Source organism: Bradyrhizobium sp. 153 (assembly GCF_023073835.1).
Taxonomy (GTDB): domain Bacteria; phylum Pseudomonadota; class Alphaproteobacteria; order Rhizobiales; family Xanthobacteraceae; genus Bradyrhizobium.
This window is the reverse complement of sequence record NZ_JADPKH010000103.1, coordinates 1-54,725: the sequence shown is the minus strand read 5'-3', so window position 1 is coordinate 54,725 and position 54,725 is coordinate 1. Positions and strand designations below refer to the sequence as shown.

The window sequence follows — 54,725 nt, the reverse complement described above, 5'->3', positions numbered from 1 at the left end:
CTCGATATTGCGCCCTACACGCCCGGCAAGAGCCCGGTGCCGGAGCCGGGCCGCAAGGTGTTCAAGCTCTCGGCCAACGAGACGCCGTTCGGGCCCTCGCCGAAGGCGATCGAGGCGTTCAAGCGAGTGGCGGATCATCTGGAGGATTATCCGGAAGGCACCTCGCGCGTGCTGCGCGAAGCGATCGGCCGCAGCTTCGGTCTCGACCCCAACCGCATCATCTGCGGCGCCGGCTCCGATGAGATCCTCAATCTGCTCGCGCACACTTATCTCAGCCAGGGCGACGAGGCGATCTCGACCACCCACGGCTTCCTGGTCTACCCGATCGCGACGATGGCGAACGGGGCCAAGAACGTGGTGGCGCCCGAAACCAACTTCACCGCCGACGTCGACGCCATCCTCAACGCCGTGACACCGCGGACAAAGCTGGTCTGGCTCGCCAATCCCAACAACCCGACCGGCACCTATCTGCCGTTCGACGAGGTCAAGCGCCTGCGCGCCGGACTGCCGTCGCAGGTGCTGCTGGTGCTGGACGCCGCCTATTGCGACTACGTCTCGCGCAACGATTACGAGATGGGAATCGAGCTCGTCGCCACCACCGAGAACACGGTGGTGACGCACACCTTCTCCAAGATCCACGGACTTGCGGCGCTGCGCATCGGCTGGATGTTCGGCCCCGAGCACATCATCGACGCAGTCAACCGCATCCGCGGTCCCTTCAACGTGTCGACGCCGGCGATGTATGCCGCGGTCGCCGCGATCGAGGACACCGCGCACCAGGCGATGTCGAAGCAGTTCACCGAGACCTGGCGCAACCGGCTGACCGAGGAGATCGGCAAGCTCGGGCTGAAGGTGACGCCGAGCGTCGCCAATTTCGTGCTGATCCACTTCCCGACCGACAAGGGCCAGACCGCGGATGATGCCGACGCCTTCCTCACCAAGCGGGGCCTGGTGTTGCGCGCGCTGAAGAATTACGGCCTGCCGCATGCGCTGCGCATGACCATCGGCACCGAGGAGGCCAACCGCCTCGTGGTTGAGGCCTTGCGCGACTTCATGGGCGGCAAATGAGCGCGCAGGCGCACTTCCAGCGCGTCGCGCTGATCGGCTTCGGCCTGATCGGCGGCTCGATCGCGCGCGCTGCGAAGCTCCAGGGCTTGGCGGGTGAGATCGTCACCACCGCGCGCTCGGAAAAGACGCGCGCGCGGGTCGCCGAGCTCGGCATCGTCGACCACGTCGTGGCGACCAACGCGGAAGCGGTGAAGGATGCCGATCTCGTCATCCTCTGCATTCCCGTCGGCGCCTGTGGCGAGGTCGCGCGGGAGATCGCCGCGCATCTCAAGCCGGGTGCGATCATCTCCGATGTCGGCTCGGTCAAGGGCGCGGTGGTCAGGGACATGGCCCCGCATCTGCCGCAGGGCGTTCATTTCGTGCCGGCGCATCCGGTCGCGGGCACCGAGCATTCGGGTCCGGATTCGGGCTTCGCCGAGCTCTTCATCAACCGCTGGTGCATCCTCACGCCACCGGAAGGCGTCGATGCTGCTGCCACCGATCGCCTGCGCGCGTTCTGGGCGGCAATGGGCGCCAAGGTCGAAATCATGACGCCGGATCATCATGATCTCGTGCTCGCGATCACCAGCCATTTGCCGCATCTGATCGCCTACACCATCGTCGGTACCGCCGACGAGCTGGCGCAGGTGACGGAATCCGAGGTGATCAAATTCTCCGCCGGCGGCTTTCGCGATTTCACCCGCATCGCGGCCTCCGACCCGACGATGTGGCGCGACGTCTTCCTCGCCAACAAGGAGGCCGTGCTGGAGATGCTTGGCACCTTCACTGAGGACCTCGCCAAGCTCACCCGCGCGATCCGCCGCGGCGACGGCGAAGCTCTGTTCGACCACTTCACCCGCACCCGCGCCATCCGCCGCGGAATCGTCGAGATCGGCCAGGATTCGGCCGCGCCCGATTTCGGCCGGCCGCACGCTGCGCTGAAGAAGCCGTAGCTTCGCTCCCGTCATTCCGGGGCGCGCGAAGCGCGAACCCGGAATGACGAGATTTGCGGCTCGAGATTCCGGTTCATTCGCTTCGCAAATGCTCCGGAATGACGGCGAGTCAATACAGCGGCGGGATCTGGCCGACCTTGACCGGACCGAGCAGCACGGCGCCGTCGACGAATTTTAGCGGAAAGCTTCTCGCCTTCTTGCCCTCGAGCGTGCTCTCGGTGCCGATCGAATTGATGCCGGCGGCGACGCCGGCATTGGCGTTCTGCTTGATGACCTTGCCGAGGCCCGGAACGGCGCGGTCGAGGGCGCCGAAGAGATTGTTGAGATCCTGCGACTTCACGCCCGGCGCGACGCGGTCGAGCGTTGCCTGCGGTACACCCTCCTCCAGTATCTTCTCGATGCCGAGCGCCGGGATCACGCGCTCGAGGCCCGTCACCGTCATCTGCAATTCGCCGTCGAGCCGGCCACTGGCCGAGAGGCCGAGCGTGCCGGCCGCAACCGCGATCATCTCGCCCTGCTGGATCCGCGACTGCACGATCTCGATATGGCCGCCGGCGGCCTGGATCTCGCGGAAGCGCTGCGGCCAGGGTTTTGGCGTGACGTCCGTAAGGCCCGTGACCTTCGCGCGCGTGTCCGCCTCGAACGGCTCGGCGAGCAAGGGATGAACGCCCTGGATGCTGCCCTGCGCGACATGGAGCACCGTCTCGATGACCGGATGATCGGACGACGATCCGTCCGCGAGGCGGCCGTGCAGCTCGACCTGCTTGGCGCGCGCGAGCGGCACCTGCACGCTGCCGTCGAGACGGTTGAGGCCGGGATCGTCGAACACGATGGAGGCGCGATCCGGCACGGCCGGCAGACCGACCACGCTGGCGCGGCCCTTGCTCCAGTTCACCACGAAGGTGTTTTGCGTGACGCCGTCAGTCAGCGTCGCCGGCGCGGAGAACTCCGCGATGACGAGCTTGGGGTCGTAGACCTGGGCGACGACCAGGATGTTGTCGAGCTTCGCCGTAAACGGCGTCTTGCTCGCATTCTGCGACACCAGGGCGACGCTGGCGCCGGAGCACTGGACCTCGAAGCGGAACGGGAATCCCGCGATCGAGCGCTTGGCGCAATCATAGACGCGTCCGGATTTGGCCTCCTGCGCGCGCCAGGCGTCTGCGGCGATTTCGGCCTGCGACGCCGCGTAGAACCAGAAACAGCTCCAGGCGACCGCGAGGATCAGGACGAGAGCGGGCGCGATGAAAAGGCCCCAACGGGAGCGACGGCCTGTGGCAACGGTCATATTGGACATGCGGCGACCCTTTGACCCCAGATTCAGGCAAATGTAAGCGAGGTCCGCCCCCGACGAAAGGCGGAGAATCCGCTTCGCTTGGGGGCACGGTTCTGCTAAAGCGCGGCGCGATTTGGAAAAATCGTCATCGCGCTTTAGCTCCTTGTTTGAGCATGATCTTTTCGGAAGGCCGCTTCACACTTTTCCGGATCATGCTTTAGCCGTGCCCGAAATGTCGGAAATCACCCTCCCCTCCGTCACCACCGCCAAGGGCGACCTCTGGGTGTTCGGCTACGGCTCGCTGATGTGGCGGCCGGGGTTCGAATTCGAGGAGCGCGTCCCGGCGCGGCTGGTCGGCGAGCATCGCGCGCTGTGCGTCTATTCCTTCGTGCACCGCGGCACGCCGGAAAAGCCGGGCCTGGTGCTCGGGCTCGACCGCGGCGGCGCCTGCCGCGGCATCGCCTTCCGCGTCGCCGAGAAGAACCGCAGCGAGGTCGTCGCCAATTTGCGGGCACGCGAGCAGGTCACCTCGGTCTACCGCGAGGTCATGCGCTCAGTATGGCTGGAGAACGATGCGCGGCAGCGCGTCTCCGCACTCACTTATGTCGTCGACCGCGGTCATGTCCAATATGCCGGCCGGCTCTCGCTCACCGAGCAGCACCGCCATGTCATCCAGGGCCATGGCCAGTCCGGCGCCAATCGCGACTACGTCACCGCGACGGTGAAAGCGATCGAGGCCGAAGGCTTTCGCGACACGCAGCTGCACCAGCTTGCGACGATGCTGCACGGCGATGCGCATTCCCTGCACGCGCCGGCGCCGACCGAAGATCGAGAGAACCGCTAACTGTCCGACCGCGCGTAGCTCGGCGCGGAGCCGATCAAGTGCTCCTGCTCTTTCCGGCCGGCTTCGACGAGACGGCCGGTCGCGTCTTCGATCGCCGTCTGCACGCGCGCGCGAAACTCGTCCTTCGGCAGGCCCGACGGCAGTGGATCGAGGAATTCCACCACCAGCGTGCCAGGATAGCGCATGAAGGTGCGGCGCGGCCAGAACAGGCCGGAATTGAGCGCGACCGGCAGGCACTGCACGCCGCAGGAGGAGTAGATCTGCGCAAACCCTGTCTTGTAGGCGGGGGCAGCGCCCGGCGCACGGCGCGTGCCTTCCGGAAAGATCACGAGCTGGCGGCCGCCGCGCACGGCCTCGCGCGCCCGCCGCGTCATGTCCAGCAGCGCCTTCACGCCGGCATTGCGATCGATCGCGATCATGCCGGTCTTGACCAGGAATTGACCAAAGACCGGGATCTGCATGAGCTGGCGCTTGAGGATGAAGATCGGGTGATCGAAAAAGCCGGGTAGCACGAACGTCTCCCAGAACGACTGGTGCTTTGCCACGACCAGCAACGGTCCCTGCGGGATCTTCTCGACCCCGCGGAATTCCACCTTGATGTTGCAGATCACGCGCATCAGGATCAGCGTCGCCTTCGCCCACCATTCCGCGACCGTCAGCATGGCGCGCGGCGGCAATGCGAAGGTCGGCAGCGCCACGATCGCCAGGCACACCAGCACGGCGTAGAACAGCACGTTGAACACGAGCGAGCGCAGGAAAATCAGGAACATCGACGATCCGATCAATTGCCGGTCAATTGGCCTGTGCTGTGGCGGGCCGCTTCGGCTGCACGCCCACAGGCTGCTCCGACACTTCGGGCGAAAGGTCAATCCCGAAATTCTCCAGCCGCACCCTGAGCTCGGCCGCGACGTACTTGGCGTATTCCGACAGCAGCAGCCGCAACGTCGGCGCCGAAGTCCACCACGGCTCCTCGCGCCATTTGTCCCCGACCACCGCGAACGGGATCAATGTGGTCTGCGGCATCGCATGGGAGAATTCCACCAGCGCGCGGGGCATGTGATAGTTCGAGGTGACCACGATCAGCGATTTGAACTGGCGCCCCTCGGCCCAGCGCCGCGCCTCCGCCGCATTGCCGCGCGTCGAGAGCGCGGTGCGGTCGAGGTCGACGCAGCAGGTCATGAAGGAGTGGTTCTCCGGCAGGGTGCGGGAGATGTCGCTCGCCGTCGAAGTCGGATGCACGCCCGATATCAGGAGCCTCCTGCCGTAGCCGGCAGCGAGCAGCTCCATCGCGTCCGACACCCGGGAGGAGCCGCCGGTCAGCACCACGATGCCGTCCGCCTTGCGATCCGGCACCATCTCGGCGCCGCGCAATTGCGACAGGAACGCAACGAAGCCTGCTGCCGCGCCGATGAAGGCAAGCGCGATCGTCGACACGATTGCCGCGCGCAGCCAGCCGCGCGGCAGTTTTGGCGATCGATCGTCGGTCGGCGAGGTCATGCGATGTCGGTGATCCCTTCCCAGAGGTGATTTTAAGACGTTTTGAGGCGAAGTGGAGTCTGGTTATTGGGCTCTGCGAGCGGAAGGCACACCTCCTCTCGCCGCGTCGCCAGTGCGCTCCCGCTCCCCGCCAGCGGCGAGAGGCGAAGAAGCCGCTATCACCCAACACTCAATCGATATCATTCAGCGTCGCGAACAGCGTCTGGCGGGAGGCGACCGCGGTGATGGCGCCGATCAGCACCGCCTGGACCGCGAGCACGATGTAGCCGGATGGCCGCAGCGAGAAGGTGCCGAGCAGCGCGGCGAACTGATCGCCGACAGGGGTGCCGGAGAACCAGCCGGCGATCGACTCGGAGAAGCCGAACACCAGCATGGCGGCGCCGCCCCCGATCACGCCGCCCTCCAGGCCCAGCCTGAGGAAGTGGCGCAGGAAGCGGTTGGCGATGTAACGGTCGCCGGCGCCGACGAAATGCAGGACCTCGACGATCGGGCGGTTCGCCGCCATGGCGCCGCGGGTCGCGAACGAAACCGAGATGATGGTGGCGATGATGACGAGGGCGAGAATGCCGATGCCGGCGAGCACGGTGGCGTTGGTCATCGAGCGCATGCGCTCGATCCAGGCGCGATGATCGTCGACACTCGCGCTCGGCGCCACCTGGGTGACCCGCGCGCGCAGGACGCCGAGATCGAGCGGCGTGCCCGGCTGCACGCGCGCGATGATCATGCGCGGCACCGGCAGATCGTCCATCGACAGGCCGGTGCCGAGCCAGGGCTCGAGCAGCTTGCCGCTTTCGTCCTTGCTGAACGGCTTGACCTCGACGATGCCGGCTTGCGCGCGCATCGCCTCCGTCACCGCCGCGGTATCGCGTTCGAGATCGCGGCCAGCCTGCGGACGGACCTGGATGGTGATTTCGCTCGCGACCTCCGACTGCCATTCGGCGGCGGAAGCGCTGACCAGCAGCACCGTGCCGGTCGTCATCGAGGCGAGGAAGGTCATGATGGCGACGACGGCGACCAGCGCGCGGCCGTGGATCGAGGCACGCGGCACGATCGGCGACATGTTGCGCGCCTGGGCCGGAAGCTGCGGACGCTCCTGCCCGAGGTCAACCAGCACGCCGCGCTCGTCGGTCCTACTCATAGACGTGCAGCCGTCCCTGATGCAGCACCAGGCGCCGCGCCTCGTACTGGTCCATCAGGCCGATGTCATGGGTCGCGATAATGACGGCCGTGCCTGATTTGTTGAGCTCGATGAACAGCCGCAGCAGGCGGCGGCCGAGCGTCGGGTCGACGCTGCCGGTCGGCTCGTCCGCGAGCAGCAGCTGCGGGCGCGAGATCACGGCGCGGGCGATCGCCGCGCGCTGCTTTTCGCCGCCGGACAGGATCGGCGGCAGCGCATCCATGCGATCGCCGAGGCCGACCCAGCGCAGAAGATCGATGACCTCCTTGCGATAGCTCGACTCGCTACGCCCCATGACGCGGAATGGCAGCGCGACGTTTTCATAGGTCGTCATGTGGTCGAGCAGGCGGAAATCCTGGAGCACGATGCCGATGCGCTTGCGCAGGTCGGCGATCTCGTCCTTGCCGAGCCGCGAGATGTCCTGGCCGAACAGATTGACGAGGCCCCGCGTCGGCCGATGCGACAGGAACAACAGGCGCAACAGCGAGGTCTTGCCGGCGCCGGACGGTCCGGTGAGGAACTGGAAGGAATGCGCCGGGATCTGGAAGTTGAGGTCGCGCAGAACCTCCGGCCCCAGACCGTAACGCAATCCGACATTTTCGAACCGAACCAAGCTCAGCTCCGTTCGAGAAGGGGCGCGGGCCACACGGCTGCACCCCGCCAAACGCGACTAACGGGTTTTGCGACCGTTATGGTTTCCGGTTCGTTAACGCTCGCCCGGTAGCATAAGAGCAACCCGGTTCTCCGCGACCGTGACATCGTCAAGACCAGTCCATGCATCAAGGCTCGTCCATGCATATCGTCTGCCCTCATTGTACGACATCCTACGCCATCAAGCCTGCGAGCCTGGGTGCGAACGGCCGGACAGTGCGCTGCTCCCGTTGCAAGGAGACCTGGGTCGCCCATGCCGAGGATGCGATCGAGGAGGCGTCCATCCCGGCCATGGCTGCGGCAAGCCAGGCCGAGGACCAGGCCGACCTCGCCGCGCAGTGGAACTCATACGCCAAGGACGATAGCACCCCCGACACTCCGGTTGTCGAAAGCCCCTCGATCGCCAGCGACTGGCCGACCGAGGACACCAAGGAGATCGAGGACGAGTGGTCGGCGGCGGCCCGGGCCGTCGAGGAGGACGTCGCCGGCGCGCAGCACCAGTCCTGGTTCCGCGGCCTGTTCCGTCGCCGCGGCGCGCGGGTCAGTCGCCCGGCCGCCACCGCGGCGCCGCGAAAATCCCATTTCGGCCTGCCGACCGGCTGCGCCGCCATGGGCGCGCTGGTGCTGGCACTGGTGATCTGGCGCGGCGACATGGTGCGGCTGCTGCCGCAGACGGCGGCGTTCTACAAGATGGTGGGGCTCGAGGTTAATCTGAGAGGGTTGGCCTTCAAGGACGTCAAACTATCCAGCGAGACCGTGGACGGTAAGCAGGTGCTGGTGATCGAGGGCGTGATCGTCGGCGAGGGCAAGAAGCCGCTCGACATCCCGCGCCTGCGCTTCGCCGTGCGCGACGCGCAAGGAGCGGAGATCTACGCCTGGAACACGGTGCTGGAGCAGACCGTGCTGCGGCCCGGCGAGCGCGCCTTCTTCCGCTCGCGCCTGGCCTCGCCGCCGCCGGAAGGCCGCAATATCGACGTTCGCTTCTTCAACCGGCGCGACATTGCCGGCGGCAGCGTATAATCAGCCTCACAAGATCCGCGCGGGAGTTGGTCCCGAGGTTTGTCTGATGCCGAAAATCCTGATCGCCGACGACGAGGATTCGATGCGCACGCTGGTGGCGCGCGCCATCGCCATCGACGGCCACGAGACCGTCACCGCGCAAGACGGCGCCGAGGCGCTGGAGATCCTGACCCGCGAGGACGGGGCGTTCGACCTGCTGCTTACCGACATCCAGATGCCCGTCATGGACGGCATCGCGCTCGCCCTCTCCGCCGCGCGCGATTTCCCCGACCTGACCATTCTCTTGATGACCGGATTTGCCGACCAGCGCGAGCGCGCCTCGAACCTCAATGCGCTGGTGCATGACGTCGTGACAAAACCGTTCTCGGTCGCCGACATCCGCACCGCCGTGGCGGATGCGCTGGCGGCGAGGAAGGGGTAGCGGGCGGCATTAGCCAAGCATACCGCTGTCATGCTCCGCGAAGGCGGGGCATCCAGTACGCTGTCGCCTATCGTTCGGATCACAATTGTGTCGGAATACTGGATGGCCCGCCCCAGTGCGCAAGCGCACAAGGCGGGCGATGACATCGAGTGTGAGGTCAAAAATCCTTGAGCAGGCGCTCGATATAGTCGAGCTCGATCTGCGGGCGCGAGGTATCGCCTAAGCGGCGGCGGAGCTCTTCGAGGATGCGGCGGACACGCTGGGCGTCGATCTCGCCGGGGATCTTGACGGTGTAGTCGTCGCTGAGATCGCGGCCGTGAAGCGGACGGCCCAGCGGATCGGTCTGATTGGCGCCGCTCTGCTGACGGCCGGCCCGATTGCCGGGACCATCGCCCTGCCCGTCGCCGTCGCCCTGCTGCATGGCCTCGGCCATCTTCTGCGCGCCCTTGCGCAAGGCATCGAGGGCCTTGCCCTGCGAATCCACGGCGCCGTCGGCGTTGCCCTCGCCGAGTTTCGACCCGGCATCGCCCATGGCCCCGTCGGCGTCGTCCAGACTGCTGTCTTCGTCGCCCTGGTCGCCGTCCTGATCGCCATTCTGGCCGGGCTGGCCCTGGTCGCCCTGCTGACCCTTCTGCCCTTTCTGACTCTGACCTTTTTGTCCCTTCTGCGCGAGGCCGCGCTTGGCGAGTTCGTCCTGCAACTTCTTCAGACGGTCGCGCAGCGCCTGCTGGTCCTGCTGGAGGTCCGACATCGACTGGTCGCCCTGCTGCTTGCCGCGCGAGCGGTCGCGCCGGGAGTCCTGGCCCTGCTTGAACGTCTTGTCGCGCAATTGCTGCTGCTTGCGGATCATGTCGCTGAGCTCGTTGAGCGCCTGCTCCATGTCGCTGTCGCCGGATTGCCCGGGCTGCGCCATCTGGAGATTTTCCATGATCTGCGCGAGCTGCTCGAGCATGCGCTGGGCCGCCTCGCGGTTGCCTTCGCGCGCCGCCTTCTCGATCTGCCTCAGGAGGTCGTCCAGATCGCGCTGCGTGATGACATTGCGATCGCGGCTGGAGGATTGGCTGCGTTCCGTCGCCCGCTTGTACTCCTCCAGCTTCTGGATGGCGTCAGACTGATTGCTCAGGCTCTTGCCGGATTCCTTCTGCCTGAGGCTGTCGCCGGACTCCTGCATCGCCTTTTCGGCGCTGTCGAGCAGCGCGTCAGGATCCTGATCCAGCTGGGCAGCGACCGGCGAGACGCCGCAGAGCAGCAGGGCGACACATGCGATCGACATCGCCTTTAAGACTGGCACGCGTGCTAGCTTCCGCATTTCCGGTCCCGCGTAAACTGGTTGGTCTTGTCGTCCCCCGTCTTGTTGGCACGGCTGCTTGCCGACTTCCGATAGGCCTGAAGCTGCTCGCGCAATGTGTCCTGCTGCTGCGCCAGCTCTTCGAGCTGCTCGGGCGTCGCATGCTGGGTCTTCTGTCGCAGCTCGATCGCCTTGTCGAGGATGAGCTGGACCTCCGCGGGGAACGGCTGCCGCGCTCCGAGCGGATTTTGCTCGGCGCGCCGGGCGAGGTCGCGTACCTTGCCGGCCATGGCCTCGCGGAGCTTTTGCGTCAGCACCCTGATCTCGTCCTCGCTGGCGCCGCGTTCCAGCGCCGCCTTGAGCGCGTCCTGCGCCGAACGCAGCGCCGCGTTGACGCTGCCGGCGACGCCGTCGTCCTCGATGGTGACCGCGAACGCCCACATGCTCGCCACCACCTCGCGCAGCGCCTCGTCGGTGCGGGCCGCCTCGAGCTGGGACGCCAGGCTGCGCAGGCCGAGATAGCAGCCGGCATCCGGCGTGAACAATTCGGGCGCGATCATCAGCGCGTCGAGCGCGGTGTAGACGTCGGAATTCCTGTTGGCGTCGAGCGCGAGGATGCGGCGCTGCTCGATCAGCGCGCGCGCGAGCGAGTTCGTGAACAGCCGTTCGGGCAGGCGCATGTTGAAGGGCTCGCTTCGCGCCTCGTTGCCGGCCTCGTCCTTGGCGGTGAGCGTCAGCGTGACCTCGGCGCCGGCATAGGGATCCTCGCTGAGGTCCTTCACCGTCTGGCCGACGCCGTTACGGGTGCGCGCGTTCGGCAGCACGAGCGGGAATTGCGGCGGCTGGAACAGCGGCCGCGCCGCGCCTTTGCCGTCGGCGTCCTTGCTGTTGTCCTTGTTATCCTTGGCGGTATCTTTGGCGCCATACTTGCCGGCATCCTTGGCGTCGGCGGGGCGCAGCGCAATGTGCGCGTCGGCACCGGTGACGCCGTAATCGTCCTCGATCTTGTAGGAGAGCTGGAGCGCGCCGCGTGCCTGCCGCTCGGGGTCCTTGGCGAGCGCGATTGTCGGGGGACGGTCCGGTGTCGCCGTGAAGGTCCATTGCGGCTGGCCGGAGGGCGCGCGGACATGCGCGGTGCCGTCGGCGGCGATGGCAAAGTGCTTTTCGTTGGTGCCCTTGGGCGCGGCTTCCACCGGGGCGACCTCCTTGAGGCCGCCGGAGACCGCGACATCGAGGCTGCCGCCGGAGGAGCGCACGATCAGGGTCGAGCCGGCGGGGACGGCAAGCGGTCCGCTGGCCGGCAATGCCGCGGCTTCCTTGTTGGCGGCCGACAGGATGACCGGCGGCTTGCCGGTGTAAAGCGGGGGCGTCACCCAAGCGTCGACGCGAACATTGGTCGGGGCCAGCACGCCATTCCAGTCAAAGGCGGCCCGGAGCCGCATCGCGCGCTCGTCGCCGGCGGCGAAGAAGGTCGCAACCAGCATCACCATGACGAGTGCACGCAGCGCCCAAGGATCGTGAAACGCGAGCCGCGGATGCGGCAGACCGGCGCGGATGCGCTTGAGCGAGGCCAGCGTGCGCTCGCGTTGCGCCTGCCACAGCGCCTTGGCAACCGGGTCTTGTGAGCTCAGCGTGTCCGTGAGCGTGGTGGCCGGGCGGTGACGGATGCCGGAGCCACGGTCGAGCCGGCTCAGCGCCTCATCACGGCCTGGCCAGCGAAAGCGAATCAACGGGAACAGGGCAGCAATCGCGATGCCGGCGAAGATGACGAGACCGATCGCGCGGGCGACAAACGGCAAGGACAGCCAAAGGCCGGCCCAGGACACCACCAGGAAAAGGCCGGCGACAGTCAAAAGCCGCGCCAAATTCGGCCAAGCACGCTCCCACGCGATGGCATAGGTCGCCCGATCGAGGGCCTGCGCCAGCTTCAGCCGCGACAGAGCGTCGCCCTCGCGGATCGGGTCTGACGGGTCGGGGGTGACGCCGTTCAATCAGCTCTCCAGGTTGCCCGGTAGAGCGAAGCCTACCACAACGGCAGCACTGAGGCATCCATTCCGGCACGGGAGACACCCCTTTTCCCGCATAACACGAGGACGTGACTGGCCCGGCGCAACCCCGTAATTTCCGCGACGCCATTCCGAGGAAAACGAAGGAAACGCCATGGACAAGAAGATGCACGACAAGGGCCTGGAAGTCCGCAAAGCAGTGCTGGGCGAGGCCTATGTCAACAACGCCCTGACGAACGTCGACGATTTCAACCGTCCGTTCCAGGAGATGCTCAACGAATATTGCTGGGGCGCGGTGTGGGGCCGCGAGGAACTGCCGCGCAAGACCCGCAGCATGCTCAACATCGCGATGATCGCGATCCTCAACCGCCAGCACGAGCTCCGCGCGCATCTGAAGGGCGCACTGACCAACGGCGTCACCCGGGAGGAGATCCGCGAGATCCTGATGCAGGTCGCGATCTATGGCGGCATGCCGGCCGCCGTCGACAGCTTCCGCATCGCGCGCGAGGTGTTTGCGGAGATCGATGGGAAGGCGTGAGGGCGAGCCACCGCCGCCGTCATCCCGGACAAGCGTCAGCGCAAATCTCGATCGGCGCGCGCTTGAGCCGCGCTTGTCCGGGACGACTCCGAGGGTGGAGTGCGCATCTTTCACGACAACGAATAACAAACCCAAGGAAACAGCATGGACATCGGATTCATCGGGCTCGGAAACATGGGTTTCCCGATGGCGCGACGGCTGATTGAGGCCGGACACCAGCTCGTCGTGTTCGACACGCGCAAGGAGGTCGTCGACAGGCTGATGGCACGCGGCGCGACGGCTGCGACATCACCCAAGGATGTCGCCGACCAGGTCGAGACGGTGATGGCGAGCCTGCCATCGCTGCAGGCCTCGCTCGAGGTCGCGACGGGCGCAAACGGCGTGATCGAGGGCAGGCGCGCGAAACGCTTCGTCGATCTGTCGACGGTCGGCTCGCAAATGGCTTCGAAGATTCACGGCCTGCTCGCCAAACGCAACATCGTGCAGGTCGACTGCCCCGTGTCCGGCGGGGTCGGCGGCGCCGAGAAAGGCACGCTGGCGGTGATGGTCTCCGGCCCGAAAGCCGAGTTCGAGCTGCTCAAGCCGGCGCTCGACGTGATCGGAAAGGTGTTCTTCATCGGCGAGAAGCCGGGCGCAGCGCAGACCATGAAGCTCGCCAACAATTTCCTGTCGGCCACGGCCATCGTGGCAACGTCGGAAGCCGTCGTGATGGGTGTCAAGGCCGGGCTCGATCCCGCCGTGATGATCGACGTCATCAATGCGGGCTCGGGCATGAACACGGCGAGCCGCGACAAGTTTCCGCGTTCGGTTCTGCCGCGCACCTTCGACTTCGGTTTCGCCACGGGATTGATGGTGAAGGACGTGCGGCTGGCGCTGGAGGAGATGAAGCAGCTCGGGCTGTCGATGGAAGTCGCTGATGCCGTAGGACGGTTGTGGGAGACGGTGATCAGCGCGGAAGGCGCCGAGTCCGACTTCACCGCGGCAATCAAGCCGATCGAGAGGAAGGCGGGGGTTGTGGTTGGAGCGAAGGGCGAGTTGACGGGGAAGTAGCGAAGTGCAGATGCAGCACCCGCCACTCGAGGGAGAGGTCTGGCGAAGATTCGTCGTTAGCAGCTTCGCGCGACACGCCCTCGGGGATTATGGATCCTGGCTGTCGCACGACGACACTGAATTTGTGGCGGCCCGCCGTCGTGCTGTCACAGCCAAGGCGCCGGCGTATCCATCGCGATCAGCTGTTCGACCTCGATGCGCGGGCGCACCACGGCGTATTGCTCGCCCTTCACCAGCACCTCCGGCACCAGCGGCCGCGTGTTGTAGGTGCCCGCCTGCACCGCGCCATAGGCGCCGGCGGTCATGATGGCGAGCAGATCGCCCGCCTTTGGCGTCGGCAGCGTGCGGTCGAGGGCGAGATAGTCGCCGGTCTCGCAGACCGGGCCGACGACGTCGGCCGTGATGGTGGCCGCGTCCTTGGCGGGCTGCGTCACCGGCAGGATGTCGTGATGCGCCTCGTACAGCGTCGGGCGGATCAAATCGTTCATGGCAGCGTCGATGATGACGAAATTCTTGCCGTCGCCATGCTTCACGTAGATGACCTTCGTGACCAGGATGCCGGCATTGCCGACGATCATGCGCCCCGGCTCGAACATCAGCGTGCAGCCGAGATTGTGGCTGACGCGCTTGACCATGGCGGCGTACGCGTCGGGTGCCGGCGGCGCCTCGCGATCCATGTAATAGGGAATGCCGAGGCCGCCGCCGAAATCGACATGCGAGATGTTGTGGCCGTCGGCGCGCAGCGTCTGCACGAACTCGGAGAGGATCCGGAACGCGGTCTCCATCTTGGAGAGGTCGGTGATCTGGCTGCCGATATGCACGTCGGTGCCAGTCACCTCGATGCCCGGGAGTCTTGCGGCGCGGGCATAGACCTCGCGGGCATGAGCGATCGGAATGCCGAACTTGTTCTCGGACCTACCGGTGGAGATTTTTGCATGCGTGCCGGCATCGACGTCGGGGTTGACGCGCACGGAGATGCGCGCGGTCTTGCCCATCTCGGTCGCAAGTCGCGACAAGAGCTCGAGCTCGGGCTCGGATTCGACGTTGAGACAGAGGATGTCGGCGGCAAGCGCAGCGCGCAATTCGGTTTCCGTCTTGCCAACGCCCGAGAACAGGATCTTAGCTGGGGGGATGCCCGCGGCCAGCGCACGCTTCAACTCGCCGCCCGAGACGACGTCGGCGCCGGCGCCTAACTTGGCCAGCGTGCGCAGCACCGACTGGTTGGAGTTCGCCTTCATGGCGTAGCAGACCAGCACCTTCTCGCCGGCGAAGGCCTCCGTGAAGACGCGGTAGTGCCGCTCCAGCGTCGCGGTCGAATAGCAATAGAAGGGCGTGCCGACGGTTGCGGCCAGCTCGGACAGGTTCACCGCCTCGGCGTGCAGCACGCCGTTGCGATAGTCGAAATGGTTCATGGCGCAGGCTCGGTTGTCCCGGCTTATTTCCGGCCGGGAGGTTCGTCCAGGAGCGGGTCGAGAATAAACGATTTCTTCCTGCCCTTGGCCGCCGCGGGCGCGGCGTCCACACCGTAGGTGGGATTGAACACGCTCGGCGTCCCCTGGGCTTCGGTCTCGGTGTCGGTCGGCGCCGCACCGTTGGCCGTGGGCGCATTGGAGGCGGTCGGCGGCAGATCCAGCGGACCCTTGCGTCCGCAGCCGGCGAGCGCCAGCGCCGTCAGACTAAGGACAATGATGGCCCACCCCGAGCCGGCCGGGCGAAACTTTGACGTCACGACGAAATCCCCACTACGCGGCGCGCACCATACAGAGATTGGTGCGCTCTGGCGAGAGCCCGCATGACCATGAAAAACAAGCCAAATTTTGCCATTAGCCCGCTTTTCGCTGCTTTTCCAGCCGCTTCGCCCAAGCCTTGGCCTGCGACGCCACGTTCTTCGGCGCGGTGCCGCCAAAGCTGGTCCGGCTCTTCACCGACGATTCGACCGAGAGCACGCCGAGCACGTCTTTGGTGATCTTGGGCTCGATCGCCTGCATCTCCTTCAGCGGCAGCTCGTGCAGCGCGACGCCGCCTTCGGCGGCCTTGGCCACGATCCGGCCGGTGACGTGGTGGGCCTCGCGGAACGGCATCTTCAGCGTCCGCACCAACCAGTCGGCGAGATCGGTCGCGGTGGCGTAACCCTCGCCCGCGGCCGCCTTCATCCTCGCTTCGTCGGGCGCGAGGTCGCGGACCATGCCGGTCATCGCGCGGATCGCCAGCGACAACGCGGCAAAACCTTCCATCGCGCCCTGCTTGTCCTCCTGCATGTCCTTTTGATAGGCGAGCGGCAGGCCCTTCATCACGATCAGAAGACCGTTGAGCGCGCCGATCACGCGGCCGGTCTTGGCGCGCACGAGCTCGGCGGCATCCGGGTTGCGCTTCTGCGGCATGATCGAGGAGCCGGTCGTGAATTTATCGCTGAGGCGGATGAGGCCAACCAGCGGCGAGGTCCAGATCACGATCTCTTCGGCAAAGCGCGACATGTGCACGGCGCAGATCGAGGCTGCCGACAGCGTCTCCAGCACGAAGTCGCGATCGGACACCGCATCGAGCGAGTTCGCCATCGGCCGGTCGAAGAGGAGCGCCTTCGCGGTGGCGTGGCGGTCGATCGGGAACGAGGTGCCGGCCAGGGCGGCCGCGCCCAGAGGCGATTCATTGAGCCGCTTGCGCGCGTCCTGAAAGCGGCCGCGGTCGCGCGCGGCCATCTCGACATAGGCAAGCAGGTGGTGGCCGAAAGTGACGGGCTGCGCAGTCTGCAGATGCGTGAAGCCGGGCATCACGGTCGCGGCGTGCTCCAGCGCGCGCTCCACCAGCGCCTGCTGGAACGCGGCCAGCGCAGCATCGGTCTCGTCGATGACGTCGCGGACGAACAGGCGAAAATCGGTCGCGACCTGGTCGTTGCGCGAGCGCGCCGTGTGCAGCCTTCCGGCGGCGGGGCCGATCAGCTCGGACAGCCGGCTCTCGACATTCATGTGAATGTCCTCGAGCGCGCGCTTGAACGCGAAGCCGCCCTTGCCGATCTCTGACAAAATCGTGTCTAGACCCTTGCCGATATTTTTCGCATCAGAGGCGGTGATGATGCCCTGGCTGGCGAGCATCGCGGCGTGGGCCTTGGACGCGGCAATGTCCTGGGCGAACAGGTGACGATCGACGTCGATAGAAACGTTGATCTCCTCCATGATCTCATCGGGACGTTCCGAGAACCGGCCGCCCCACATCTTGTTGCTCATGATCCCCTGCTCACGCCTTGCCTGTCGCTAGTCACGTTTGCTGGCCGCGGCCAGCCGTATTAAGAGGCCCCTGATAGCCACATCTGCGACCGGATGACAAACGATATGCTCGACAAGACGCCCTCCGCCACGCGCCGAATCCCCCTCGTCATCGCCATTGTGGCGATCGGGGGTCTGGCGGGCTTCGCCGCGCTGTACGGGCTGGGCCTGAGCCGGGCGCCGTCAGGCGATCCGGTCTGCCGGTCCGCGGTGGCGACCGCGCAGAAGATCGCCCCGCTCGCCCATGGCGAGGTGGCGGCGCTGACCATGGCGAGCGTCCCCTTCAAGCTGCCAGACCTCGTCTTCGAGGACGCCGACGGCAAGCCGAAGAAGCTGTCTGATTTCCGCGGCAAGACGCTGCTGGTGAACCTGTGGGCCACCTGGTGCGTGCCCTGCCGCAAGGAGATGCCGGCGCTGGATGAGCTCCAGGGCAAGCTGTCGGGCCCGAATTTCGAGGTGGTGGCGATCAACATCGACACCCGCGATCCCGAGAAGCCCAAGACCTTCCTGAGAGAGGCCAATCTGACCCGGCTCGGCTATTTCAGCGATCAGAAAGCCAAGGTTTTTCAGGATCTTAAAGCTGTAGGCCGGGCCTTGGGGATGCCGACATCGGTGCTGGTCGACCCGCAAGGCTGCGAGATCGCGACGATTGCGGGGCCGGCGGAGTGGGCGAGCGAGGACGCGCTCAAGCTGATCCGGGCGGCGACGGGCAAAGCTGCCGCGTCGCTTTAGAGAATTTAGGCCGTGACGTTGAGATTGCCGCCGACGCCGGGGCCTACATTGGCGAGCGAAGGCTGGCCGGCGCCCATCAGCGTCAGGACGGTGGATTTCTCCATGTCCATGTTCTGCTTGGTCAGCGTCGCCGCGATATTCGATTGCAGCGCGCCTTGCTGAGCGGCCAGCATGGTGCTGACCATTGCCATCATGTCCATTACGCGAACCCTCGTACGGCCCTAACCTAGGCGTGAGGGGTTAATGAGAGGTGAGCGAGTTTCCGTGTCCTGGCTCGGCAGCGCTCCGCGCTGCGCCCGGGGCACGAGAGTACCTTACCGCGTCGGCACCGGCTTGGCGCCGCGATAGTCGTAGAAGCCGCGCTGGGTCTTGCGGCCGAGCCAGCCGGCTTCGACGTATTTCACCAGCAGCGGGCACGGGCGGTACTTGGAGTCGGCCAGCCCCTCATGCAGCACCTGCATGATGGAGAGGCAGGTGTCGAGGCCGATGAAATCGGCGAGCTCTAGCGGGCCCATGGGATGATGGGCCCCTAACTTCATCGCGGCATCGATCGCCTCGACATTGCCGACGCCTTCGTACAGCGTGTAGATCGCCTCGTTGATCATCGGCAGCAGGATGCGGTTGACAATAAAGGCCGGGAAATCCTCGGAGACTGCGACCTGCTTGCCGAGCCTGGCGACGAATTCCTTGGATGCCTCGAAGGTCGCATCATCGGTGGCGATGCCGCGGATCAGCTCGACCAGCTCCATCAGCGGCACCGGATTCATGAAGTGAATGCCGATGAAGCGCTCCGGCCGGTCGGTGGCGGCGGCGAGCCGCGTGATCGAGATCGACGACGTGTCGGAGGCGACGATCGCCTCCGGCTTCAACACCGCGCACAGTTCGTGGAAGATCTTGCGCTTGACCTCTTCCTTCTCGACCGCGGTCTCGATCACGAGGTCGCAGTCGGCGAGGTCGTCCAGCTTCTCGGCAAGCTTGATGCGCGCGAGCGCCTTGGCCTTGTCGTCTTCGGTGACGGCCTTTTTGGAGACCTGTCGCGCCAGATTGCCGTTGATGGTGGCCATGCCCGACTTGAGGCGGTCGGCCGAGACGTCATTGAGCACCACGTCGAAGCCGGCCAGCGCCGCAACATGCGCAATGCCGTTGCCCATCTGACCCGCGCCGATCACGCCGACCTTCTTGATCACTGCCGCCATCATGTCATCCACCGGAACGGCGCGCGACGAGCGCGCCCTGCCTATCCCCTCGAGCCGGGAGATCCGATTTAATCAGAACCCTGGCTCGAAACCTAGATTGGATCGCCTCGAAGGCGTGCCCCACGCCAAAGAAAACGCCTCAGAAAAGCAACACCGGCCGGAGTTTATAGCTCCGGCCGGTGTTTTTAGCCCGTTTTACTTGCCGAGCTTGCCGAGTTCGGCCGTCAGCTCCGGAACCGCTTGGTAGAGGTCCGCCACCAGGCCGTAATCGGCGACCTGGAAGATCGGCGCGTCCTCGTCCTTGTTGATCGCGACGATCACCTTGGAGTCCTTCATGCCGGCCAGATGCTGGATCGCGCCGGAAATGCCCACCGCGACATAGAGCTCGGGAGCCACGACCTTGCCGGTTTGGCCGACCTGCCAGTCGTTCGGCGCATAGCCCGCGTCGACCGCCGCGCGCGAGGCACCGACGCCGGCGCCCAGCTTGTCGGCGAGCGGCTCGATGTACTTTGCGAAATTCTCGCGGCTCTGCATGGCGCGGCCACCAGACACGATGATCTTGGCCGAGGTCAGTTCCGGACGGTCGCTCTTGGCGACTTCCTCGCCGACGAACGTCGACAGGCCCGGATCGGCGGCCGCCGCGACGTTCTCGACGGGCGCACTGCCGCCCTCGCCTGCTGCGGCAAAGGTAGAGGTGCGCACCGTGATGACCTTCTTGGCGTCCTTCGACTTCACCGTCTGGATGGCGTTGCCGGCATAGATCGGGCGCTCGAAGGTATCGGGGGCGACCACCTTGATGATCTCCGAGACCTGCATGACGTCGAGCAGGGCTGCTACACGCGGCATCACGTTCTTGAAGCGCGAGGTCGCGGGCGCGACGATCGCGTCATAGCTGGACGCCAGCGACACGACCAGCGCGGCCAGCGGCTCGGCGAGATCGTGCGCGTAGAGCTCGCCATCGGCGAGCAGCACCTTCTTGACGCCGGCAAGCTTGGCGGCGGCATCCGCCGCGGCCTTGGCGTTCAGGCCGGCCACCAGCACCTCGACCTCCGCGCCGAGCGCGGCAGCCGCAGTGAGCGCCTTGTTGGTCGCATCCTTCAACGACGCATTGTCGTGTTCGGCAATCAGAAGCGTCGTCATCAGAGCACCCCGGCTTCGTTCTTGAGTTTCGACACCAGCTCGGCGACGTCCTTGACCTTGACGCCTGCCTTGCGGCCCGCCGGCTCCGTCGTCTTGAGAATCTCGAGGCGCGCAGCGACGTCGACGCCGTAATCGGCGACGGTCTTTTCCGCGATCGGCTTCTTCTTGGCCTTCATGATGTTGGGCAGCGAGGCATAGCGCGGCTCGTTGAGACGCAGATCGGTGGTGACGATCGCCGGTCCCTTCAGCTTCACGGTCTGGAGGCCGCCATCGACTTCGCGCGTGACCTTGAACTCAGAACCTTCGACCTCGAGCTTGGAGGCGAAGGTCGCCTGCGACCAGCCGAGCAGCGCGGCCAGCATCTGGCCGGTCTGATTGGAGTCGTCGTCGATTGCCTGCTTGCCGAGGATGATCAGGCCCGGCTGCTCTTCTTCGGCAACCCTCTTCAGAATCTTGGCCACCGCGAGCGGCTCGACGTTGCCATCGACCTTCACCAGGATGCCGCGGTCGGCGCCCATGGCGAGGCCGGTGCGGATCGTCTCCGACGCCTGTGCGGGTCCGATCGAGACCACCACGATCTCGGTCGCTTTGCCGCCTTCCTTCAGGCGCAGCGCTTCCTCGACCGCGATTTCATCGAACGGGTTCATGGACATTTTGACGTTGGCGAGTTCAACGCCCGATCCATCGCCCTTGACGCGGACCTTGACGTTGTAATCGACCACCCGCTTTACCGGCACTAAGACCTTCATCGATCCTCTTTCACTCAATTTGGGAAGGGGTTATCAACTGGCGCGGAACCTAAAGGCCTGATCAGGCCCGGTCAACGCGCGAAGGGCCAAATTTTAGACCTTAGAAACGCTCCGCCCAAATGGGTCAGCGGTTCTGGCCGGGAACCCAGAGTACGTCGCCGGCACCGTCCCCATTAGCGGCTCGGCTGGCCACGAACAGGAAGTCCGACAATCGGTTCATATATTGGATGCCAGCCGCGCTCACCGGTTCGCTGGGCCGGGCCGCCAGCTCTACCATCACTCGTTCCGCCCTGCGGCATATTGTGCGGGCAACATGGAGATGAGCCGCGGCCGGCGTGCCGCCCGGCAGCACGAAGGAAGTCAGCGGCGCGAGCTTGTCATTGAGTGCGTCGATGTCGCGCTCGAGCCGCTCGACCTGGCTCGCCACCACCCGCAGCCGCTCCGCTTTGCCTTCACGCTCGGGCACCGCAAGGTCGGCGCCGAGATCGAACAAATCGTTCTGGATGCGGCCGAGCATCGCGTCGAGCTCGGGCATATCCGAGGTGTGGAGCCGCACCACGCCGATCGCGGCATTGGTCTCGTCCACGGTGCCATAGGCCTCGATGCGCAGATCGTATTTCGGACGACGCTCGCCCGAGCCGAGCGCTGTCGTGCCGTCGTCACCGGTTTTCGTATAGATGCGATTCAACGTGACCATTTAGCGCCCCATGGCCCAGACTGCGAGCATGGCAATGATGATCGCCACAAACTGAAGCAGCACGCGCCAGCGCATCAGCTTCTGCGAGGTGTTGGGCGAGCCGCCGCGCATCATGTTGACGAGACCGAGCAGCAGCACGAGAGCCACGGCGCCGACCGCGATCGGCAGGATGAAAGTACTCAAGATAGATGCCATCCGAGGGTAGATAACACCGTGCGCGCCGGTCCGCCATGGCATCGCCGATCTGGCTTTTAACCCAATAATATCAGAAGCTAGCTGGATGATCTTGGATTCGATGCAGCCGCCCTTCGCCGCTCCCCGCTTGCGGGGAAAGGTCGAATTCGATCGCAGATCGAATCCGGGTGAGGCGGGCTCTCCGCGAATCCAACTCTCACCGTCCCCGCGAAGGCTCCCCCTCACCCGCCGCGCTCTGGCCCGCAGTTGCGCTGCCGAGGGCGTCGACCTTTCCCCGCAGGCGGGGCGAGGCGAACGACGCCGCGCGCGTAGGCGAAGGTCGACAGCCAATACGGGTGGCACGTGAAAGCGATCCGCTACATCTACGTCGTCGTGATGGACGCCTTCTACACGTTCCTCGCCGACGACGGCTGGGCGATCGCGAGTCACATCGCATTGTCGACGCTGATGGCGCTGTTCCCGTTCCTGATCGTGCTGACCTCGCTCGCCGGCTTCTTCGGCTCCAAGGAACTCGCCGACCAGGCCGCCAGCCTGATGCTCCAGGTCTGGCCAAAGCAGGTCGCCGACTCGATTTCCGGCGAGGTCCACGACGTGCTGACCACGACCCGCACCGGTATTCTGACGATCGGCGCAGCGCTGTCGGTCTATTTCGCCTCCAACGGCGTCGAGGCGCTCCGCGTCGCGCTCAACCGCGCCTATGCGGTGGTGGAGATGCGGCGCTGGTACTGGCTGCGGCTGGAATCGATTGCCTACACGTTGATTGCCGCCTTCACTGCACTCGCCATGGCGTTCCTGATCGTGCTCGGTCCGCTGATCATCGAAGCGGCACGGCGCCACATTCCCTTGTTCGTCGAGTCAAACGAAAGCATTCTCACCTGGCTGCGCTACGGCATCTCCATCAGCGCGCTGGTGGTGGCGCTGCTCATCCTGCACGCCTGGCTGCCGGCGGGACGCCGCAGTTTTCTCCAGATCCTGCCCGGCATCGTCTTCACCATCGTGGCGTCGCTGATCTCGAGCATCGTGTTCGGCCAATATCTCGCGCGCTTCGCCAACAACTATGTGACGATGTATGCTGGGCTGGCCTCGGTGATCATCGCGCTTGTGTTTCTGTATTTCATCGCCGCGATTTTCGTGTACGGCGGCGAGCTCAACGCGGCGATCATCAAGTCGCGACTGCCTCACGGCGTCTCGCTTCAAGCAGCGCAGTCGCTAAGGCCCGCGGGGACACAGGCTTGACTAGGAAGGCGTCGGCACCGGCCTCGCGCGACGCCGCTTCGTCTTCGCCGCGACCTGACACCCCGATAATCGGAATCTGCGCCAGCGGCGGCGCCATGCTGCGTATCCGCCGGATGGCCTCGACGCCGTCGATTCCGGGCAGCACCATGTCCATCAACACCGCATCGAAGGAGCCCTGCGCGAGCCGGTCCACCGCGTCCTCGCCGCGGCCGATGAACTCGGCATGATGGCCGAGCTCGGTCAAAATGGTGTTGAGCACCACGCGGCCGAACGGATTGTCCTCGACGCTGAGCACGCGGAGGGCGGCCATCGCCTCGGGCTCACTACCGTCCTTCGCCTTGCGCGATTTACCCGATACCATCGCATCCAGCGACACCGTCAGTGTGAACGTGGCGCCGCCGCCGCGCCGCGCAGCGACCGTGATGTCGCCGCCCATCGCGCGCGCCAATTGCTTCACCGAGGATAGCCCCAGGCCGGCGCCACCGAAGCGCGAGGCAATGGTGACATTGGCCTGGGTGAACGGGCGGAACAGCCGCTTGATCTCGGCCATGGTAAGGCCGATGCCGCTGTCAGACACGGCGAAGGCGATGCCGACCCTACCTTTACCCTTTGCTTTACCCTTTGCTTTACCCTTTGCTTTACCCTTTGCTTTGCCCTTGCGCTCGTCCTTGACGGGGCGCCAGGGCGCCACCGCAAGCGCCACGCCGCCCTGGTCGGTGAATTTCACGGCATTGTCGATCAGGTTCTCGAGCGCAGCGCGCAGGCGGACCGGATCGCCGACCACCAGCCCCGGCAACTTCTCGGAGATAACGACCTGGGCCCGAAGACCCTTGGCCGCGGCGCGGCCGGCCAGCGAATCGCCGGCGCTGCGGGCAAGCGTCCGCAGGTCGAACAGGTCTTGCCGGAGCGCGTGTCCACCCTTCCCGGCCCGCTTTCCTGTCCGGACCGCGTCCACAAACAGCGTGGCAAGGCTCGCCAGATGTTCGGCGCCGGCCTTGATGGTGTCGGCCCAGCGCCGCTCCCGCTCGCCAAGATCGGAGGTCGCGAGCAGGTCGCTGATTGCCAGTATTCCGGTCAGGGGGGTGCGGACCTCATGGGCAAAGGCGGCGAGCGCGGCCTGGACCACGTCCGGCGCGACCGCCTTGGTGCTGCGCTTGCGCAACCGGCCGCCCGCCCTGGACCGCTTCCGAGGCGGTCGCTTGGACGTCCGCGTGGTGCGCACTGGGCGCGTTTTCGCCGCCATGATCCCCTTCGAACCCCGGGCTATCGGGGGAAGCATGGCACGGCAGAACGCCCGGAGTCACGGCGGCGTTTGGCTAACCCCCAGAGAAACTTAACCTAATCCCACCGATCGGCGGATACTAGCCGGCGTGGCGCCCGCGGCGCGCAAGTCCCGCAGGCCGGTCGAGCGGCTCGATTTCGACAGCTTCCGCCCCTCGCCGTCGCGGATCAGAGCATGGTGGCGATAAGCGGGTTCCGGCAGGCCAAGCAGAACCTGCAGCAGGCGGTGCACCGATGTGGCATGAAACAGGTCCTGACCCCGCACGATCTCGCTGACGCCCTGGAGGGCGTCGTCGACCACGACGGACAGATGGTAGCTGGTTGGCGTCTCCTTGCGGGCGAGAATGACGTCGCCCCAGGCTTCCGGTCGCGCCGGGACGATGCCGCGCTCGCCATCCGGTCCCGCGCCGAGTTCGTTCCAGGTCAGGCCGGCGACGCGCCGAGAGGCGGCCACCATATCGAGCCGCAGCGCATAAGGCGCGCCGGACGTCATCAGTTGCTCGCGCTCGCCGGCCGACAGCAATTTGGCGTCGCCGGGATATAGCGGCGCGCCGTCGGGATCGTGCGGCCACGGCCCATCCACCTCGCGCGCGGCGACGAGCCTTGCGATCTCGGCGCGGCTTTCAAAGGCGGGATAGACGAGACCGAGCGCAGAGAGCTTTTGCAGCGCGGCGCGATAGTCGGCAAGATGCTCCGACTGCCGCCGTGCCGGTGTCTCCCAGGAGATCCCGAGCCAGGCGAGATCGTGGTAGATCGCCGACTCATAGTCCGGACGGCAGCGCGTCGCGTCGATGTCCTCGATCCGCAGCAACAGCCGCCCGCCGGTCTCGCGTGCGCGCTCGAAGTTCAGCAGCGCGGAATAGGCGTGGCCGAGATGCAGGAAGCCGTTCGGGCTCGGGGCAAATCGGAAAACGGGTGGCATGAGTTCTCGGTGTATTCGTCACTGCCGGGCTTGACCCGGCAATGCATCTTCCAGGACTCTTGTGAGGAGATCGATGCGCCGGTCCCGCCTACGCCGAAGGCTTCGGCGGGCTTTACGGCATTGGGCCGGCGTAGCTGTAGCAGAAACGGCGAGCCCGCGCATGACGAGTTGAGCAAAGCAATGGCCATCCACCTCGAATCCCAGTCCGATCTCGAAGAGGCCGTCCATGCGCTCATCAAGCGCGATCCGCGCCTCAAGCCCGTGCTGGAAATTGCCGGCATGCCGGCCTTGCGGCGGCGCGAGCCAGGTTTTGCGGGCCTTGCCCATATCGTGTGCGGGCAGCAGCTGTCGACGGCGAGCGCGGCGGCGATCTGGGGACGGCTGGCCGCCGCCTTCGATCCGTTCGACCATGAGGCGGTCCGGCGCGCCCGCACCGACCGGCTGGGGCGGCTCGGCCTGTCCGCCGCCAAGATCAAGACGCTGAAACACCTCGCGCGCGAGATCGGCGCGCAGCGGCTGAACCTCGAGGTGCTCGCCGAAGAGGATGCCGACGCCGCGCATCACACGCTGATCTCGCTGCCCGGCATCGGGCCCTGGACTGCCGACGTCTACCTGCTGTTTTGCCTCGGCCATGGCGACGCCTGGCCGGCCGGCGACCTCGCTGTGCAGGAGGGGATCAAGATTGGGCTCGGCCTGAAGATGCGGCCGACGGAGAAGCAGATGGCGCCGCTCGCCGAACCCTGGCGTCCGCTGCGCGGCGCCGCGGCGCATCTGTGGTGGAGCTACTATCGCGCGGTGAAGAAGCGCGAAGGCGTGCTCTCGGCCTGACGGGCGTATTCCGCCCGAGCAGGGCCACATGCTTTCGCTGCTCGGGTAAACCGCTTTCGACGAAAGCTCATCCAGTATAGCGTCGAGCTCTATATCAGAGCATGATCTGTTCGGAAAACCGCTACACACCTTTCCGGATCATGCTCGCGAGCAAACGCCGCGAAGACGGCCACGAGGTCGCGCATGCTGGACAGGACGAAGGATATTTCCGTCTCCGCACAGGCTTGGCTCGATGAATTCGAGCGCACATTGGGCCGGCCCGAGCCCGCTGCGCTGGACCGCCTCTTTCTCACCGACAGCTTTTGGCGCGATGTGCTGGCACTGAGCTGGAATCTGCAGACGCTCGCAGGCCGCGATGCTATCGCACGGGAGTTGACCATCGTCGCACCGAAGGCGGCACCGACCGGTTTCAAGATCGCGCCAAACCGAGCGCCGCCGCGCTGGGTCACGCGCGCCGGCACCAACACCATCGAAGCGATCTTCGATTTCGAGACGGCGATCGGACGCGGCAGCGGCATCGTGCGGCTCGTTCCCGATACTGCCAATGGCGACCGCCTGCAGGCGTGGACGCTGCTCACCGCCCTCGACGAGCTCAAGGGGTTCGAGGAGCAGCTCGGCACGTCACGGCCCCGCGGCCAGGCCTATTCGCGCGACTTCCGCGGGCCGAACTGGCTCGACCATCGCAACGCCTCGCGTCACTACGCCGATCGCGACCCGGCCGTGCTGGTGGTCGGCGGCGGCCAGGCCGGGCTCGCCATCGCGGCGCGGTTGAAGCAGTTGAATGTCGACACGTTGATCGTCGATCGCGAGATGAGGATCGGCGACAACTGGCGCAAGCGCTACCATGCGCTGACCCTGCACAACCAGGTGCAGGTCAATCACCTGCCCTACATGCCGTTCCCGCCGACCTGGCCGGTCTATATTCCAAAGGACAAGCTCGCCAATTGGTTCGAAGCTTACGTCGAGGCGATGGAGCTGAATTTCTGGACCGGCACCGAACTCGAGGGCGGCGTCTATGACGAGGCGAAGGGGCGCTGGTTGGTGACGCTGCGCCGCGCCGACGGCAGCAAGCGGACCATGCATCCGCGCCATGTGGTGATGTCGACCGGAGTCAGCGGCATCGCCAACATGCCCGACATTCCGGGCCTTGCCGATTTCAAGGGCACGCTGCTGCATTCCAGCCGCTATGAGGACGGCGAGAGCTGGACGGGCAAGCGCGCCATCGTGATCGGCACCGGCAATAGCGGCCACGACATCGCGCAGGACCTTCACTCCAGCGGCGCGAAGGTGACGCTGGTGCAGCGCTCGCCGACGCTTGTCACCAATATCGAGCCGTCGGCGCAACTGGCTTACGCGACCTACAATGAGGGCACGCTCGAGGACAACGATCTGATCGCGGCCTCGATGCCGACACCGCTCGCGCGGAAGACCCATGTGATGCTGACGGAGCAGTCGAAGGAGCTCGATAAGGAGCTGCTGGACGGCCTGCGGCGCGTCGGCTTCAAGCTCGACTTCGGCGAGGCCGGCACCGGCTGGCAATTCAAATACCTCACCCGCGGCGGCGGCTATTATTTCAACGTCGGCTGCTCCAACCTGATTATCGAGGGCGCGATCAAGCTGAAGCAGTTTACCGACATCGAGAGCTTGGTCGCCGAGGGAGCACGGATGAAGGACGGCTCGATCATTCCGGCCGATCTCATCGTCCTCTCCACCGGCTACAAGCCACAGGAATATCTCGTGCGCAAATTGTTTGGGGACGCCATCGCCGACCGCGTCGGGCCGGTCTGGGGTTTTGGCGATGGCTTCGAGCTGCGCAACATGTACACACGCACGAAGCAGCCGGGTCTCTGGTTCATCGCAGGCAGCCTCGCGCAGTGCCGGATCAACTCGAAATATCTCGCGCTCCAGATCAAGGCGATCGAGGAGGGGATATTGCGGGCGTGAGGTGGTGCCACATGATCCAGCCGTCATTCCGGGGCGCAACGAAGTCGCGAGCCCAAAATCCATTGCGTCGCATATTGGCGGATGGATGGATTCCGGGCTCGCGATAACGCGCGCCCCCGAATGACAGGAGGAGGAACCCATGCCAGCCATTCTCGGCAGCGGCGAGCACCGCTACCGCGTGGTCGAAAACTTCGCCAAGCTGCCGGACAGCTGGCAACTCACCGACGTCGCCTCGGTCGCGGTCGACAGCAAGGACCAGATCTACGTTTTCAACCGCGGCGCTCATCCGATGGTGGTGCTCGACCGCGAAGGCAATTTCCTGCGCAGCTGGGGCGAAGGCCTGTTCTCGCGCGCGCATGGCCTGCATATCGACGCGGAGGACAATCTCTACTGCACCGATGACGGCGACCACACCGTGCGCAAATGCACCACTGAGGGCAAGGTACTGCTGACGATCGGCATTCCCGAGAAGCCAGCGCCGTTCATGAGCGGCGATCCCTTCCACCGCTGCACCCACACCGCGCTGTCGCCGAAGGGCGAGATCTACGTCTCCGACGGCTATGGCAATGCGCGCGTGCACAAGTTCACCCCCGACGGCAAGCTGATGAGGAGCTGGGGCGAGCCGGGGACCGATCCCGGTCAGTTCAACATCGTGCACAATATTGCCACTGACGCCCACGGCTGGGTTTACGTCGCCGACCGCGAGAACCACCGCGTGCAGGTGTTCGATGGAGACGGCAAATACGAGACGCAGTGGAACAACTTGCACCGCCCCTGCGCGCTGTGCTGCTGCGGTGGGGCTAAGAGCCCGACCTTCGTGGTCGGCGAGCTCGGCCCCGGCCTGGCCGTCAACCGCAAGGTGCCCAATCTCGGGCCGCGGCTATCGATCGAGACGCGCAGGGCAGGCGCATCGCGCGGCTTGGCGGCGAGGAAGGGCCCGGCGTGGCCAGCGGAAAGTTTTTGGCGCCGCACGGCATCGCCCTGGATTCGAAGGGCGCCATCTATGTCGGTGAAGTCGGTGTTACCGACTGGAAGACGAGCTTTCCGGACGAGGAGATGCCGCCCGCGGTGCGCGCCACGCGATGTTTGCAGAAGCTCGAGCGGGTGCGGGAGTAGCGAAGATAGAGCTGCAACGCACCGTGAAGGCGGTTCCGGGCCGGCTGCATGGTCCCCGGGGATCGCGGCTTTTTGAGCGCTTTTGCCACCTCGCCGCCGCGTTGCTTGCGACTGAATAAGTCGCTCAACGGGCTTCACAATCCCGTCACGCTGCATGTAGTATGTCAGTACTTGCTGCTTCGCAGCGTACATTGGAGGCCGGGAGCGTTACTTGAACGCACATGTCTCGCAAGGCAGTTGGCCGGTGTTGGTGCTGAACGCGGACTTCCGGCCGCTGAGTTACTACCCACTGTCTTTGTGGTCGTGGCAGGACGCGATCAAGGCGGTGTTCCTCGACCGCGTCAACATCGTCGCGCATTACGACCAGGCGGTTCGAAGTCCGACGTTAGAGATGCAATTGCCGAGCGTGGTTTCGCTCAAATCCTTCGTCAAGCCGACCACCCATCCCGCCTTCACCCGTTTCAACGTCTTCCTGCGCGATCGTTTCGCCTGCCAATATTGCGGCTCGCCTGAAGACCTCACCTTCGATCACATCATCCCGCGCAGCAAAGGCGGCCAGACCACCTGGGAGAACGTGGTCGCGGCGTGCTCGCCCTGTAATCTGCGCAAGGGCAATCTCACCCCGGCGCAAGCAAAAATGTTTCCGCGCCAGAGTGCGTTCGCGCCGACCGTACACCAACTCCACCGCAACGGCCGCCTGTTTCCGCCGAACTATCTGCACGACAGCTGGCTGGACTATCTATATTGGGATACGGAGCTGGATCCGTAGAGGCGGGAGCGTGTTGACGATGGCTCTTCGGCTTTCCCCGCGGCGTTCAACTGGCGGTCCTTCTGGTTGCTTTTGGACTTGCGTGGCCCGTCACCGTCCATGAATTGGACTGTGGACTGGGATGGTCGAAGCCGATCGGCACCTTGATGTCGGAGAGCGGGGTGCAGTCGATGAATAGGCCAGGCGGTCCTCTCATCAGGACATCGCTGTCTGTGCGCCTGCTCCATGTCGATCTGATTGGCTGAAATCCAGTCGATCTCGAATGCGACACTTAATGGCGTTTCCGCACCGACCGGATGGACGCCGAGAAGGAATTTCTCGGGGCGATTTTGAAAGCACCGGAGAGGCACCCGCTGGAATCAGCCAAGATGTCCTATGCGACGGCCTTTGCGGGGCAACCGAGCGGGATCTCGGATCCACCGGCATCGGCTTCGGCCGCACCAATGCGACCTTTTGCTTGAATTCTGCGACAGTCCTTACTCTCCCTTAAACCTCTGGTGGCAATTTGGCCGGGGATCGGCGGAACCGCGTACCCGGCCGCGATCTATCAGGGTTCGAGGTCGTCGCCGATGTTTGCCGAGACGCTGGAAGCGGTTCAATCCTCACCGTCGAAGCGGACGATCTATGTCCGCTTCGTGCTTGCGACGCTCGCTGTGATGGTCCTGTTCAAGACGTTCAGGTTCGGCCGCTGGAGCGCCTGGCAAGTCCGCGAACTGTCAGATTTCGACGCCTTCTACATCGTCGCACAGCAGATCTGCTACGGTCAGCTCGATCTGGTCTACCGGTTCGAGACGCTGGTCAAGCTTCAGCAGGCATTTGCCGGTTCAACCAGCTTCATGCCCTGGACTTATCCGCCGCAGTTCGATCTTCTGGTGGCGCCATTCGCGCTGCTGCCGGCCGGCATCGCCTATCTGCTGTTCATCACGGCCACGCTGGTTGCCTACCTCCTGACGCTTCGGGCCATCGCCGGGCAGAATTTCGCGCTCGTCTTGGTCGTGCTGTTTCCTGCGCTGGCGATCACGGTCGGCTGCGGCCAGAACGGCTTCCTGACCGGCACCCTAATCGGCATCGTCTGCCTCAACGTCGAGCGGCGTCAGATCATCGCTGGTCTTGCTCTGGGGGCAATGGTGATCAAGCCGCACCTGGCCATCGCCGCCGGAGTCTACATGCTGGCGACGCGCCGCTGGGGGGCGCTCGCGACCGCCGCTGCAGTCGTGCTCGCAAGCTCGCTCGTCTGCACGCTCGTGTTCGGATGGCAGATCTGGACCGCATGGCTCGGCGCAATCCGGGAATCGGCTATCTTCCTGGAGCGCGGCTTCTATCCGCTGTTCCGCATGGTCTCGACCTACGCTGCGCTTGGCCGGGCCGGCCTTCCCTCAAGCGTTGCCTTCTGGATGCAGGCGGCTGCGGCGAGCCTCGCCCTGTTTGCGGTCGTGCTTGCGGTCTGGCTTGGAACGGCGCGCAGGGCCTCACCCAATTTCGCGTTCGGTGTCGCTGCCATGGTGTCGGTGATGATCAGCCCCTACGCCTATGATTACGACCTGCCGATCATCGGAATCGGCCTTGCGTTGATGCTTCCTGATCTTGCACAAGTGGCGAACGCCCGGGAGCGCAGTTTCCTCTACGGATTGATCCTGCTTGCCGGCGCCTATGGAATGCTGCAATCGGCCAGACTCGCAGCGCAGTTCGGCAATGAAGCGGATCTGACTGGGATGGACGACAAATTTGTACCTTCCATCGGCGGCTTCGCGATGATGGTGCTGCTGGCCCTGCTGCTGCGCCTGCTCTGGCGAGCCACTCAACCTGCGCCCATCGTGCAGCAGGCTGCAGATAGCCTGCGTCCACCGCATCGCCAGCCTGACGCCGCCGAGTGTGAGCGCTACGTCCTGTCGCGCCGCGCGGAATCCGTGGGCAGCGCTTAGCAGGAGGAGACTGCCCCCTCCACCACCGGGCGTATGCCGGCCATCGCAAGACGGAACCTGAAGCATTGGCGCTCGTTCAGATCAGAGCGCAAGCGATGCATGCCGCAGCGCAACCGAGGGAGGCTCATCATGCCCACAGCCGAACATGATCACGTCTATAAGATCCTGGAACTGGTCGGATCATCCGAGACCTCCATCGAGGATGCGATCCAGAACGCGATCGGGCGCGCCGCCAAGACCGTTCGCGAGATGAAATGGTTCGAGGTTGTGCAGACGCGCGGCCACATCGAGAACGGCACTGTCCGTCACTATCAGGTCACGCTGCGCGTCGGCTTCACGCTGGAGGGATGACGCAGCGGACGCAGGATGAGGCTGTCACGCTGCGGCGAGGTGGTTAACAACCGCCGAGCAGAGTCGGTCAAGATCTCGTCGACCCGTCCGGTTGACTACGGACGCACAAAATCATCGCAGAAGTTGCAACAGGCCGTTAAGGCCAAAGTGAGAGGTTTGCACCGATTTGGAGCAAGCCTGATGGTCACGAGCCGCGAACTCGGCAAGACGCGCCTTCCGCTTTGGGCGGCGGGCTTCGTCGCGCTGACTTGCGTGGCGATCCTCGGCTTGAGCGCCTGGCGTGAATGGGAAGCGCGCAATGCCGATCTCAGGGCAGCCGAAGTCGACGTCACCAATCTGGCGCATTCGCTGATCCAGCACGCGGACGATACATTCGAACTGGTCGACACGATCCTGGTCGGGTTGGTCCATCGGCTCGAAATCGACGGGACGGGTCCGGACACGATTGCGAAACTCCAGGCTTATCTGCCGACACGCAAATCATCGGACCGCATCCGCGGCATCTTCGTCTACGACGCGACCGGCCGCTGGCTTGCCACGACTGAACGCCTCGACTTCTCCAACCTTAACAACAGCGATCGCGGTTATTTCCGCCACCATCGCGACTCGCCTGCAACCGGCACGCTGATCGGACCGCCCGTCAAGAGCAGAGCCGGCGGCCAATGGATCATCACCGCATCCCGCCGGATCAACGATTCCGACGGCGGCTTCGCCGGCGTTGCCCTGCTCACGATCGACGTCAGCTATTTCGTCAAGTTCTACGAGCGGTTCGACATCGGTCCGAACGGCTCGGCATCGCTGCTCAACAATAGCGGCATCATGCTGGCGCGCAGTCGCGACGAGAGCGGCGCCTTCGTTGGACGCGACCTGTCCAATGCGCCCCTGTTCAGAAGCTGGAAAAGCCGCCCCGCCGCCTCGGTCTACTATTTCAAATCGCCGCTCGATGGCGTGGAGCGGCTGAGCTACTACCAGCGCAGCAGCCGCTATCCGCTGATGGTGCTGGCGAGCAAGTCGCAAGACGACGTGCTGGCGCCCTGGCGACGCGCGGCGGCCGCGCGCATGACCTTCGTCCTCGGCCTCGTTCTGCTGATCGCGGTGATCGGCTTCTACTTGGTCCGTCAGTTGGTGCAGCGGCAGCTCATGGCCCAGGCCTTGGTTGCCAAGGAAGCGAATTTCCGCCTGCTGGCCGAGCAATCCAGCGACATGGTGACCCGGATCGGGCTCGATAACCGGCTGCTCTACGTCTCTCCCTCATGCGCGCGCATCACCGGCTGGTCCGCCGAGGAACTGCTGGACACGTCGGCTTTGGCCGGCATTCACACGGACGACATGCAACGGGTCGAGCAGGCGATCATTGCGCTGAAGAATGGCGAAGCCGAGGAAGCGCGGTTCGTCTATCGCCAGCGTCATCGCGACAAGGGCGAGATCTGGGCCGAGGCGGCGCTGCACGTGACCCTTGCCTCGGACAGCGGTGCCATCGACGGCGTCGTCGCGGTGGTGCGCGACATGACCGAGCAGAAGGACCTTCAGGACAAACTCGCCTCGCTCGCAACGACCGACGGCCTTACCGGCCTCGCCAACCGACGCACATTCGACGAACGTCTCGCCGATGAGTGGGCGCGCGCCCGGCGCGACGGCACGCAGCTCTCGCTGCTGCTGGTCGATGTCGATCATTTCAAGAAGTTCAACGATCATTACGGACATCAGGCGGGCGACGCCTGCCTGCGCGCGCTCGGCAGGATCCTGTCCGCCCAGGCCAAGCGCCCGGCCGACCTCGCCGCGCGCTACGGCGGCGAGGAATTCGCCGTGCTGTTGCCGAACACCGGCCCGGATGGCTGCACCGAGATCGGCGAAGGGATTCGCCAGGCGCTGCACGGTCTCGGCATGCTGCATGCACAGAATCCACCTTCCCGGCTGGTGACTGCGAGCGTTGGCGGCGCGACGGCTCTTCCGTCCCAGACCGCGATGGACTGCAGCACGCTGGTCGCGGCCGCCGACCGCGCGCTCTACGCGGCCAAGGACAGCGGCCGTGACCGGCTGGTGATGTCGGGACAGGTCGTTCCGTGGCCGGCCAAGAGCGCGTGACGACCTCTCCTCTGGATTTGTCCGTCGGGTCCGGACGGGATATGATTTGCACCGCGGCCGGATGTTCGGCCGATCCGAGAGTGCTGCGGTGACTGGCGAGATTAAGCTCGTCCTTTTCGATATGGACAACGTCCTCTGTGACTACGAGAGGGAAAAGCGCGTCGCCTTTCTTGCGGAGCTGGCCGGGATCACGAGTGAAGCCGTCTACAAGGCGATCTGGGCATCCGGATTCGAATTTCTCGGCGACACTGGCGCGCTCGATGCCTCAGACTATCTGCGCGGGTTCGGCGAGCGCATCGGTTATTCCCTATCGCTCGACGAATGGGTCGAGGCGCGGCGCCGTTCAATGCAGGCCAAACGCGCGATGCTGGAGATTGCCGACAGCTTGCGCAAGACCGTCGACATTGCCGTCCTTACCAACAACACCACGCTGGTCGCTGACCATATCGACACCCTGCTGCCGGACTTGCGCCCGCTGTTCGGCTCTCAAATCTACACCTCGGCCCAGTTCAAGACGGCGAAGCCGGACCCGCGCTGCTACCGCCGCTGCCTGTCCGAGCTCAACGTGAGGCCGGAGATGGCCCTGTTCGTCGACGATGTCGCGGCCAATGTTGCCGGCGCGCGCGAGGCGGGTCTCTCCGCGCATCACCATACGTCGGTGCAGGCTTTCAAGCAGGCCCTTTCGGAGCACGGCCTGCTTCACGAATGACTCGCGCTCCGCTTTCCGCCGGCATCAAGCCAGATGGCACGCCACAAAGTGCCCGCCCGCCCCTTCCCTCAGCTCCGGCGCGCTTTCCGCACAGCGCGGCTGGGCGATCGGACAACGGGTGTGGAAGTGGCAGCCGGATGGCGGTTTCATCGGGCTCGGCACGTCGCCCTTGAGGCGGATGCGTTCGCGCTTGAACTTGGGATCGGGCACCGGCACCGCGGACAGGAGCGCCCTGGTGTAGGGATGCTGCGGGTTGCGGTAGAGATCACTCGCCTTCGCGAGTTCGACGATGCGGCCGAGATACATCACCGCGACGCGATCGGAGATGTGCTCGACGACAGAGAGATCGTGCGCGACGAACAAATAGGTGAGGTTCAGCTCGGCCTGGAGATCTTCCAACAGGTTGATCACTTGCGCCTGAATCGACACGTCGAGCGCGGAGACCGGCTCGTCGCAGACGATCAGCTTCGGTTCGACCGCGAGCGCCCGCGCGATCACGATGCGCTGGCGCTGGCCGCCGGAGAACTCGTGCGGGTAGCGCCGCATGTGCTCGGCCTTGAGCCCAACCTTGACCAGGAGACCCGCGACGCGCTCCTCGCGCTCTTTCGCGGACGAGGCGAGATTGTGGATGGTGAAGGCTTCGCCGAGGATCGCACCGACCGTCATGCGCGGATTGAGCGAGGCGAACGGATCCTGGAATACGAGCTGCATGTTCCGCCGCATCGCGCGCAGATCGTTGCCGCCGAGCTTACGCACGTCCTGGCCGTCGAAGGTGACCTCGCCGTCGGTCGGCTCGATCAGGCGCAGCACGCAACGCCCCGTCGTGGACTTGCCGCAGCCGGACTCGCCGACGAGGCCGAGCGTCTCGCCGCGATTCACGGAGAAAGACACGCCGTCGACCGCGTAGACGGTCCCAACTTGGCGCGACAGCAGACCGCCGAGCACGGGAAAATGTTTCTTCAGGCCGCTGACGCGCAGCAACGGTTGGCTCATGCCGCGCCTCCCAGACTGGTATCTCCCAAGTGACAGGCCACGCGATGCCCGGGCGCGATCTCGCGCAGCAGCGGCTCCTTCCCGGTGCACACGTTCATGGCGAACTTGCAGCGCGGGGCAAAGCGGCAGCCGACCGGCGGATTGATCAGGATCGGCACCGAGCCGCCGATCGCCTCCAGCCGCGTCTTGTGCTCGCTGTCGAGATCGATGCGCGGGATCGAGCGGATCAACCCTTGCGTATAGGGATGGCGGGGATCGCCGAAGAGATCGTCGACGAGCGCCTCCTCCACCACCTTGCCGGCATACATTACGACGACACGCTGCGCGGTTTCGGCGACGACACCCATCGCATGGGTGATCAGCATCACCGCCATGCCGAAGCGGTCCTTCATGTCCTGGAGCAGGTCGAGAATCTGGGCCTGGATGGTGACGTCCAGCGCGGTTGTCGGCTCGTCGGCGATGATCAGCTTCGGCTTGCAGGCGAGCGCCATCGCGATCATCACGCGCTGGCGCATGCCGCCGGAGAACTGGTGCGGATAGTTGTGCACGCGGCCTTCGGCGTTCGGGATCTGCACCAGCTTCAGCATCTCGATGGTGCGCTCGAGCGCCTGCTTCTTGGTTACCGCTTCGTGCCGCCGCAGGCTCTCGGCGATCTGCTCGCCAATGGTGAGCACCGGATTGAGCGAGGTCATCGGCTCCTGGAAGATGAAGCCGATCTCCTTGGCGCGGACCTCGTCAAGCTGATTGCTCGTCAAAGGAACGAGATCGCGACCCTCGAACATGATCTGGCCCGCCGCGATCCGGCCCGGCGGCATAGCGATCAGCTTCAGGATCGACATCGCCGTCACGGTCTTACCGCAGCCAGACTCGCCGACGACGCACAGCGTCTCGCCGCGATTGACGGAGATGTCGACGCCGTCGACGGCCTGGAGGATGCCGTCGTCGGTGGAGAAGTGGGTTTTTAGACCCTTGATTTCGAGCAGTGGCGCCATCAGATCACCCGTCGCGCATCGAGCGCGTCACGCAAGCCGTCACCGATGAAGTTGATGGCTACCACCGCGATGAAGATCGCGCCGCCCGGGAACAGCGCCCAATGCGGGCCGATGTCGAGAAAATCCTTGGCGTCGTACAGCAGCCGCCCCCAAGTCGGGGTATCCGGCGGAAAGCCGAGGCCGAGGAACGACAACGTCGATTCGGCGATGATGGCGGCAGCGACGTCGATGGTGCCGGCGATGATCACGGGGCCGAGCGCATTGGGCAGGATGTGGCGCACCACCTGCCGCACTGGACTGGCGCCGAGCGCCCGCGCGGCCTCGACGAATTCTTTCTCGCGGATCGACAGGAACTGCGCGCGCACGAGGCGCGCCACCGGCATCCAGCGGAGGCCGCCGATCACGAGCACGATCAGGATAAAGATGCCGCCCTCCGGGCCGAACGCGGCTTTCAGCCCGTCGCGGAAGAGATAAATGAGCAACAGCAGGAGCGGCAATTGCGGCAGCGACAAAAAGAGATCGGTGAGCCACATCAGCCCATGACCGAGCGCACCGCGCGACATGCCGGCGAGCGCACCGATCAGCACACCGACAAAGACCGAGACCAGCATTGCGGCGAGACCGACCGCGAGCGAGATGCGCCCGCCATAGATCATGCGGGCCAGGATGTCCTGGCCGAGATCGTCGGTGCCGAAAGGATGGGCCAGCGATGGGCCCTGCATACCCGCGACGATGTCGATGTCGTCGATCTTGACCCGCCAGACGAAGGGGCCAATCACCACCGCCAGGATCAGAACGAGAAGCAGGAACGCACTGACCACAGCGAGCTTGTGGCGACTATAGCGCCGCCACGTCTCGCGCCAGGGCGAGTAGACGCGCCGCTCAGCGGAAGGAGATGCGAGGGTCAAGCCAGCCATAAAGGATGTCCGCGATGAGATTGAACAGCACGACGAGGCACGCGAACACGAAGGTGACGGCCATCACCACCGGCGTGTCGTTGGACAGGATCGAGGAGATCAGCAGCGAGCCGATACCAGGAATGCGGAAGATCTGCTCGGTGACGATGGCGCCCCCGAACACCGCCGGCATCTGCAACGCAATGAGCGTCACGACCGGGATCATGGCGTTGCGCATCACGTGCTTGACGATAACTTTGGTTTGTCCGAGGCCCTTGGCGCGCGCCGTGGTGACATAGTCGAGCCGGATCACGTCGAGCATCGCCGAGCGCACGAAGCGCGTCATCGACGCCGCCTGGAACAGGCCGAGCACCGCCACCGGCATGATCGCCTGGCGGATCATCTCCAGCACCCAGTGGATTCCCGTGCCCTTGATGTCGGTGGTGTAGACGAAGGGCAGCCAGTCGAGCGTGACCGAGAAGATCAGGATGAACAGGATGCCCGTGAAGAAGGTCGGCAGCGAGAAGCCGACGAAGGCGAGCGTATTCGCGATCTGGTCGAATAGCGAATATGGCCTGGTCGCCGCGTACACGCCGACGGGAATCGCGATCAGGAGCGCAAGGATCTGCGCCGAGCCGATCACGTAGAGGGTCGCGGGCAGGCGCTGGAGGATCAGCGTGTCGACGTTCATCCGGCTGACGAAGGAGAAGCCCCAGTCGCCGTGCAGCATGGCGTTGAGCCAATGCAGGTAGCGAAGGTGAATCGGATCGTCGAGGCCGAACTTGGCCCGAAGTGCCGCCTGCACTTCGGGCGGCACGTTCGGATTGGTCGCCAGCTCGGAGAACGGATCGCCGGGGGCGAGCGCGAGCACGACGAACAGCACGACCGAGATTCCGAGCAGGCTCGGAATCGCGATCAGCAGGCGACGCAGGACGTATTGGCTCATAGGGAAATCCGTCTACGCCCTCGGGATCATGCCTCCCGGTACCAGTCGAACAGGTTGTCGGTCTCGTTGGCCCAACCGCTGACGATGCAGACAAGGTTGTTGGCCGCGGCTTCCACCTTGAGGCGATGCTGCACTGGGATGAATACGACCTCCTGAATCAAGAGATCATTGGCCTTGATGTACAGCGCGGCGCGCTTGATCGGGTCCATTTCGGCTTCTGCCGCTGCGATGATCGCGTCGTAGTCCTTGTTGACCCAACGCGGAAAATTGGTGCCCTGCCACTTGTTCTCCTTGGTTGACACCCTGTCCGACGTATAGCGGCGCATGTGCTGCGAAGGATCCGGCTGGCTCATGGGAATCTGGAACATCTCCAGGTCCGCATAGAACTTCGGATAAGTGTCGGGATTGCCGACGTCCGAGGAGAAGAACACGGAGGCGACAACGGATTTGAGTTCGACATCGATGCCAGCCTTCTGGCAGGCTTGCTTGACGATCGCCTGAGTCTTCTGGCGCGGTCCGTTGATCGAGGTCTGGTACAGCAGCTTCAGCTTCTTGCCGTCCTTCTCGCGGATGCCGTCCGCGCCGGGCTTCCAGCCGGCGTCATCAAGAAGTTTCGCCGCCTTCTCGACGCTGAACTCCCAAGTGTTGTTCTTGGACACGAATTTCTCGGGACCGTTGAGGAAATTAGCGGTCGTGCGGCCGGCGCGGCCGTAGATGGCCTTTTTGACCGACTCGCGATCGACCAGCATGGACAGCGCCTTGCGCACGGCCGGATCGGAGAACAGCGGGTGCTTGGTCTTCATCGAAGAGCGTTCGCCATCGATCTCGGTGTTTGGATCGGTGAAATTGAGCGCGATGAACTCGGTGTCACCCCCCACGGCGTAGACTGCTTTGCCCTTGCCGCCCTTTTCCAGGCGCAGCAGCACGTCATCTTCGACCTGGATGTTGTAACCGAAATCGTATTCGCCGGTCTGGATCACCGCGCGCGCCGCCGAAACGGCATCGCCGCCGCCCTTCATCTCAAGCGTATCAAAGTAGGGGCGGTTGGGCATGTGGTAGTCGGAATTGATCACACCGCGCACGAGATCGCCGGGCTTGAATTCCACGAACTTGTAGGGACCGGTGCCGACGGGTGACAGGTTGTTCGGCGCCTCGCGGGATTTGGCGCCCTTGTAGTCCGCAAATAGATGTTTGGGGATGATGCAATTCGGTGCACCGACGAAAGCATCGGCCCAGAAGGGGGTCGGCTTGGCGAAAAGGAGGCGTACCGTGAGATCATCGATCTTTTCGACCTTGATGTCGCGGTAGGTGCCGATGGTGACTGCTGCGGTGGCAGGATCGCTTGCATATTCCCAGTTGAACACAACGTCGTCGGCAGTGAACGGCTTGCCATCGTGCCATTTGACGCCGGGCTTGAGCTTCCAGGTCACCGATTTGCCGTCGGCGGCGAGCCCGCCGTTCTGGATCGAGGGAATTTCTGCCGCAAGAACCAGCTTCATGTTGCCGTCGGGGTCCCAGGAGGCGAGCGGCTCGTAGAACAGGCGCGAGCCGTCCTGGTCCTTGGTGCCGGTGGCGAAGTGCGGATTGAGCAGGGTCGGGCCCTGCCACCACAGCAGCTTCAGCGCACCACCGCCGCCGCGCTTCGTCGGCTTGTAAGTCGAGGCGCCCTCGGCCATGGCGACGCCGCCGAGCGCGAGGATCTGATTGGCCAGAGGAGCGGTGAGACCGACCGCGGCCATGTGCTTGATGAAGCCGCGGCGATCCATCCGCCCGTCCTTCACCTGGCCGATCATCGAACGCAGTTCTTTATCCAGCATGGTTGTCCCCCGTCTGGTTCCTATCGTGATGACGACGGCCGTCAGAGCTGCCGCCCAATTAGCTGGCAGTAGATGGCACACCGAATGGGGGGCGCGTCAACTGGGACCGTATGTATGCAAACGGTCTTCTGGCTGTCCGTTGGGCAGAACTGCCTTCCGTGAGCCCATCCATTCGGCAATCCAGCATCAAAACACGCTGGATTGCGCGCTGCACTGCGGAAAATTTGTTCGTCGGATCAGACTTAAGTATCGACGCTCTACGTCACCGACATATCGAGCGGCGGCGCGACGTGATCCGGCAACGGACAGACGTAAGGCATCTTGGCCGTCCGCTTCTGAAGATCCGCCTTGGCAGACTTGATCAGCTCCGGTTCCGTCAGCGCCTTGATACCGAGCCCGGCCATCGCCTTGGCGGCCTGCACCATCGCCTTGTGGGCATGCGGGCTCTTGCCCTGCGCCACTACCTGCCAAGTGTGGAAGGGCGTGCCGATTGCAACCGTCGGTGCGTGAACCTGCACGGTCGGGACCACCCAGCTCACGTCGCCCACGTCGGTCGAACCGACCAGCGGGTTGCGCTTGGCATCCAGCGGCACCAGGAAGTCGGCCAGCGGCCGATCGGTGGGCTCCATGCCGATCGCGTAGTAAACCGACGAAATGTCCTTGTCGCTCAGCGTCGCACGAATCTGGCTGGCAAAGCCCTTGTCCGCCTCGTCGAAATGCGGCGGTCCGAGGTCTTCCATGATACGGTGTAGCGCCTGCTCCAGCGGGGTATTCGGCAGGATGTTGGAGACCGCGGAGATGATCTTCATTTCCATCTTGGTCTCGGTCATCAGCGCCGCGCCTGCGCGATCTTGGACACGCGCTCGACCAGCTCGTTCATGCCGGGAAGATCGCGGGCACGGATCGAATAGCGCACCCGTGCATGGGCCTGCACCACGTTGGGCGCGATGCCGCCGGTGTCGAGCAAGGCGTAGTGCACGCGCGCATCGCTCGGCATGTGCTCGCGCATGTAGTTCACGCCGACGTTCATCAATTCCACCGCGTCGAGCGCAGAACGGCCGAGATGCGGCGAGGCCGCCGCATGTGAGGTGCGACCGGTGAAGATGAAATCCGCGCGCGTGTTGGCGAGCGAGGGCGTGACCGCCACTTCCCAGAAGCTGTGCGGATGCCAGGTGATGGCGATGTCGGCATCTTCGAACGCACCCGAGCGCACCATGAAGGCCTTTGCCGCGCCACCTTCCTCTGCGGGGCAGCCGTAATAGCGCACGCGGCCGGGCACTTTGTTCTCGGCGAGCCAGTCCTTCACCGCCGTCGCGGCGAGCAGCGCAGCGGAACCGAGCAGATTGTGACCGCAGCCATGGCCATGGCCACCGACCTCGATCGGACGGTGCTCGGCGACACCTGCCTCCTGGCTCAATCCCGGCAGCGCGTCATATTCACCCATGAAGGCAATGACCGGACCGCCTTCGCCCCACTCGCCCATCAGCGCAGTCGGGATGCCGGCGAGATTCTCGGTGATGCGGAAACCCTGATGACGCAGCTCGGCGAGATGCTCGGCGGCGGACCGCGCCTCGGTGTAGCACACCTCGGGCGTGCCCCAGATCTTATCGCTGAGGTCGATGAAACGCGCCTTGATCGTGTCGACGCCACGCCAGATGTCGCTGCGGTTATCCATGCTTCGATCCGTGATCCCTGGTCAAACGAAGCGGCAATGGTTAGCAGCTTCATTGCACCGCGCCTAGCACCTCGCCGGACACCAGCCATGCGACGGCTGCCGGGTCGAAGGGCCGGCTGTCACCTGCCACCTGCGCACGAACCGTCGTTATGCCTTTCGAAGATTTCACGCGGCGTTCTCTGGAATAGTTGGGAACGAGGCTTTCAAGACGGCGTCCTCCGGCCTAAATTATCCGTGCTTCGCGCCTCGTTCCGCCGGCGACGGCGGAGCGATGCTCTCAGCCAGGAGAACTCCATGCCCGCACTGACCGAATGGAGAGTGCCACCGGCCAATCAGCCGCGTGCAAGCGATTATGGTTTCGATCTCGACCGCGCGCTCGCGTCCGTCGTCGGCCTGCACGCCATCATCCCGCCAGACGCCTTCAGCGCCGAGACGCTGGGCACCGAACGCGCCGGCAACGGCGTCGTGATCGACGACGGGCTGGTGCTCACAATCGGCTACCTCATCACCGAGGCGGAATCCGTATGGCTGCACCTGGCCGACGGACGCGTGGTCGAAGGCCATGCGCTCGGCTTCGATTCCGTCACCGGCTTCGGCCTCGTGCAGGCGCTCGGCCAGCTCGACGTCGAACCCTTGCCGCTCGGCACCTCGGCGGAATCGCGGATCGGCGATCGCGTCGTGGTCGGCGGCGCCGGCGGCCGCACGCGCTCGGTTGCGAGCCAGATCGTGGCCAAGCAGGAATTCGCCGGCTATTGGGAATATCTGCTGGATGAGGCCATCTTTACCTATCCCGCACATCCGAACTGGGGCGGCACCGCGCTTCTCAACGAACGCGGTGAGTTGATCGGCATCGGCTCGCTCCAGCTCGAGCGCGAACGCGACGGCAAGGGCGAGCACGTCAACATGATCGTGCCCATCGACCTCTTGAAGCCGATCCTCGACGACCTGCGCAAGTTCGGCCGCGTCAACAAGCCGGCGCGGCCCTGGCTCGGGCTCTACTCGACCGAGATCGACAACCGCGTGGTGGTGATCGGCATCTCCGCCAACGGCCCGGCCGCGCGCGCCGAGCTCAAGACTGGCGATGTCATCCTCGCCGTGAACGGCGAGAAGGTCACGAGCCAGACCGGCTTCTATCGGAAAATGTGGGCGCTCGGCGCCGCCGGCGTCGACGTGCCGCTCACCGTGCATCATGAAGGCGTCACCTTCGACGTCACGGTGACCTCGACCGACCGCTTCAAGCTCCTGAAGGCGCCGCAGCTGCACTGACGCAAGGCTTGAGGAAGCGGCAATGACCGAGGCCGTCGTGGACGACATCGTGGCCGTGCTGCCGCCGCTGCTCAATGCGCTGGAGGCGCTCGGCTTCTTCCAGCGGCATCTGCACCCGCCAGCCTTCGCCTCGGTGATGAACGCGATCGGCTCGCCGGACGAGGCGCTGCAAGCGGCGCGGGCAGCGATCGGCGACTGGCCGGAGCAGTTCGCCGGGCTGCGCGAGCGGCTCGATCGCGCTTGCAACGAGACGCTCGCCGCCTTTGCCGGGATCCGCGAGGTCGAGCGCGGCAATGGCGACCTCGTCGCCGTGTTCCGCGCGCTGCGCCACCTGCCGCGCGCGCAAGAGGCGCTCTATCCGCTGGCGGTGCAGTTTCCTCCCGTGAGCAGCTTCTTTCTCAACGCTGCCAATCGCGGAAATGCCGAGCTGTTGTCCCGGCTCGAAGGTGGCGCTAGCGAAAATACCGGCATCTTCCATGATCACAACGAGCCGGGCAGCCGCGGCGGCTTCTCGGTCTATGTGCCCGAATATTACACGCCCGATCGGACCATGCCGCTGGTGATGGCGCTGCATGGCGGCAGCGGCAACGGGCGCGGTTTCCTGTGGAGCTGGTTGCGCGATGCGCGCAGCCTCGGCGCAATCCTGGTAGCGCCGACCGCAATCGGCCCGACCTGGGCGCTAATGGGCGATGACGCCGATACGCCGAATCTCATGCGCATCCTCGAGACCGTGCGCAGCCGCTGGAGCATAGATGCCTCGCGCATGCTGCTGACCGGCATGAGCGACGGCGGCACCTTCTGCTACGTCACCGGGCTCGACGGTGCTTCGCCCTTCACCCATCTTGCGCCGGTGTCGGCGACCTTCCATCCGCTGATGGCGGAGGTGGCGAACGCCAAGCGCCTCCAGCGCCTGCCGGTCTTCATCACCCACGGCAAGCTCGACTGGATGTTTCCGGTGCAGACCGCACGGCAGACGCAGGCGACGCTCTCTACCGCCGGCGCCGACGTGACCTATCGGGAGATCGACGACCTCAGTCACACCTATCCGCGCGAGATCAACGCGGAGCTGCTGGATTGGCTGAATAGGAGATGAACGATCCGTCCTTACCCGCGCCGCACCGCCGCGGGAACAATCGCTCCGCACCGACGTTATCGCTCGTCACCGGAGGTTCGCCATGCAGACTTTTTTCGGAATGATCCTCGGCGCGCTGCTGCTTGCGGGCGGGGTCTACGTCTATGATTCCATGCAGACGTCGTCGGTCGCCAATGGCGAGGTCGCGATCACCAATCGCACCATCGTGAACTGGGATGTCGCCAAGGCCGATTGGGACGCGCTGCGGGACCGCGCGCACAAGGACTGGGTCCGGATCTCGTCGAAGTAGCGACGCGGTATCATGAACAAGGCGCCGTCGCGAACTCCGCGGCGGCGCCTTTGTGTTAGGTGATGACTATCGCCTGGCTCAGTTCATCTTGGCCTTGCGTGCGTCGGCAATAACCTGCTCGAACTCGTTCATGCTCAGCACGCCGGGTACGCGGTATTTGCCGACGATGAAGGACGGCGTGCCTCGGAAGCCGAAGGCTTCGGCCTGCTCGTTGTTGCGCTTGAGGATGGCGTCGATGTCCTTGGCGTGGCCGGCGAGATCGCGCTTCAGCCGGTCCATGTCGACGCCTGCGCCAGCAAGAATCTCGTTGATGCGCGGCTCGGTCAGGCGCGAGCTGACGCCCATCATGGCGTCGTGGGCCTGATGGTATTTGTCCTGGAATTTCGCCGCCAGCGCGGTCCGCGCCGCCGTGACCGAGACCGGCCCGAGGATCGGCCAATCCTTCATCACCAGCCTCACCTTGCCGTCGTCCTGGACGACCTGGCGCAGCTCAGGCTCGAGCTTGCGGCAATAGGGACAATTGTAATCGGACCATTCGACGATGGTGATGTTGCCGTCGGGATTGCCGGCAACCGGCGTCTCGGGATCACGCAACACCTTGGATTCGGTCAGCACCTCGTCGCCATCGGCGGCGGCGCGGGCGAAAGTGATCCCACCAGCCGCCAAGACGCCTGCCCCGATCAACGTCAACGCCGCGCGCCGCGTCGTCACTAGGCCCTTATTGCCAGATCCAGCCATATCTCGTCCCGTTTCGGTCCCATCGCTGCAAATACGATTCGGGACCGAGAAGTGTTACCGCTCATATAGAGCGTCGCGGGCGCGATGTCATCGCCATGCTATGAGCGGATTGCGGCCGGCGCCGGCGAAGCCGCACCGCGCGGCAGCATCGCCATCAGCGTGCCGGTCATGGACGCGATCAGCGTCGCCTTGCCCTCATGCTCGGCAAAAGCCCTGGCTTCGCAGAAGGTCAGCGTGCGACCGGGTTTGACCACCGCGGCCTTGAAGACAAAGCGCGCGCCGCGAGCAGGTGCGAGCAGCGTGGTCTTGAACTCGACGGTGAGGATGTCCGCTTCACGCGGCATCAGGGTGAAGGCGGCGACTCCGCAGGCATTGTCGAGGCCTGCCGTAATGATACCGGCATGGACAAATCCGTTCTGCTGCGTGAAGGCAGCCGAATGCGGCATCGCCAGCTCCACCTCGCCCGGGGCGAGATGGATGATCGAAATACCGAGCGTGTGCATTGCCGGCTGGGCCGCGAACATCGCCGTGGCCGCAGCGCGGTAATCCGGGTTTTTTGGCTCGAATGCCATCATCGTTCACGCCTTCCGCCCTATTCTTTTTCTACCGCCTTTGTTGATACGGTAGCGTATCAGAGCTGCGTCGCGCTAGCAATACGGCACCGTATCAAGAACCGGCGAGGCTTCCTTCATGAGCGACGGCAAGGGCGATGTCTGGGTCGAGGCAGGGTTTACCGAACTCGCCCGCTCGGGCGTCGAGGGCGTGCGGGTGGAGGTGCTCGCCAAGAACCTCGGCGTCACCAAGGGCGGCTTCTACCGCCGCTTCGCCGACCGGCCCGCACTGCTCAAAGCAATTCTGGAACGCTGGCGCGAGGGACGCGCTGCGGCGATCGCGCAGCAGACGAGTCTCGACGGACAAGAGCCCCGCGAGCGGCTGAAAGCGTTGATCCAGCTCTATTCCGAGCGGGTCAATCCGGAGGGCATGGCGATCGAGCTCGCGATCCGGCAATGGGCCCGTTCGGATGAGGGCGCGGCGGCGGCGGTGGCGAGCGTGGATGCCGCGCGGCTCAAGCACGTCGCAGAGCTCTATCGCGCGACCGGCCTTGCCGCCGAGGAGGCCGAGGCGCAGGCCTTCCTGTTCTACTGCTTCATCTTCGGGCAAAGCCTCTTGTTCGTCGAGCGCGGGCCGCGCAAGCGGTCGCAGCTTGTGGCCAAATCGGCCGAGAAGCTGCTCGACTAAGCGAAATGGCCGGAGCTTTGCCCCGGCCATCGCATTGCTTTCGAAGCTCAGGCGGCTGCGCCCTTCAGCTTCTTGGTGCATTCGCTGTAATAGCCGCCGCCCTTCTGGATCCATTTCAAGCCGCCATTGCCGTTGGTGGCCTTGTTGGCATTGTACTGGTCGACGCAGGTGTGGAGCCGCGCCTTGCCGGGCGTCTCCTTGGCGTATTTCGGATCGACCGCGTTCGGATAGATCGCAGGTCCAGCCGGCAGCGTCGGCGCAGCGGCGGGCGCGGCTTCCTTCTTCGCCTGCTTCGGTTCGGCAGGAGCGGCGGGCGCAGCCGGAGCAGCCGCGGTGGGCGCAGCGGCGGGGGTTGCGTCTGCACCGCATTGGGCCTTGCGGAAGTCATTCCACTTCATGGTGCCGAGCGAGCCGTCCTTCTTGGCCGCCTGATATTTTGCGCTGCACTCCTGCGCGGTCAGTGCCTGCGCCGGCGCGCTCGCCACCAATGCCGCGACACACGCCGCTGCAATCGCACACAACAATTTTGCCTGAATGGTCATCCCTGGGTCTCCTCCTTGGTCTTCCCGACGAAAGTGAAACGAGGATTGCTATCCTAGCGTGTCGGTGGCTTGCGACAAGGATGCGATGGGTTGCGCCGGCAAAATTTAGTGGTGCCGCCGTTCGACTCATTCATGTCGCGTTCAGCAACGCGGGCCGACGTTCCCAGCCCCTCGCAATTCAAGAAGAGTGCAACACATGACCGTCACCTCCCGCCTTGCCGCCCTCGCTCTCGTCTCCTTGCTCGCCACCGGCACTGCCTTCGCCCAGACCGCCGCGCCGGCCGCCAAGACCGATACAAAGACCGACACTGCTGCAACCGCCGACAAGAAGGCGCCGAAGGAGCGCTCGGCCGAATCGCTTGAATGCTCCAAGCAGGCGGACGCCAAGGGACTGAAGGGCAAGGAGCGCAAGAAATTTCGCCGCGAATGCATGAAGGAAGCGAAGGCCGGCACTGCCGCCCCCGCCACCGCCGACAAGAAGTAAGCCCATCACGATCCTCCGCCAGCATCAGTGAGAGACATGCGCATTGCGGCATGACGAGCCTGCAATTGTGCGCCTCTCGCTGATTTGCGATAAGGTGGCGTGAAGCAAATCGTCGCCTCCCTGCCGTTCGAATGGCCGAGCCGTGCCAACGTCTTGAGCACGATAGAGACGCTTGTCGTCGGCACCGCCGGCGGCCTCGTATTTCTCGTCGCCGGCCTTCCCGGCGGGCTGATCTCGGGCTCGATGATCGCGGTCGGGATCGCGGCAATTGCCGGTCGTCAGCTGATGCTGCCGCCCATCCTGACCCAGACCGTGCTGGTGCTGCTCGGCATCTCGCTGGGCTCGGTGGTCTCGCGCCATCTGATCCAGCAGGTCAGCGCCTATCCCGTCACCATCGGCCTGCTTGCGCTCGCGACGTTCTGCTCGACCTTCGGCTCGAGCTATTACCTCCAGCGCGTCCATGGCTGGGACCGCACCTCGGCTTTCCTCGCCGGCAGCCCCGGCGCGCTGTCGCAGATCACGATCCTGGCGGTCGAGCGCGGCGCCGACCTGCCGGGCATCGCGGTGGTGCAGACCATGCGGGTCATCATCCTCACCGCGGCGCTGCCGATGGTGCTGGCGATCGCGGGCGTGGCGCCCTCGGCCGCACCGTCGCTGACGGCGACGATCGCCTCGCCGCTCGACCTGGTGGCGCTGGCCGCAGCCTCGCTGGCGCTGGCTCTGTTTCTGCGGCTGATCAAATTTCCGGCGAGCTGGATGTTCGGCGCGATGATCGCCTCCGGCGTGTTGCATGGCGCCGGCTGGGTCGAGGGCGGCCTGCCGGACTGGGTGCGCGGCGTGGCGCTGGTCGGCATCGGCGCCCTGATCGGCAGCCGCTTTGCGCGGATGCGGATCAAGACTTTGGCCGGCCATATCAACGCCGCGCTGGGCTCGTTCGCGGTCGCAATTGCCGTTTCCGCCATCTTCGTCGGCATCGTCGCGCTCACCACGCAGGTGAAATTCTCCGATGTCGTCGTTGCTTTCGCTCCGGGCGCGATGGACGCGATGCTGGCGCTGGCCCTGACACTGCACATCGACCCGATCTTCGTCGGCGCCCATCACCTGTCGCGCTTCGTCTTCGTGACGATCGCGACACCCGGCATCGTGCACTTGTTCGGGCGCACGCAGGATGACGTGGATGATTGAGCTCAGCGCTTCGCCGTCCGCACAAATCCCCATGCGGCGATCGCGGCCATCAGCAGCGAGATCAGCACGTTGTAGCCGGCGAGCGAGAGGCCGAGGAAGCGCCACTGCACCTCGTCGCAGCGCACCACCTTCACGGTGTCGAGCCGCGAGAAAAGGTCGCCGGCGTTACCGAGATTGACGACGGGACCGGAGCAATCGGTCGGCCCCTTCCAAAATCCCCATTCGACGCCGGAGTGATAGGCGCCGAGACCGGCATTGGCGAGCGTCGCCAGCACCAGAATCGCTAGCGCAACGAGCAGCAGCGGCCGCGGCGCGCCGCTTCTGGCCCCGAGCGCCGTGAGGGCACCGAGCGGGATCGCGAGGTAATAAGCGTAGCGCTGCTCCAGGCAGAGCGGACAGGGCAGGATCTCCAGCACGAGCTGGAAGAACCAGGCGCCCGCGATCGTGGCCGCGGCGATCAATGTGACGAGCAGCGAGGCGGTCAGCGCGGGACCGGCGCTGGCCGACTTGAACGCTGGTATTGCGGCACTCTGGATCGTCACGGCAGCCTCTCTCCGATGGGTCGCGCTCCAAGCCTCTAACTCCGGCTTATGTGGCTGTCGAGAACGGCGGGGATCACTTTGGCGCGGGTTGACCCCGTCCTGTCCATGGCTATAGTCCGCCGGCTTCGCGACGCCCTCATCCGAGCGGCCGACCGAGGGCCCCTGTGGCGGAACTGGTAGACGCGCTCGACTCAAAATCGAGTTCCGCAAGGAGTGCTGGTTCGATTCCGGCCAGGGGCACCAGCCTTCGCTGCTTCGCACCTACGGCTAGGCGAGCGAGGCGCCGGTCTATCCACGCGAAGCAGCGAAGGCTGTCCCGCCGAAGCCTTGGCGAAGGCGGATTGGCGCAACGAACCTCTGCTTCCCCCGCTAGCCATCGTCCCCTCCCCACTGTATAAGCCGGTAGCTTCTTCTGTAACTCGAAGGAGCTCACATGAACGATCTGCACGCGTGGCTTTCCCAGCAGCACCACGGTTTGCGGACCTTCCAAATCTTCCAGCAGAAGCTCGAGACACTCGGCCGGGACGATCCCGCCCAGCGCGGCCTGTGTCGTCTGCTCAGCGGTGTCGTCGGCAGCTATGTCGAGGCCTTCGAGGCCCCGCTGCCGGTCGAAATTGCCGACACCGCTTATCGTCGCCTGCTGACGCTGGTCGGCAGCCTCGATCTCCACGGAGATGGCGCAAGGCGGCTCGCCGACATCAACCGCGTCGCGGCCTGCGAATTGTGGCGGTGATCGGCAGGCGAACCGTGCACGCTTCAATTGTCAAGCAGCGCAAGACGCGCCTGTACAGCCTCGCGACGCATAACGCCCGAGTCTTGAGCTTCTCTTGACGCCCCGTCCTTGGAAAGGGCGCAGGGAAGACCGAGTGCCAGCTGGCACCCGCGGTCCGCTGTGCGCAATTGCGCGAAGACAAATGCACAGCGGCATACAGGGCAGCCTGGACATCCCGGCCTTCCCTGCGCAGTGGTTTAACGGCTTATGGCGCGCTCTCCCCGGGGAGCGATGCACTATTGCCCCCGTCGCCTTGCGAGATAGCTGATGCGCTCGCCCGGTCGGGCCGCAACATCACCGCAAGCCTTGACGCACAGACCCCGGGCGCCAGGACCACACGCTTTTGCCGTACGCGGACTGCACCTGTCGTGCGCGCGCTGCTCAACCGCTCACGGGCCAAACCCGCCCTGCGATTGCCTGCGCGCCGATGCGCTCCACGCCCACCGCCACCCGGCCCGCGTATCGTGACGATCGCGAAACGCCCCTTATCCATGGGCCGGGACGGCAGATCACATACGGCATTTCCGAATTTCTGTTAATCGGAATCTCAGCGACCGAGCTCCCGGTTTCACCGCACCCGAGCGCGGCGGCGATCGCATGTCCTTCGCGGCGGCCGCAACGCGCGCCTTGTCTTCCGTGACGATGCTTCTAATGGTGTACTCGGGATAAGGCACCTACGCCTTGAAGTCGCTGCCGCGCCCTCCGTCCTGGTCCTGAGCGCCCGCCCCGGGGCGGGCGGGTCGAAGCATGGGCGGCTGGAAAGCCACTCCTCAATCGCCCTGCATGGCGTTCGACTTCGCTCCGCCACTACCTATATCGTGCGGCAACGGTTGCTGAAGCAGTGAGCAGCTTCGATGGCAAAGAGACGCATGACGGAAGCGGACACCGACGACCTTCCCCGCTACTTCGTCTGGGTCCGAGGCCTGGAAGGCCCCGAGCCGCAGAAATGGATGACGATGGAGTTCGGCGTCGGCGAATGGAAGCGGCCGCTCGTTCTGGCTTATCTGGAACTGCCGGAAGACGGGCGGCATCTATCCTTGTCGGTGCTGGCCCGGCGCTATCCGCCGCCGCGGGCTGATCTTTCGTAGCCGGGCTACGGTGTGTCCTCGTCGGCTCCGCAAGGCAAAGCGAAAGCCACCCCCGCTTGAGCGTGATCGGCGGCGTATAACCCGAAGCGGCCGGCCAGGAACCCATTCCATCGTATTTTCTTGAACAGACATATCTCGACGCTCTTTGTGACAGTCGGTGGAATCCGACGAGAAATGAGCTCCGTAGACGTCGTTGTTCCCTGCTTCCGGTACGAGCACTTCCTGCGAGAGTGCGTCCAGAGCGTTTTGGCGCAATCGGGCCCCCGCTTGCGCCTGCTGATTATAGATGATGCGTCGCCAGACGATACAGCGGAAGTTGCCGCGGAGTTAGTACGCTCCGACGCTCGCGTCGACTACCGCAGGCACGTCTCGAATCGAGTGCTCATTGCTACTGCCAATGAAGGCATCGCCTGGCAAGAGCCGACTACATGCTTCTGCTGTCTGCGATGATTACTTGTTGCCCGGCGCCCTTTCGAGAGCGGTCGATCTAATGGACGAGCATCCTTCTGTCGCGTTCACCTTCGGAGGCGCGATTGTTCTTGATCGGTGGGGGAAGCGTACTCGCCACAGACCAGGCGTGGATCGACAACCCGCGTTTTGTCCGGATTTGATTTCATTGCACTTAGCGGCGCGAAAAACATTGTGCTGTCACCAACTGTAGTGGTCCGCACCAGCCTGCAGAAGAGATTGGGGGGCTATTTGGCCGACTTACCCTATGCCTCTGATATGGAAATGTGGTTACGGCTCGCCGCACACGGCGTCGTCGGGGTCATTGCCGCGGACCAAGCCGTCTATCGTGCGCACGCGGGCAATATGTCAAGTGAGCCTTCGCGGGAGCAAGATCTGCTGCAACGCAAGGCCGCGATTGAACATTTCCTGAATAGTAGCGCCGCCAGGCTCACAAACGCTGATCATCTTCGCGACCGGTTGGCACCACCTATTGGCGCTTGATGCCGTCGGCTGCGCTAGCGCTGCCTTCAACGAAGGAGCGATGAAAAGCTCAGCAGGCCTTTCAAAACTTGCAGTGAGTTTTGATCCGAGCGTTCAACGAACGCGTCGTTGGTGGTTGCTCGCCTGCAAGCGGGTTCTCGGGTTGCGAGGATGGCAGCTGAGAGGCTGCCAAAGCGACTGGAGGCGTTACCCCCTTCTGGCCCATTAAACATGTGGCGCGCCATCTGAGGAAGGTCCGCTCGTCGGGACATAGCGGGCTAGATTTGCTCATCTGAGTTCCCCGCCACCGAAAGGCGGCGCTTCGCCATTGAGAGAGCGGACGAGGGGTGCGCTTTATCTTGGAACGAAATTTAATTGATTTAATTGGGTTAATGTGATTTAATTCCGCTATTGGGAGACAACGCCATGCCAGACCAGGACGATGACCGACGCGAATTCCTAAAGACGTGCGGAAAGTTCGCCGCCGTGACGCCTCCGGCCATGACGCTCCTGCTGTCGACGTCCCTCACGTCGGATGCCATTGCAAGGTCTGGCGCCGGACCGGCCGGCCCTCGTGGCAACAATGGCTATGGCAACGACGGCGGTGACGGCACCCCCAACGGCAAGGACGATAGCAATCGTTGAGCCGGCGCACAGTCGCCGGAAGGAGACACAATGCAGTCCAGGCGCCGCGACGTTGATTGGCACTTCGCCTCTTTCATCGTTTCGCTAATCTGGCTTGCGATCGTTGCTGCCGGGCTTCTCGCTGTGCTTTTCCGAGGGCACTCCTGAATTCCGGACCTCCGCAGCCTGAACGATCTTGCAGCGGCGAGTTTAGCTGTTGTGTACGGTTCGATACTTTCCTCATGCCGCGCTGAGGCGGCGGAGGAGTCGCCGTGTAAAACGCTGATCCTGGTTGTCGGGTCGAACCCGCCCTCCAAGAAGTAGTGAATGAAGCGCTTACCGGTGCTGGAATCGCCGCTGCAATCATCTGACTGGCCCACTTGAAACATGCCGACGCACGGTAACGATGTCTGTTTGTAGGGGTAGTGCGGAAGGCGGCGGCGCCCAGCCAAACCGACGCGAATGACCCAATGCGGACATGCGCGCCGCGAACGAACGATACGAGCGCTCAATGGCCGCTGTTTTGTCGTTCTCATCTGCACATGCTGAGATGGTCAAGATACCTTGGCATACCTCAGCGCAATCCTCTCCTTGGATTCCCGGCAACGACTACATCGACGGCTGGTCGAAGAACTTTATGGACGGCACCGTCGAGGAGAAGCGCAAGGTGAGGGCGGAGGGCGAACTGCAGGCCGACATGATGCGGCCGCAAGGCGCGAAGGGTCTGATCCCGTTCGTGATCATGCTGCACGGCTGCGACGGCTTCGGCCGGGTCGAGAAGAAACGGGGACGCGACTACGGCGGTAGATTGGTCGGGGCGGGCTACGGTGTTCTGCTGCTTGACAGCTTCGGCAGCCGGGACTTGGGACCTGACGGCGTCTGCTCGGATCCCAGCCAGCTGACTTGGGCGCGGCGCCGAGCCGACGATGCGTATGCGGCTCTGGACTGGCTCATCGAGCAAAAGATCGCCGATCCCAAACAGGTTTACGTCCTCGGCCGGAGCAACGGTGCGACCACGTCTTTGATTATCATGAACCGCGCGATCGGCGACCTCCACGAGCACATGTTCGCGGGCGGCTTCGCAATGCAGCCGTCCTGTTATTTGATGAAGAGCGTCGACTTCTACGCTCCAGTTCACCTCTTCCTGGCAGAGAAGGACGAGGCCACCAGTCCCGTCCTCTGCGGCCAGATGGCCGAGAGCAAGCGTTCGATCCCCGTGAAGTCGGTGCTGTGGAACGGGGCGAACCACAGCTTCGAAGACCACGAGCCGATCCACGTATTCCATGGCTACCATGTCGGATACAATGCCGCAGCTGCGGAAGGTACCATTAAGGCCATCATTATTGCGTTGAACGAGGCCAAGAAGGCGCAGAACTGATCACATAGAGCTGCACAGCCTGATTGGATTGAGATAAGGGCCGATGCAGGGATGTCCGACGGAAACGACTTCCGCGCGTGGCCCTAGGCTGCCTAACTCGAAATCCGCCCGGGAGTCGGCTGTCTGGTGTAGACCGGAAGCCGCTCGGAGGCGGCGTTCACCGCCGACTTTGACCCGTAGCGGCCCCGAAGAACAGTACCTGATTGTCCTCCACGCCACGGCATCACTCCCCCTGGGACCACCGCGAAATTCATCGCCGACAAGCACCCCACCAAGGTCGCAGCATTTGCCTCATTCGTCATTTGACTTGCGCGATGTAAGGGGCTCATCTTGAAGTTG

At 64.5% G+C, this 54,725-nt stretch carries 55 protein-coding genes, 1 tRNA gene and 2 pseudogenes (1 of these 58 running past the window's edge); 30 read left to right on the top strand and 28 right to left on the bottom strand.

What is annotated here, in order from left to right; all coding sequences use genetic code 11:
- Positions 1 to 1,068 carry the 3' portion of a histidinol-phosphate transaminase gene (hisC, locus tag IVA91_RS26430; RefSeq protein ID WP_247279685.1) on the top strand. 30 nt of this gene lie to the left of the window's left edge, so only the last 1,068 of its 1,098 coding nucleotides appear in the window; its start codon lies off the left edge, out of view; it ends in the stop codon at positions 1,066 to 1,068.
- Complete coding sequence (locus tag IVA91_RS26425; RefSeq protein WP_247279686.1) at positions 1,065 to 2,000, top strand: prephenate/arogenate dehydrogenase family protein; 936 nt, start codon at positions 1,065 to 1,067, stop codon at positions 1,998 to 2,000. Before hisC ends, IVA91_RS26425 begins: the two co-directional genes overlap by 4 nt.
- A gap of 109 nt (positions 2,001 to 2,109) precedes the next feature.
- On the opposite strand, the gene IVA91_RS26420 is transcribed toward IVA91_RS26425, so the two are convergent.
- A complete protein-coding gene (locus IVA91_RS26420) occupies positions 2,110 to 3,294 on the bottom strand; it encodes a DUF2125 domain-containing protein (RefSeq protein WP_247279687.1) in 1,185 nt (394 codons plus the stop codon).
- Positions 3,295 to 3,505: 211 nt separating this feature from the next.
- Between IVA91_RS26420 and IVA91_RS26415 the strand changes: the two genes are divergently transcribed.
- On the top strand, positions 3,506 to 4,117 hold the full coding sequence (locus IVA91_RS26415) for a gamma-glutamylcyclotransferase (RefSeq protein WP_247279688.1): 612 nt from the start codon (positions 3,506 to 3,508) through the stop codon (positions 4,115 to 4,117).
- Here IVA91_RS26415 and IVA91_RS26410 read toward each other — a convergent pair.
- The 4 genes from IVA91_RS26410 to ftsE all read right to left on the bottom strand — a co-directional run bounded on the left by IVA91_RS26410 (position 4,114) and on the right by ftsE (position 7,404).
- Positions 4,114 to 4,887, bottom strand: a complete 774-nt coding sequence (locus IVA91_RS26410; protein WP_247279689.1) for a lysophospholipid acyltransferase family protein — start codon at positions 4,885 to 4,887, stop codon at positions 4,114 to 4,116. The two genes, IVA91_RS26415 and IVA91_RS26410, sit on opposite strands and share 4 nt — an antisense overlap.
- A gap of 22 nt (positions 4,888 to 4,909) precedes the next feature.
- The gene (locus tag IVA91_RS26405; RefSeq protein WP_247279690.1) at positions 4,910 to 5,614 is read right to left on the bottom strand and encodes a YdcF family protein; all 705 of its coding nucleotides are present in this window, start codon (positions 5,612 to 5,614) and stop codon (positions 4,910 to 4,912) included.
- Positions 5,615 to 5,783: 169 nt separating this feature from the next.
- The gene (locus IVA91_RS26400; RefSeq protein ID WP_247279691.1) at positions 5,784 to 6,752 is read right to left on the bottom strand and encodes an ABC transporter permease; all 969 of its coding nucleotides are present in this window, start codon (positions 6,750 to 6,752) and stop codon (positions 5,784 to 5,786) included.
- Positions 6,745 to 7,404, bottom strand: coding sequence for a cell division ATP-binding protein FtsE (gene ftsE, locus IVA91_RS26395; protein WP_247279692.1), 660 nt, complete (start codon positions 7,402 to 7,404; stop codon positions 6,745 to 6,747). The genes IVA91_RS26400 and ftsE overlap by 8 nt, the downstream gene beginning before the upstream one ends.
- Positions 7,405 to 7,583: 179 nt before the next feature.
- Between ftsE and IVA91_RS26390 the strand changes: the two genes are divergently transcribed.
- Entirely contained in the window at positions 7,584 to 8,462 is an 879-nt protein-coding gene (locus tag IVA91_RS26390; RefSeq protein WP_247279736.1) for an MJ0042-type zinc finger domain-containing protein, read from the top strand.
- Between the two features lie 46 nt (positions 8,463 to 8,508).
- The gene (locus tag IVA91_RS26385) at positions 8,509 to 8,883 is read left to right on the top strand and encodes a response regulator (RefSeq protein ID WP_247279693.1); all 375 of its coding nucleotides are present in this window, start codon (positions 8,509 to 8,511) and stop codon (positions 8,881 to 8,883) included.
- Between the two features lie 157 nt (positions 8,884 to 9,040).
- On the opposite strand, the gene IVA91_RS26380 is transcribed toward IVA91_RS26385, so the two are convergent.
- Both IVA91_RS26380 and IVA91_RS26375 read right to left on the bottom strand, forming a co-directional pair.
- Positions 9,041 to 10,192 carry a DUF4175 family protein gene (locus IVA91_RS26380; RefSeq protein ID WP_247279694.1) on the bottom strand — a complete coding sequence of 384 codons (1,152 nt, stop codon included), beginning with the start codon at positions 10,190 to 10,192 and terminating at the stop codon, positions 9,041 to 9,043.
- Positions 10,180 to 12,162, bottom strand: coding sequence for a TIGR02302 family protein (locus IVA91_RS26375; protein ID WP_247279695.1), 1,983 nt, complete (start codon positions 12,160 to 12,162; stop codon positions 10,180 to 10,182). The genes IVA91_RS26380 and IVA91_RS26375 overlap by 13 nt, the downstream gene beginning before the upstream one ends.
- 169 nt (positions 12,163 to 12,331) lie before the next feature.
- Here IVA91_RS26375 and IVA91_RS26370 point away from each other — a divergent pair, with 169 nt between their 5' ends.
- Positions 12,332 to 12,715 carry a carboxymuconolactone decarboxylase family protein gene (locus IVA91_RS26370; RefSeq protein ID WP_247279696.1) on the top strand — a complete coding sequence of 128 codons (384 nt, stop codon included), beginning with the start codon at positions 12,332 to 12,334 and terminating at the stop codon, positions 12,713 to 12,715.
- Positions 12,716 to 12,859: 144 nt separating this feature from the next.
- The gene (locus tag IVA91_RS26365) at positions 12,860 to 13,765 is read left to right on the top strand and encodes an NAD(P)-dependent oxidoreductase (protein WP_247279697.1); all 906 of its coding nucleotides are present in this window, start codon (positions 12,860 to 12,862) and stop codon (positions 13,763 to 13,765) included.
- 146 nt (positions 13,766 to 13,911) lie between these two features.
- On the opposite strand, the gene lysA is transcribed toward IVA91_RS26365, so the two are convergent.
- The 3 genes from lysA to argH form a co-directional block, all read right to left on the bottom strand.
- Positions 13,912 to 15,177, bottom strand: a complete 1,266-nt coding sequence (lysA, locus tag IVA91_RS26360; protein ID WP_247279698.1) for a diaminopimelate decarboxylase — start codon at positions 15,175 to 15,177, stop codon at positions 13,912 to 13,914.
- Between the two features lie 23 nt (positions 15,178 to 15,200).
- The gene (locus tag IVA91_RS26355; RefSeq protein WP_247279699.1) at positions 15,201 to 15,494 is read right to left on the bottom strand and encodes a lipoprotein; all 294 of its coding nucleotides are present in this window, start codon (positions 15,492 to 15,494) and stop codon (positions 15,201 to 15,203) included.
- 94 nt (positions 15,495 to 15,588) lie between these two features.
- Positions 15,589 to 16,986: an argininosuccinate lyase gene (argH, locus tag IVA91_RS26350; RefSeq protein ID WP_247279700.1), complete on the bottom strand. Its 1,398-nt coding sequence runs from the start codon at positions 16,984 to 16,986 to the stop codon at positions 15,589 to 15,591.
- A 105-nt stretch (positions 16,987 to 17,091) separates the two neighbouring features.
- On the opposite strand from argH, the gene IVA91_RS26345 reads away from it, so the two are divergent.
- Complete coding sequence (locus IVA91_RS26345; protein WP_247279701.1) at positions 17,092 to 17,757, top strand: TlpA disulfide reductase family protein; 666 nt, start codon at positions 17,092 to 17,094, stop codon at positions 17,755 to 17,757.
- A 5-nt stretch (positions 17,758 to 17,762) separates the two neighbouring features.
- Here IVA91_RS26345 and IVA91_RS26340 read toward each other — a convergent pair whose 3' ends face one another.
- The 6 genes from IVA91_RS26340 to IVA91_RS26315 all read right to left on the bottom strand — a co-directional run bounded on the left by IVA91_RS26340 (position 17,763) and on the right by IVA91_RS26315 (position 21,734).
- Positions 17,763 to 17,957 carry a hypothetical protein gene (locus tag IVA91_RS26340; RefSeq protein ID WP_028182113.1) on the bottom strand — a complete coding sequence of 65 codons (195 nt, stop codon included), beginning with the start codon at positions 17,955 to 17,957 and terminating at the stop codon, positions 17,763 to 17,765.
- A 114-nt stretch (positions 17,958 to 18,071) separates the two neighbouring features.
- Positions 18,072 to 18,953, bottom strand: a complete 882-nt coding sequence (locus IVA91_RS26335) for a 3-hydroxybutyryl-CoA dehydrogenase (RefSeq protein WP_247279737.1) — start codon at positions 18,951 to 18,953, stop codon at positions 18,072 to 18,074.
- Positions 18,954 to 19,148: 195 nt separating this feature from the next.
- Complete coding sequence (locus IVA91_RS26330; RefSeq protein ID WP_247279702.1) at positions 19,149 to 20,093, bottom strand: FAD-binding protein; 945 nt, start codon at positions 20,091 to 20,093, stop codon at positions 19,149 to 19,151.
- Positions 20,093 to 20,842: an electron transfer flavoprotein subunit beta/FixA family protein gene (locus IVA91_RS26325; protein ID WP_247279703.1), complete on the bottom strand. Its 750-nt coding sequence runs from the start codon at positions 20,840 to 20,842 to the stop codon at positions 20,093 to 20,095. Before IVA91_RS26325 ends, IVA91_RS26330 begins: the two co-directional genes overlap by 1 nt.
- Before the next feature lie 124 nt (positions 20,843 to 20,966).
- A complete protein-coding gene (locus tag IVA91_RS26320) occupies positions 20,967 to 21,539 on the bottom strand; it encodes a cob(I)yrinic acid a,c-diamide adenosyltransferase (RefSeq protein ID WP_247279704.1) in 573 nt (190 codons plus the stop codon).
- Positions 21,540 to 21,734, bottom strand: coding sequence for a twin transmembrane helix small protein (locus tag IVA91_RS26315; RefSeq protein WP_247279705.1), 195 nt, complete (start codon positions 21,732 to 21,734; stop codon positions 21,540 to 21,542).
- A 342-nt stretch (positions 21,735 to 22,076) separates the two neighbouring features.
- Between IVA91_RS26315 and IVA91_RS26310 the strand changes: the two genes are divergently transcribed.
- Positions 22,077 to 22,970: a YihY/virulence factor BrkB family protein gene (locus tag IVA91_RS26310; protein ID WP_247279706.1), complete on the top strand. Its 894-nt coding sequence runs from the start codon at positions 22,077 to 22,079 to the stop codon at positions 22,968 to 22,970.
- Here the strand turns inward: IVA91_RS26310 and IVA91_RS26305 are convergent.
- Positions 22,897 to 24,213 (bottom strand): ATP-binding protein, encoded by a 1,317-nt coding sequence (locus IVA91_RS26305; RefSeq protein ID WP_247279707.1) that lies wholly within the window; start codon positions 24,211 to 24,213, stop codon positions 22,897 to 22,899. The two genes, IVA91_RS26310 and IVA91_RS26305, sit on opposite strands and share 74 nt — an antisense overlap.
- A 90-nt stretch (positions 24,214 to 24,303) precedes the next feature.
- Positions 24,304 to 25,173 (bottom strand): tRNA glutamyl-Q(34) synthetase GluQRS, encoded by an 870-nt coding sequence (gene gluQRS, locus IVA91_RS26300; RefSeq protein WP_247279708.1) that lies wholly within the window; start codon positions 25,171 to 25,173, stop codon positions 24,304 to 24,306.
- A 180-nt stretch (positions 25,174 to 25,353) separates the two neighbouring features.
- Here gluQRS and IVA91_RS26295 point away from each other — a divergent pair, with 180 nt between their 5' ends.
- The 8 genes and pseudogenes from IVA91_RS26295 to IVA91_RS26260 all read left to right on the top strand — a co-directional run bounded on the left by IVA91_RS26295 (position 25,354) and on the right by IVA91_RS26260 (position 34,897).
- Positions 25,354 to 26,001, top strand: a complete 648-nt coding sequence (locus IVA91_RS26295) for a DNA-3-methyladenine glycosylase 2 family protein (protein WP_247279709.1) — start codon at positions 25,354 to 25,356, stop codon at positions 25,999 to 26,001.
- Between the two features lie 183 nt (positions 26,002 to 26,184).
- Positions 26,185 to 27,945, top strand: a complete 1,761-nt coding sequence (locus IVA91_RS26290) for an NAD(P)/FAD-dependent oxidoreductase (protein ID WP_247279710.1) — start codon at positions 26,185 to 26,187, stop codon at positions 27,943 to 27,945.
- 139 nt (positions 27,946 to 28,084) lie between these two features.
- Positions 28,085 to 29,061 (top strand): annotated as a pseudogene (locus IVA91_RS26285) (peptidyl-alpha-hydroxyglycine alpha-amidating lyase family protein).
- 211 nt (positions 29,062 to 29,272) lie between these two features.
- Positions 29,273 to 29,830 carry an HNH endonuclease gene (locus tag IVA91_RS26280; RefSeq protein ID WP_008543309.1) on the top strand — a complete coding sequence of 186 codons (558 nt, stop codon included), beginning with the start codon at positions 29,273 to 29,275 and terminating at the stop codon, positions 29,828 to 29,830.
- Positions 29,831 to 30,399: 569 nt separating this feature from the next.
- On the top strand, positions 30,400 to 31,752 hold the full coding sequence (locus IVA91_RS26275; RefSeq protein WP_247279711.1) for a glycosyltransferase family 87 protein: 1,353 nt from the start codon (positions 30,400 to 30,402) through the stop codon (positions 31,750 to 31,752).
- 129 nt (positions 31,753 to 31,881) lie between these two features.
- Positions 31,882 to 32,103 (top strand): dodecin, encoded by a 222-nt coding sequence (locus tag IVA91_RS26270; RefSeq protein WP_247279712.1) that lies wholly within the window; start codon positions 31,882 to 31,884, stop codon positions 32,101 to 32,103.
- Positions 32,104 to 32,283: 180 nt separating this feature from the next.
- The gene (locus tag IVA91_RS26265; protein WP_247279713.1) at positions 32,284 to 34,188 is read left to right on the top strand and encodes a sensor domain-containing diguanylate cyclase; all 1,905 of its coding nucleotides are present in this window, start codon (positions 32,284 to 32,286) and stop codon (positions 34,186 to 34,188) included.
- 61 nt (positions 34,189 to 34,249) lie between these two features.
- Positions 34,250 to 34,897 carry an HAD family phosphatase gene (locus IVA91_RS26260; RefSeq protein WP_247279714.1) on the top strand — a complete coding sequence of 216 codons (648 nt, stop codon included), beginning with the start codon at positions 34,250 to 34,252 and terminating at the stop codon, positions 34,895 to 34,897.
- 24 nt (positions 34,898 to 34,921) lie between these two features.
- On the opposite strand, the gene IVA91_RS26255 is transcribed toward IVA91_RS26260, so the two are convergent.
- From IVA91_RS26255 to IVA91_RS26230, 6 genes and pseudogenes are all read right to left on the bottom strand, one after another.
- On the bottom strand, positions 34,922 to 35,890 hold the full coding sequence (locus IVA91_RS26255) for a dipeptide ABC transporter ATP-binding protein (protein ID WP_247279715.1): 969 nt from the start codon (positions 35,888 to 35,890) through the stop codon (positions 34,922 to 34,924).
- The gene (locus IVA91_RS26250; protein ID WP_247279716.1) at positions 35,887 to 36,882 is read right to left on the bottom strand and encodes an ABC transporter ATP-binding protein; all 996 of its coding nucleotides are present in this window, start codon (positions 36,880 to 36,882) and stop codon (positions 35,887 to 35,889) included. Before IVA91_RS26250 ends, IVA91_RS26255 begins: the two co-directional genes overlap by 4 nt.
- Positions 36,882 to 37,799 (bottom strand): ABC transporter permease, encoded by a 918-nt coding sequence (locus tag IVA91_RS26245; RefSeq protein WP_247279717.1) that lies wholly within the window; start codon positions 37,797 to 37,799, stop codon positions 36,882 to 36,884. The genes IVA91_RS26250 and IVA91_RS26245 overlap by 1 nt, the downstream gene beginning before the upstream one ends.
- Complete coding sequence (locus IVA91_RS26240; protein ID WP_247279718.1) at positions 37,765 to 38,724, bottom strand: ABC transporter permease; 960 nt, start codon at positions 38,722 to 38,724, stop codon at positions 37,765 to 37,767. The genes IVA91_RS26245 and IVA91_RS26240 overlap by 35 nt, the downstream gene beginning before the upstream one ends.
- A gap of 26 nt (positions 38,725 to 38,750) precedes the next feature.
- Positions 38,751 to 40,541 carry a peptide ABC transporter substrate-binding protein gene (locus IVA91_RS26235; protein WP_247279719.1) on the bottom strand — a complete coding sequence of 597 codons (1,791 nt, stop codon included), beginning with the start codon at positions 40,539 to 40,541 and terminating at the stop codon, positions 38,751 to 38,753.
- Between the two features lie 257 nt (positions 40,542 to 40,798).
- Positions 40,799 to 42,216: pseudogene (locus IVA91_RS26230) on the bottom strand (M20 family metallopeptidase).
- A gap of 294 nt (positions 42,217 to 42,510) precedes the next feature.
- Between IVA91_RS26230 and IVA91_RS26225 the strand changes: the two are divergent.
- From IVA91_RS26225 to IVA91_RS26215, 3 genes are all read left to right on the top strand, one after another.
- Positions 42,511 to 43,482, top strand: a complete 972-nt coding sequence (locus IVA91_RS26225; protein WP_247417837.1) for a S1C family serine protease — start codon at positions 42,511 to 42,513, stop codon at positions 43,480 to 43,482.
- Positions 43,483 to 43,504: 22 nt separating this feature from the next.
- Complete coding sequence (locus tag IVA91_RS26220) at positions 43,505 to 44,575, top strand: phospholipase (protein WP_247279722.1); 1,071 nt, start codon at positions 43,505 to 43,507, stop codon at positions 44,573 to 44,575.
- A gap of 82 nt (positions 44,576 to 44,657) precedes the next feature.
- A complete protein-coding gene (locus IVA91_RS26215) occupies positions 44,658 to 44,864 on the top strand; it encodes a hypothetical protein (RefSeq protein ID WP_027573305.1) in 207 nt (68 codons plus the stop codon).
- A gap of 78 nt (positions 44,865 to 44,942) precedes the next feature.
- On the opposite strand, the gene IVA91_RS26210 is transcribed toward IVA91_RS26215, so the two are convergent.
- Positions 44,943 to 45,602: a DsbA family protein gene (locus IVA91_RS26210; protein WP_247279723.1), complete on the bottom strand. Its 660-nt coding sequence runs from the start codon at positions 45,600 to 45,602 to the stop codon at positions 44,943 to 44,945.
- Positions 45,603 to 45,700: 98 nt separating this feature from the next.
- The gene (locus IVA91_RS26205; protein ID WP_247279724.1) at positions 45,701 to 46,177 is read right to left on the bottom strand and encodes a PaaI family thioesterase; all 477 of its coding nucleotides are present in this window, start codon (positions 46,175 to 46,177) and stop codon (positions 45,701 to 45,703) included.
- 115 nt (positions 46,178 to 46,292) lie between these two features.
- On the opposite strand from IVA91_RS26205, the gene IVA91_RS26200 reads away from it, so the two are divergent.
- Entirely contained in the window at positions 46,293 to 46,841 is a 549-nt protein-coding gene (locus IVA91_RS26200; RefSeq protein ID WP_247279725.1) for a TetR/AcrR family transcriptional regulator, read from the top strand.
- Between the two features lie 47 nt (positions 46,842 to 46,888).
- On the opposite strand, the gene IVA91_RS26195 is transcribed toward IVA91_RS26200, so the two are convergent.
- Entirely contained in the window at positions 46,889 to 47,383 is a 495-nt protein-coding gene (locus IVA91_RS26195; protein WP_247279726.1) for a hypothetical protein, read from the bottom strand.
- Positions 47,384 to 47,579: 196 nt separating this feature from the next.
- Between IVA91_RS26195 and IVA91_RS26190 the strand changes: the two genes are divergently transcribed.
- Together IVA91_RS26190 and IVA91_RS26185 are read left to right on the top strand one after the other, a co-directional pair.
- A complete protein-coding gene (locus tag IVA91_RS26190; RefSeq protein ID WP_247279727.1) occupies positions 47,580 to 47,867 on the top strand; it encodes a PsiF family protein in 288 nt (95 codons plus the stop codon).
- Between the two features lie 99 nt (positions 47,868 to 47,966).
- On the top strand, positions 47,967 to 49,052 hold the full coding sequence (locus IVA91_RS26185; RefSeq protein ID WP_247279728.1) for an AbrB family transcriptional regulator: 1,086 nt from the start codon (positions 47,967 to 47,969) through the stop codon (positions 49,050 to 49,052).
- Positions 49,053 to 49,054: 2 nt separating this feature from the next.
- Here IVA91_RS26185 and IVA91_RS26180 read toward each other — a convergent pair whose 3' ends face one another.
- Positions 49,055 to 49,594 carry a disulfide bond formation protein B gene (locus IVA91_RS26180; RefSeq protein WP_247279729.1) on the bottom strand — a complete coding sequence of 180 codons (540 nt, stop codon included), beginning with the start codon at positions 49,592 to 49,594 and terminating at the stop codon, positions 49,055 to 49,057.
- A 158-nt stretch (positions 49,595 to 49,752) separates the two neighbouring features.
- On the opposite strand from IVA91_RS26180, the gene IVA91_RS26175 reads away from it, so the two are divergent.
- The 7 genes from IVA91_RS26175 (at position 49,753) to IVA91_RS26145 (ending at position 54,386) form a co-directional block, all read left to right on the top strand.
- A tRNA-Leu gene (locus IVA91_RS26175) sits at positions 49,753 to 49,837 on the top strand.
- 190 nt (positions 49,838 to 50,027) lie between these two features.
- Complete coding sequence (locus tag IVA91_RS26170; protein ID WP_247279730.1) at positions 50,028 to 50,327, top strand: hypothetical protein; 300 nt, start codon at positions 50,028 to 50,030, stop codon at positions 50,325 to 50,327.
- Positions 50,328 to 51,220: 893 nt separating this feature from the next.
- Positions 51,221 to 51,454: a hypothetical protein gene (locus IVA91_RS26165; protein WP_247279731.1), complete on the top strand. Its 234-nt coding sequence runs from the start codon at positions 51,221 to 51,223 to the stop codon at positions 51,452 to 51,454.
- A 174-nt stretch (positions 51,455 to 51,628) separates the two neighbouring features.
- Complete coding sequence (locus IVA91_RS26160) at positions 51,629 to 51,904, top strand: glycosyltransferase family 2 protein (RefSeq protein ID WP_247279732.1); 276 nt, start codon at positions 51,629 to 51,631, stop codon at positions 51,902 to 51,904.
- A gap of 147 nt (positions 51,905 to 52,051) precedes the next feature.
- Positions 52,052 to 52,405, top strand: a complete 354-nt coding sequence (locus IVA91_RS26155; RefSeq protein WP_247279733.1) for a hypothetical protein — start codon at positions 52,052 to 52,054, stop codon at positions 52,403 to 52,405.
- Between the two features lie 405 nt (positions 52,406 to 52,810).
- Entirely contained in the window at positions 52,811 to 53,029 is a 219-nt protein-coding gene (locus tag IVA91_RS26150) for a hypothetical protein (RefSeq protein WP_247279734.1), read from the top strand.
- Positions 53,030 to 53,486: 457 nt separating this feature from the next.
- Entirely contained in the window at positions 53,487 to 54,386 is a 900-nt protein-coding gene (locus tag IVA91_RS26145) for a prolyl oligopeptidase family serine peptidase (protein WP_247279735.1), read from the top strand.
- Positions 54,387 to 54,725 lie beyond the last annotated feature (339 nt).

What these genes read in the sequence shown, in the direction of transcription:
- argH (WP_247279700.1), bottom strand. Translation starts at nt 16,986, where the DNA reads ATGAGCAACAAGATGTGGGGCGGCCGGTTCTCGGAACGTCCCGATGAG.
- IVA91_RS26200 (WP_247279725.1), top strand. Translation starts at nt 46,293, where the DNA reads ATGAGCGACGGCAAGGGCGATGTCTGGGTCGAGGCAGGGTTTACCGAA.
- IVA91_RS26170 (WP_247279730.1), top strand. Translation starts at nt 50,028, where the DNA reads ATGAACGATCTGCACGCGTGGCTTTCCCAGCAGCACCACGGTTTGCGG.
- IVA91_RS26365 (WP_247279697.1), top strand. Translation starts at nt 12,860, where the DNA reads ATGGACATCGGATTCATCGGGCTCGGAAACATGGGTTTCCCGATGGCG.
- IVA91_RS26220 (WP_247279722.1), top strand. Translation starts at nt 43,505, where the DNA reads ATGACCGAGGCCGTCGTGGACGACATCGTGGCCGTGCTGCCGCCGCTG.
- IVA91_RS26330 (WP_247279702.1), bottom strand. Translation starts at nt 20,093, where the DNA reads ATGACGACGCTTCTGATTGCCGAACACGACAATGCGTCGTTGAAGGAT.
- IVA91_RS26370 (WP_247279696.1), top strand. Translation starts at nt 12,332, where the DNA reads ATGGACAAGAAGATGCACGACAAGGGCCTGGAAGTCCGCAAAGCAGTG.
- IVA91_RS26405 (WP_247279690.1), bottom strand. Translation starts at nt 5,614, where the DNA reads ATGACCTCGCCGACCGACGATCGATCGCCAAAACTGCCGCGCGGCTGG.
- IVA91_RS26420 (WP_247279687.1), bottom strand. Translation starts at nt 3,294, where the DNA reads ATGTCCAATATGACCGTTGCCACAGGCCGTCGCTCCCGTTGGGGCCTT.
- IVA91_RS26295 (WP_247279709.1), top strand. Translation starts at nt 25,354, where the DNA reads ATGGCCATCCACCTCGAATCCCAGTCCGATCTCGAAGAGGCCGTCCAT.
- IVA91_RS26255 (WP_247279715.1), bottom strand. Translation starts at nt 35,890, where the DNA reads ATGAGCCAACCGTTGCTGCGCGTCAGCGGCCTGAAGAAACATTTTCCC.
- IVA91_RS26150 (WP_247279734.1), top strand. Translation starts at nt 52,811, where the DNA reads ATGCCAGACCAGGACGATGACCGACGCGAATTCCTAAAGACGTGCGGA.
- IVA91_RS26345 (WP_247279701.1), top strand. Translation starts at nt 17,092, where the DNA reads ATGCTCGACAAGACGCCCTCCGCCACGCGCCGAATCCCCCTCGTCATC.
- IVA91_RS26245 (WP_247279717.1), bottom strand. Translation starts at nt 37,799, where the DNA reads ATGGCTGGCTTGACCCTCGCATCTCCTTCCGCTGAGCGGCGCGTCTAC.
- IVA91_RS26165 (WP_247279731.1), top strand. Translation starts at nt 51,221, where the DNA reads ATGGCAAAGAGACGCATGACGGAAGCGGACACCGACGACCTTCCCCGC.
- IVA91_RS26425 (WP_247279686.1), top strand. Translation starts at nt 1,065, where the DNA reads ATGAGCGCGCAGGCGCACTTCCAGCGCGTCGCGCTGATCGGCTTCGGC.
- IVA91_RS26325 (WP_247279703.1), bottom strand. Translation starts at nt 20,842, where the DNA reads ATGAAGGTCTTAGTGCCGGTAAAGCGGGTGGTCGATTACAACGTCAAG.
- IVA91_RS26340 (WP_028182113.1), bottom strand. Translation starts at nt 17,957, where the DNA reads ATGGACATGATGGCAATGGTCAGCACCATGCTGGCCGCTCAGCAAGGC.
- IVA91_RS26335 (WP_247279737.1), bottom strand. Translation starts at nt 18,953, where the DNA reads ATGGCGGCAGTGATCAAGAAGGTCGGCGTGATCGGCGCGGGTCAGATG.
- IVA91_RS26235 (WP_247279719.1), bottom strand. Translation starts at nt 40,541, where the DNA reads ATGCTGGATAAAGAACTGCGTTCGATGATCGGCCAGGTGAAGGACGGG.
- IVA91_RS26380 (WP_247279694.1), bottom strand. Translation starts at nt 10,192, where the DNA reads ATGCGGAAGCTAGCACGCGTGCCAGTCTTAAAGGCGATGTCGATCGCA.
- IVA91_RS26410 (WP_247279689.1), bottom strand. Translation starts at nt 4,887, where the DNA reads ATGTTCCTGATTTTCCTGCGCTCGCTCGTGTTCAACGTGCTGTTCTAC.
- IVA91_RS26275 (WP_247279711.1), top strand. Translation starts at nt 30,400, where the DNA reads ATGTTTGCCGAGACGCTGGAAGCGGTTCAATCCTCACCGTCGAAGCGG.
- IVA91_RS26190 (WP_247279727.1), top strand. Translation starts at nt 47,580, where the DNA reads ATGACCGTCACCTCCCGCCTTGCCGCCCTCGCTCTCGTCTCCTTGCTC.
- IVA91_RS26225 (WP_247417837.1), top strand. Translation starts at nt 42,511, where the DNA reads ATGCCCGCACTGACCGAATGGAGAGTGCCACCGGCCAATCAGCCGCGT.
- lysA (WP_247279698.1), bottom strand. Translation starts at nt 15,177, where the DNA reads ATGAACCATTTCGACTATCGCAACGGCGTGCTGCACGCCGAGGCGGTG.
- IVA91_RS26415 (WP_247279688.1), top strand. Translation starts at nt 3,506, where the DNA reads ATGTCGGAAATCACCCTCCCCTCCGTCACCACCGCCAAGGGCGACCTC.
- IVA91_RS26260 (WP_247279714.1), top strand. Translation starts at nt 34,250, where the DNA reads ATGTTCGGCCGATCCGAGAGTGCTGCGGTGACTGGCGAGATTAAGCTC.
- IVA91_RS26240 (WP_247279718.1), bottom strand. Translation starts at nt 38,724, where the DNA reads ATGAGCCAATACGTCCTGCGTCGCCTGCTGATCGCGATTCCGAGCCTG.
- IVA91_RS26145 (WP_247279735.1), top strand. Translation starts at nt 53,487, where the DNA reads ATGCGCGCCGCGAACGAACGATACGAGCGCTCAATGGCCGCTGTTTTG.
- IVA91_RS26315 (WP_247279705.1), bottom strand. Translation starts at nt 21,734, where the DNA reads ATGGCATCTATCTTGAGTACTTTCATCCTGCCGATCGCGGTCGGCGCC.
- IVA91_RS26305 (WP_247279707.1), bottom strand. Translation starts at nt 24,213, where the DNA reads ATGGCGGCGAAAACGCGCCCAGTGCGCACCACGCGGACGTCCAAGCGA.
- IVA91_RS26320 (WP_247279704.1), bottom strand. Translation starts at nt 21,539, where the DNA reads ATGGTCACGTTGAATCGCATCTATACGAAAACCGGTGACGACGGCACG.
- IVA91_RS26270 (WP_247279712.1), top strand. Translation starts at nt 31,882, where the DNA reads ATGCCCACAGCCGAACATGATCACGTCTATAAGATCCTGGAACTGGTC.
- IVA91_RS26290 (WP_247279710.1), top strand. Translation starts at nt 26,185, where the DNA reads ATGCTGGACAGGACGAAGGATATTTCCGTCTCCGCACAGGCTTGGCTC.
- IVA91_RS26250 (WP_247279716.1), bottom strand. Translation starts at nt 36,882, where the DNA reads ATGGCGCCACTGCTCGAAATCAAGGGTCTAAAAACCCACTTCTCCACC.
- IVA91_RS26265 (WP_247279713.1), top strand. Translation starts at nt 32,284, where the DNA reads ATGGTCACGAGCCGCGAACTCGGCAAGACGCGCCTTCCGCTTTGGGCG.
- IVA91_RS26210 (WP_247279723.1), bottom strand. Translation starts at nt 45,602, where the DNA reads ATGGCTGGATCTGGCAATAAGGGCCTAGTGACGACGCGGCGCGCGGCG.
- IVA91_RS26215 (WP_027573305.1), top strand. Translation starts at nt 44,658, where the DNA reads ATGCAGACTTTTTTCGGAATGATCCTCGGCGCGCTGCTGCTTGCGGGC.
- IVA91_RS26400 (WP_247279691.1), bottom strand. Translation starts at nt 6,752, where the DNA reads ATGAGTAGGACCGACGAGCGCGGCGTGCTGGTTGACCTCGGGCAGGAG.
- IVA91_RS26195 (WP_247279726.1), bottom strand. Translation starts at nt 47,383, where the DNA reads ATGACCATTCAGGCAAAATTGTTGTGTGCGATTGCAGCGGCGTGTGTC.
- IVA91_RS26205 (WP_247279724.1), bottom strand. Translation starts at nt 46,177, where the DNA reads ATGATGGCATTCGAGCCAAAAAACCCGGATTACCGCGCTGCGGCCACG.
- IVA91_RS26390 (WP_247279736.1), top strand. Translation starts at nt 7,584, where the DNA reads ATGCATATCGTCTGCCCTCATTGTACGACATCCTACGCCATCAAGCCT.
- IVA91_RS26385 (WP_247279693.1), top strand. Translation starts at nt 8,509, where the DNA reads ATGCCGAAAATCCTGATCGCCGACGACGAGGATTCGATGCGCACGCTG.
- IVA91_RS26160 (WP_247279732.1), top strand. Translation starts at nt 51,629, where the DNA reads ATGAGCTCCGTAGACGTCGTTGTTCCCTGCTTCCGGTACGAGCACTTC.
- gluQRS (WP_247279708.1), bottom strand. Translation starts at nt 25,173, where the DNA reads ATGCCACCCGTTTTCCGATTTGCCCCGAGCCCGAACGGCTTCCTGCAT.